Source organism: Archangium sp., from assembly GCF_036277355.1.
GTDB lineage: Bacteria > Myxococcota > Myxococcia > Myxococcales > Myxococcaceae > Archangium.
Genome location: NZ_DASUNC010000063.1, coordinates 57,672 through 113,603, shown reverse-complemented (window position 1 = coordinate 113,603; position 55,932 = coordinate 57,672). Strand labels below are relative to the sequence as shown.

The following is a 55,932-nucleotide window of genomic DNA, read 5'->3' as shown; positions in this document are numbered from 1 at the left end:
CGAGGGCCAGGAGCGGTACGGCTCGGGTGAGGAGTCGACTCGGGCGCACGCCCCGAGTCTAACGCGGGCCTAGAGCTTCGGCACGGGGGGTGGTGCGCCCAGCCGCTCCAGGATGCGCTCCACCGGCTCGCTGTCGTGGCTCACATCCGCCACCGCCGAGCGGTACTCCATCCCTGTGTGCTTCTCGACATCCGGCAGCAACCGGCCGATGACGTTGCGTCCCGCTTCAACATTGCACTCGGGCAGGACGACGGCGAGCACCCCCTCGCCCATGTGGCCGAGGATGTCCTGGGTGCGCAGGCGTGCGCGCATCACGTCGGGAATCCCGCGCAGGGCGTCGTCGAGCACGGGGCGGTCCGGGCGGAGCACCGCGAGGCTCACCGGCCGGCTGTAGCGCCGCCCGCGGCTCACCTCGTGGTCCAGGCGCAGCATGAGGCCGCGCCGGTCATAGACGCCCGTGAGGGGATCGTTCCCGCTGCGGCGCATGAGCGTGGAGGTGCGCTCCAGCTCGTTCTCGGCCTTGCGCAGCTTGAGGGCGCGCTCGGTGCGGCCCAGCAGCTCCATGGCGTTGAAGGGCTTGCTCATGTAGTCCACCGCGCCGAGGTTGAGCGCGCGGACCTTGTCGGCCACGCCCTGGTGGGCGGACAGCAGGATGACGGGGATGCTGGCGGTGTCCGAGGAGGACTTGAGCGCCACCGCGGCGTCCAGGCCGTCCAGCTTGGGCAGGAAGACGTCCATCACCACCAGGTCCGGCTTGGCCGAGCGCGCCCGCGCCAGGCCCTCGGCGCCGTCGCGCGCCACGTCCACGCGGTAGCGCGAGCGCAGCACCTCCACCAGCACCGCGGCGATCTCCGGCTCGTCCTCCACCACCAGCACGCGCGGCTGCTCGGCCGTCTCCTTGGCCGGCAGGTTCTGCACCGCGCGGGAGACCTCCTGCGCCAGCGGCAGGGTGAAGATGAACGCGGCGCCTCCCTCGGCCGGGGCCTCGGCCCAGATCTCCCCGCCGTGGAGCTCCACGAACTCCTTGCAGATGGCGAGCCCCAGGCCCGTGCCACCGCCGCCCTTGGCCCCGCTGCGGTAGCGGTCGAAGACGAGCGGCAGCTCCTCGGCCGGAATGCCCTTGCCGTCGTCCTGCACCACGATGCGCGCCACGTCACCGTCCGGGCGCGCCAGCCGCGAGGCCTTCACCACCACCTCGCCCGCGTCCTGCGCGTGGTGGATGGCGTTGGTGATGAGGTTCTGCAACACCTCGTGCAGCTTCAGCTCATCGCCGATGAGCATCATGATCTCGCTGGTCTCGGCCCGCAGGGCCACGCCCCGCTCGGCGGCGAGGATCTCCAGCTCGGTGACGCTCTCCTTGCAGAGCGTGGACATGTCCAGCACGCGCGGCTCGATGGACAGGCGCGCCACGTCGCCCTTGCCCCGCTCCAGCAGCGACTCCACGAGGCCGAGGATCTTCCGGCCCTGGCGGATCATCGCCTCGGCGGACTGCTTCTGCTGCGGATCCAACCCGCCTTCCAGCAGCAGCCGGCCATGGCCCAGCAGCACCTGCAGCGGCGCGCGCAGGTCATGGCTGCACACGGCGATGATCTCGTCCTTGAGCCGGTTGAGATCCTTGAGGCGGCGGTTGGCCTCGGTCAGCTCGCGGTAGCGCTCCACGTAGGCCAGCTCGAGCTCGTCGCGCTTCCTCTTGAGCGCGGTGTGCAGACGGGCGTTGCGGATGCAGTTGGCCAGCGCCGCCGCCACCGCCTGGGCGAACTCCTGCTCGTCCCGGCCGAAGCCCTCGGAGCCCCGGGAGATGCGCAGGAAGAGCGCGCCGAGCAGCTCGTCCGAGCACACCAGCGGCTGCACGAGGATGGAGCGCACCCCGAGCGACGTCATGGTGGGGCGCACCTCGGCCATCAGCGGATCCCGCTGGGCCTCCTCCACCAGCACCGGCTGGCGCGTCTCCAGCGCGCGGCGCAGCTCGGGGTAGCGCTGCAGGTCCACGTCCAGCGACAGGCCCGGATCCTCCAACGTGGCCACCACGCTGGCGGTGCGCGAGTTGACGTCCTCCACCAGCACCACCGAGCACCGGTCGGCGTTGATGACGGCGCCCACCTTCTCCACCGCGAGGCGGAGGATCTGCTCCAGCTCCAGCGAGCTGGTGGCGGCCTGGGTGATCTCCAGCAGCCGCTCCATGCGGTTGCGCGTGCGCTCCATCACCCGCCGCTCGCGCAGCGCCGAGTCCAACCGGGAGCTGAGCTCCTCGAGGCTGCGGACCCACTCGTCCACGGGCAGCTTGCGCAGCACCTCCGAGCGTGAGCGCGTCAGGTCCGCCAGCACGCGCAGCTCGCGCAGCCGGGACTCCTGACGCACGGCGCTGAGCGCCTCGGTGGCCTTCTTGCCGGTGGCGGACATGAGCACGGCGTCCGGCCGCAACGACTCGGCCAGGCTCGACAGCTCCTGCATGTCCTCGGTGATGGCCCACTGGTAGCCACTGTCGGACAGGTGGGCGAGCAGCTCCTCGCTGCCCGCCTTCGTGCCGATCACCAGGACGCGGCCACGTGACCCCACGAGTTCAGCTCTCACGAGCGCCCCCGGGGTGCCTGGCCCTGCATGTCTGTGTGGAGAGACCGGAAAAATTTCAAGAAAGCGTCAACCTTCATGCGCGGGTCCGAATCATGCCGCTGAAGCTGCCCGGGGGCCAGCGTGTCGGACTCGGCGGGTCCCGGCAAGAATTGTGAGGCGGGTACCCCCGCGTATACTCGGCCGCCGTGCGACTTCCGCGACTTCCGCTGTCCCCTTCCCCCCTGCGCTCCCTCCTGCTGACGGCCCTCCTCGGGGCTGGCGCGGCTCGGGCACAGGGGACCTCCGCGCCCCCTTCTCAGCCCCCGGCTCCCGTTCCTTCGGCCCAGCAAGGCCTCGCTTCCTCGTCCGCTCGGGAAACGACCCCAACGGTCGGGTACTCAACACATCCAGGGTCCGCCGCCCCCTCCCCGGGGTTGGATCAGCCCTACGAGGCGCACAGCCCCTCCACGCTGGGCAACTCCTGGAGGGATGCGCGCAACCTGCGCCATGGCTCCACCGCCACCGGCGGCGTGGGCCTGCTGCGACTGGCCGGAGCGGACCTCGGGCGCAAGGGCGTGCTGCGCTTCTCGGCCACCGGCGAGTTCTTCTCCACCCCGGACTTCCCCGTCCAGGGCGCGGCCAACACGCGCACCGGCGGCACCTTCGCCGTCGGCTACGTGCCGCTCGACTTCCTCGATCTGTCGCTGTCCTACACGGCCTCGACCAACACCAACACGCGCTCCTCGCCCAACCTCATCCAGGCGCTCGGCGACGTGACGCTGGGCGCGCGCGCCACGAAGCAGTGGCTCCCCGGACTGTGGGCGGGCGCGGACGTGCGCGTGATGACCTTCTCCGGCGTGGGCAGCAATCAGATCGCCTTCGGCGTCTCGCCCCGCGTGGTGGCCACCTATGACGCGCGCTCGCTCAGCGCGATGCTTCCCCTGCGCATCCACGCCAACCTGGGCCTCCTCCTGGACGGCACGGGCTCGCTGGTGGACGCCGGACGGCTCAACGCCGCCGAGGAGTATGCGCTGGGCATCAACCGCTACTCCCGACTCGGCGTGGGGTTCGGCCTGGAGGCGCCGCTGCCCGTCGTCACACCCTTCCTTGAGTACGGACTGACCTCGCCGCTCGGCGTGCCGGACGGACAGCTCGTCGCGCCGGATGGGAGCCTCGTGCCCGTGGGCAGCGTGGCGCCGCAGACGCTCGGGCTGGGCCTCAAGCTGACGGCGGTGCAGAACCTCACCTTCACCGCCGCGGCCGAGCTCGGCCTCACGCGCCAGGTGGGCCGGGGCGTCCAGCCCGTGCCGCCCTTCAACCTGGTGCTCGGCGCCTCCTTCAACGTGGATCCGGCGCTGCAGGGCGGTGGAACGCGCGTGATTGAACGCGTGGTGGTGCGCGAGGCCGTGCCGGCGAATCAGACCCCCACCCCGGTCCGGACCGAGACGCCCCAGGTGGCGCAGGTAGCGCAGGCGACGACCGCCCAGGTGTCCGGCGTGGTGGTGGACGCGAAGACGCGCCAGCCGCTGTCCGGCGTGCTCGTGGCCATGGTGGACTCGACACTGCCGCCGGTGGCCTCGGCTCCGGGCGATGGCCGCTTCCTCACCTACGCGCTGCCGAGCGGCCCGGTGAAGCTCTCCGTGCGCAAGGACGGCTACCTGCCACTGGAGAAGGAGCTGGTGCTCGAGGCGGGCAGGACGGCCAGCGTGGAGCTGGAGCTCGTGGCGGAGGTGAAGCCGGCGGCGCTGGCCCTGGCCGTCACCTCCAAGCGCAAGCCCGTGCCGGCCACGCTGACCTTCTTCGGTGGTCCCACGCCGCGGCAGGTGAAGTACTCGCAGGCCGATGCGGCATCCCACCAGCTCCAGCTGCCGGCCGGCCGCTACGTGGTGGAGGTCACCGCTCCCGGCTTCCTGGCCCAGACGCGCGCGGTGGAGGCCGCCGATGGCGCCGCGCTGGAGCTCTCGTTCGACCTGGAGCCCGAGCCGAAGCAGTGGCAGGTGAAGCGCGAGAACGACAAGCTGGAGCTGCTCCAGCAGGTGCGCTTCGCGGATGGCAAGGCCGTGCTGCTGCCGGACAGCTACCCGCTGCTCGCGCAGGTGGTGGACCTGATGGTGCGCACGGGCGTCCAGCGCATCCGCATCGAGGGCCACACCGACAACCAGGGAGACAAGACGGCCAACCTGAACCTGTCCAAGGAGCGGGCGCGCGCGGTGGCGGACCACCTCATCAAGGCGGGGTTGGATCCGTCGCGCATCGAGTCCGAGGGCTTCGGCGACAGCCGGCCCGTGGCGCCCAACATGACGCCCAGGGGCCGCGAGCTGAACCGGCGCGTGGACTTCGTCATCCTGGACCGCTGATGTCCGGAGGGTGGCGCCCGGGCTAGACTCGGCGCCACCATGCCTACCCCCCTCCTTCGCCAGGCCTTCGTCCGCCCGGCCCTGCTGCTGCCGTTCCTCGCGCTCGCCTGCAACCCTCCCCCGCCGCCCACCACGCCGGAGCCTCCCCAGGTCAGCGTCGTCGTGGACCAGCCGAACACCGTGGGAAAGAGCCTCAAGCTCTTCATCACCACGACCGGCTGTGACGAGGTGCAACGGCTGGAGCTGCTCGACAACAACGAGCCGCTCAAGCAGGTGACCTACGGCGCCACGCCCACCCCGGTGGAGCTGGCGACGAGTGACCTGCGCTACACGCGAGGGCTCGCCGCGAACCTGTCCCTCACCGCGCGCGTCACCTGCGCCGACGGACGCACCAACGTCTCCCAGGCCCAGCCGGCCACGTACTTCCCGGTGGAGGAGGTGGTGGAGCCGATCAACTCCACCACGCCCGCGGTGCCGGATTACTTCGTCGTCGATGGCAGCGGCGCCAACGCGAGCTTCATCGGCTGCGCGAAGGAGGGCTCGCGCTCGTTCCTCTACAAGGTCCCGAAGAGCAACCCGGCGAACCGGCAGTCCATCGAGATGGACTTCCCGTGCGATGCGACCACGATCATCACCGACCGCAAGCCCGCGGGCACCGGCTGGCGCTGGCTGTGGACGAGGGGCCAGGGTGCCTTCGCCATCGACTCGAGCTTCAAGATCACCGCCACCATCACCCTGGCGGTGAAGAACCTGACGGTGGCTCCGGACGGCAAGGCCTTCGTCTACGACAACGTGAGCCTCCAGCTCCGCAACCCCGAGATCACGGCGACGAAGCCGCAGATTCAATGGTCCCTGGCGATCGGAGATCCGGAGGGCCTCATCACCAGCCTGATCCTCGCCGATCCCTACGTGCGGCCCGATGGACGGGTCGTGATTCCCTTCTACGACGATGGCATCGACCTGACCTACATCCGGGTGGGAACCGTGCGGTACAGCGACGGGCAGGATCTCAAGATGTACGACGTCGATACGATCACGCCCATCCAGCAGCCGCCGGTGGCGTTCGATCCCACGGGGAAGGTGCTGTACCTGGCCTCCCAGGGAGCGGCCTCGGCGAACGTGCGGGCCTGCGACTTCGAGGGGGGCCTGTGCAGGCCGTCCACCGGCAAGCGGCTGTGGATCAGCGCGGAGCTGCCCGGGTACATGGCCGCGCTGGTGCCGTACAACAACGGCACGCGCCTGGCGGCGATCGGCTCGAACCGCTTCTGGTTCCTGGAAGCCCGGGACGGCCAGAGCAACGAGGGGCAGGCCGTGAACAAGGATCAACTGCCGCTCACGGCGAATGGCTCGCTGGTGGCGCGCTTCGCGCAGCCCGGTGCGGGCAGCACCTTCTACATGTTCACCAGCGCGGCCGCGACGGACGACAAGCCCGACCCGTATCCGGTGGAGATCATCGCCACGGACGAGGCCGAGAAGGGCGAGCTGTTCCGCTACCGGGTGCCGGGCGGCAGCCTCTACGGCGCCCTGGATGACTCGGAGGCGCTCTGGCTGCGCGTGGGCAGCAGGCTGGTGAAGCCGTTCACGCCGGCGCAATACCGCGCCATGCGCTGAGCGGCCCGGAGTACCCTCCCCCGTCCTCTTCGTTGGAGCCTCCATGTCCGAGCTTCGAGAGATCGCGCGTGGCCTGAAGGAACGACGGGCCACCCTGGGGGAGGTCATCCCCGTGCTTCGCACCGCCGAGAACCTGGCCGCTAGCGATACCGTCCTGCTCGCGGTACCGGGCTTCCAGCGCCTCCATGCCGAGCGCTGGGACCCTCCGCTTCCGGAGCCGGAGGCGCTCGCGGCGCTGCCGGTGGGCTCGTTCGGGCACGCCTATGCGCGGTACATGGAGCACTACCGGCTGTCCCCCGACTTCTTTCCCATCCCGACGCGGCTCGGCGCGGACGTGACGCCCACGCAGTACGCCGTCCACCGGCTCAACAAGAGCCACGACTTCCTCCACGTGCTGGGCGCGTACGAGACGTCGGACGAGGACGAGGTCGCCGTTCAATCGTTCGTGTTCGGCATGGCCCCGGTGGCGCTCGCCAGCTTCCTGGCGGAGGCGGCGGTGCACCCGGACATCCGGCAAGCCCGGTACAAGCACCTGCGCGACATCTACTCGGGACACATCCAGGCGGAGGATTTCGAACGGGGGGCCGCCGCCTCGGCCCTCCTGGGCGAGCGCGTCGAGACGCTGTGGGAGGAGCCGCTGGAGCAGTTGCGGCAGCGGCTCGGTATCGCCGCGCGAGCCCCCGAACACCTGGGTCGTGGCGGAGAGAATTCCTGCGGTGGCTTCACGGCCATTCCGTTCTTCACCGCAACGCGAGCCACCTGAGGGACACCATCCGGCCTACACTGGGCGCATGAGCGTTCGGAACATGATCGTCATCGGCGGGACCGGTGAGATCGGCAAGGCGGTCATCAGCAAACTGAGGGCCGAGGGCGTGCGCGCCGTGTGCGCCTCGAATGACGTGAAGCAGGAGTCGGCGGACGAGATGCGGGTCGACATCACGGACGAGGCCTCCGTGGCGTCGCTGTTCGAGCGGGCGGAAAAGGAAGTGGGACCCATCTCCGTGCTGATCAACTGCGCGGGAGTGGGGGTCTTCACGTCCATCGCGGACACCTCGGTCCAGGATTGGCGCAGGACGCTCGAGGTGAACCTGACGGGAGCCTTCATCTGTTCGCGTGAGGCGTTCAACCGGATGAAGACCCGGGGCGGCGGGAGGCTCATCCACATCGGCTCCATCAGCGATCACCTCACCCTGGCCATGAACGGCTCGTATGCCGCGTCCAAACATGGGGTCCGGGCCCTGACGGGCGTGCTGAACGAAGAGGGAAAGCCCTACTCCATCCGGGCCACGCTCATCTCCCTGGGCGCCGTCTACACGTCCTTCTGGAAGACGCGCCCGGAGTACAGCCCGGCCGACATGCTGTCCGTGGAGGACGTGGCGCAGAGCATCTGGGAGATCGCCCGCAAGCCCTTGAACGTCCGGGTGGATGAGCTCCGGCTCCTTCCTCCGAAGGGGGTGCTCTGATGGGAGCGCGACTGGATGCGAAGCTGGCGCTCGTCACCGGAGCCAGCCGCGGTATCGGCGCGGCGATCGCGGAAGTGCTCGCGGAGAATGGTTTCCAGGTGGCCCTGCTGGCCCGTGACGCCCAGGCCCTGTCCGGGCTCGAGCAGAAGCTGACCGCCACCGGGGCCCGGGCGCGGTCCTTCCTCTGCGATGTCGCGGATGAGGCCGCGGTGGACGCCACGCTCGCCCGTATCGAGACGGAGCTGGGCGTCCCCGGCGTCATCGTGAACAACGCGGGATATGGCGGCCCCTTCCATCGCGCGGACGAGGTTCCCACGGAGGAGTGGAAGACCCTGTTCGGCGTGAACGTGGATGGCGTCTACTACCTCTGCCGGTGGGCGCTCCCGCGCATGAAGGCCGGGGGGTATGGGCGGATCGTGAACATCTCCTCCATCCAGGGCCTGTTTGGAGGAGCGCGCTCTTCCACCTATGCGGCCACCAAGCACGCGCTCATCGGCTACTCCAAGACGCTCGCCGTGGAATGGGGCGCGTACGGCATCACCTGCAACGCCATCTGCCCGGGCTACATCGACACGGAGATGCTGGCGAAGGCGGACCCCGGGGTGAGGAAGGAGCTGTTGCGAAGGATTCCCGCCGGGAGGTTCGGAACCGCCGAGGAGGTGGCCAGGATGGTGGCCTTCCTCGTCGGGCCCCACGGGAGCTACATCAATGGCAGTTCGCTGGTGATCGACGGCGGCCTGTCGTCGCACCTGGCCAACGACGTGCCTTCGTTCTGAGCCCGCCACCTCTTATGGGCTCTCGGTCTCTTCCTCTTCTTCCTCGTCGACGCTGGCCATGGAGAGAGGATAGAGGGCACGGTGATTGATATTCGGATAGTACGCCGCGAGGTAGAACTCGCGCGCGATCATCACCCATGTGCGCCTGGCTGGAGTGGGCTGCCCGGTCAGCCAGGCTTCCGCCTCCTCACGAGTAGCGAATGAAGCCGTGGCAACGGGCGGATCCACCCGCTCGAGCCACGCGAGATAGCGCTCGAGGTGGCGATTCCATGGCAGGCGGCGAAAATCCGTTTCGCGCTCATAAACCACATCATGGTACCGGCCGCCGATCAGGATATCAGCGAAAGCGGGCGGACACGGATGGGTCTCGAGCCATGCGTCCGCCTCCTGCTGTGTTTCAAACGAGGCCACTACAAATGGCGGAGCATGGGATTCGACATGCTCGATGAAATCACTGAAGGACTCATGCTGCCCGGCTGAAGAGACGAAGCGAAGCGCGTCGAGGATGATCTGGATTGGCACCTGCTCTCCAGCGGCCTCGGGGTCATCGAGAAGCTTCCCGAAGAAGCGCTCTGTCTTGCGCAGGAGTTCTCGCAGCCCCGTGGAGCCATTCTCGCCAAGAGTCTGGGCCTCACGAGACCCGTAGTGTGCTCGAAAATCCTCGAAGGGGTACCATTGGCCAGTGGCGGAGATGAAGTCCAAGGCGTCTCGTGTGAGGCTGAGAATCCGCGCCTGCTCCGGAGGCTGCCCCTTGCTCCAACGCCTCCCAATCACCTGCTGTGCATCCGAGAGGATGAGTGGATTCGTCATGGTGTCACCGCCAGAACCCGGGGCTCGGAAACAACATCGGACGATGCGAAGGAGATGACAGGCACGAGAAACAGGATTCCGCTACCACCGAAGGCGACGACGAAGGCCACACCTGCGATGACAACGACAGCTCCCTCCAGCAGCCGCTCCCTGTTCTGCTTCAGCCAATCGACGGCCTCATCCATGGCATGAAACTCCACGGCCTGGCCTTCGGCCAGTTCTCTGAGCTTGCAACAGTCAATGTAGGGCCGCATGCACACGCGGACACAATGCTCCTTCTTGGAACCCGCGCTCATGTGGCTCCAAGCGCGGCCTCTCAAGCCAGCCAGGCACATGCTCTCGCACGCATCACGCTCCTGCTCGCAGTCGCGGTTGAAGGCAGCCTGGACGATGAGCCCTTGAACGCCGCGGGTGGCCACCTGATGCGAATGCGCCGCCTGGTTGAAGTCCTCAACGGGCTTCCATGAATGGAGCACCTGCCCATCTGGCGCCCTTTCGATGATGAGCACGTATTTGCCCAGATCGAGCGCACCAGTAGGACCCGAGACCGAATGACGAGTCACGCCGCAGGAAAGGAGCAACACGCAGAGGCTCACGCTCATGAGCCGCCCAGGAGTCGACATCATCTTCATATAGGCAGTTCCCCTAGCATGCGCCCGCCGTTCGCCGGCAACGAATTCCAGCGCTTCATCACGAAGGCGGAGCGATGCTTCGCGCCCTCACCCCGTCACGCTTTGTCCGCGACGAGCAGGGCCTCGACGTTGCCCGCGGGGCCGGGCACGGTCGAATCCATCACCCCGCGCACCGTGAGCCCCTGCTCCCGGACGAACGCGGACACCGAGTCGATGGCCTCCTGGCGCGCGGCCGGGTCCTTCACCACACCGCCCTTCCCCACCTTGTCCGGCCCCACCTCGAACTGGGGCTTCACCAGCGCCACCAGCAGGCCCTTGGGCTTCAGGAATGGCAGCACCGCCGGCAACACCTGCGTCAGCGAGATGAAGCTCACGTCGATGACCACCACGTCCACCGGCTCGGGCAGGTCCTCGGCCGTCAGGTAGCGCGCATTGACGCGCTCGCGCGAGCGCACCCGCGGATCCGTCCGCAGCTTCTCGTGCAGCTGCCCGTAGCCCACGTCGATGGCGTGGACGTGCGTGACCCCCTCCTGCAACAGGCAGTCGGTGAAGCCTCCCGTGCTGGCGCCAATGTCCGCGGCCACCTTGCCGCGCACGTCCAGACCGAAGCGCTCCAGGGCCGCCTTCAATTTCAGCCCTCCGCGAGACACGTAGGGCAGCACCTCGCCCTTGAGACGCAGCTCGGCCTCCACCGGCACCAACGCCCCGGGCTTGTCCACCCGCTGATCCGCCACCACCACCTGGCCCGCCAGAATGAGCGCCTGTGCCTTGGTCCGCGACTCGGCGAGCCCCCGCTCCACCACCAGCACGTCCAGGCGCTCCTTGCGTGGCTTCACGGCGCACCTCCCTCCGCGAGCAGGGCCAGGGCGGCACGCCGCAGGCCCGCGGCATCCAGGCCCAGCTCGGCCCGCTGCACGCGCGCATCCCCGTGGGGCACGAAGGTGTCCGGCATGCCCAGCAGCTTCACCCGCGCACTCACGCCCCTCGCGGCGAGCAGCTCCAGCACCGCGCTGCCCAACCCACCGTGCGTCGTCCCCTCCTCCACCACCACCACGCGCCCGCATGCGGCCGCTTCCAGCACCGCCGACTCGTCGAGCGGGGTGACGAAGCGCGCATCCAGCACGCTCCAACCCGGCTCCGAAGCAGCGGCCTCCAGCGCGGATACGCCCAGCGGCCCGAGCGTGATGAACGCCACCCGCGCCCGTGCCGCCCGCTTCAACCACCGCGCTCCACTCACCAAGCCCGTGCCCGGCTGCGGCTCCGAAGGCAGCGCCGGCAGCGTGCCCCGGGGGAAGCGCATCAACGAGGGCCCGGGCAGCGCGAGCGCGGTGGCGAGCATCGCCGTCACGTCCTCGCCCGTCACCGGCGCCATCATCGTGAGGCCGGGAATGGGCCGCAGCGAGGCCACGTCATAGGTGCCCTGGTGCGTGGCGCCATCCGCGCCCACCAGCCCGGCCCGGTCCACGGCGAACACCACGGGCAGGCCCGGCAGGCATACGTCGTGGATGACCTGATCGTACGCGCGCTGCAGGAACGTCGAGTAGATGGCGCACACGGGCCTCAGCCCCGTGACGGCCAGTCCCGCGCAGAAGGTGACGGCGTGCTGCTCGGCGATGCCCACGTCGAAGACACGCTCGGGGTAACGCCGCTTGAGCTCCACCAGCGCCGAACCCTCCAGCATGGCCGGCGTCACCGCCACCACGCGCGCGTCCCGCGCCATGACCTCTTCCAACGCCGAGGCGAAGGCCTCGCTGAAGGTGCGCTGGCCGCCGCGCGAGCGCACCAGCTTCCCATCCCGCCACTCGTAGGGCCCCATGGCGTGGCCGCGCGTCTGCGTGTCCGCCTCGGCCGGGGGAAAGCCCCTGCCCTTCTGCGTCATCGCGTGCACCACCACCGGGCGCGTGGACGCACGGGCCTCGCGCAGCGCATGCGTGAGCGCCCCGAGGTCATGCCCGTCCACCGGCCCCAGGTAGGTGAAGCCCAGTCCCTCGAAGAAGCCCCGGGCCTCGCGCGTCCGCAGCAACGCGGGAATGGCGCCCACGTTGGCGGAGATGGACATCTGGTTGTCGTTGAGCACCACCACCAGCGGCAGGTGCGTGCCCCCAGTGTTGTTGAGGCCCTCGAAGGTCAGCCCACCGGTGAGCGCCCCGTCCCCCACCACCGCCACCACGTGCCCGGGCTGTCCCCGCAGCTTCTTGCCCTCGAGCATCCCCAGCGCCGCGGACACGGCGGTGCTCGCATGGCCCGCGGCCAGCACGTCGTGGTGGCTCTCTCGAGGGTCCAGGAAGGGAGCAATCCCACCGGCCTGGCGCAGGGTGCCCATGCGCTCGCGCCGGCCCGTCAGCAGCTTGTGCGCGTAGGCCTGGTGGCCCACGTCGAAGACGAGCGCGTCCTGGGGCGAGTGGAAGACGCGGTGCAGGGAAACAATCAGCTCCACCGCGCCGAGCGAGGCGCCCAGGTGGCCACCCACGCGGCCACACAGGGAGATGATGTCCTCGCGCAGCTCCTCGCACAGGCGAGGCAGCTCGGACTCGGGGAGCGCGCGGACATCCCCGGGAGATTGGATTCGCGGCAGGAGCCGCTCCATCACGAGCGTCGCTCCACCGAGTAGCGCGCGAGCGCCGCCAGCGGGCCATCGTGCGGCTCCAGCGTCTTCACGGCGGCGATGGCCTCGGCCACCTTGCGCGCCGCGAGCTGCTTGGACTCCTCCAGCCCCAGCACCGCCGGGAAGGTGAAGCGTCCGGCGGCCGCGTCCGCGCCCACCGGCTTGCCCATGGAGGACGCATCCCCCGTGACGTCCAGCACGTCATCGGCGATCTGGAACGCGAGTCCCACCGAGTCCCCATACGTATCCGCGCGGGCCAGCGCGTCCGCGTCCCCACCGGCGGCGAGCACGCCCATGCGGCACGCGGCGCGGATGAGGGCGCCCGTCTTCAGCCGGTGCATCCGCGTGAGGTAGTCGATGTGGGCCGGCCGGTCCTCGGCGATGTCCAGCACCTGCCCGCCCACCATGCCCGACGAGCCCGAGGCCACGGCCAGCTCCCGGCACAGCACGCCGCGCACCGGCTCGGGGCCGCCCGCCACCAGGGCGAAGGCGTCCGTGAGCAGCGAGTCACCGGCCAGGATGGCCATGGCCTCGCCGTACACCTTGTGGTTGGTGGGCCGGCCCCGGCGCATGTCGTCGTTGTCCATGGACGGCAGATCGTCGTGCACCAGCGAGTAGGTGTGGATGAACTCGAGCGCGCACGCGCAGTCCTCCACCATGCGCGGCACGTTGCTCTGCTTCAGCACCGCCTCGGCGAAGGCCAGGCACAGCACCGGCCGCAGCCGCTTGCCTCCGGCCAGCAGCGAGTAGCGCATGGACTCGTGCAGGCGCGGTGGCACGTTCACGCCCAGCTCGTCCGAGCGCGAGCGCAGCAGGTTCTCCACCCGCTCCACCTGGGTCTGCAGGTAGGAATCCAGATCGAAGGACGACATATCAGGGCACCTCGGAAGCGGGCGGAGGAATGAGCTCACGCAACCGCTGGATGAGCGCGTTGAGATCCAGGGGCTTCACGAAATAGTCCGCGGCGCCGGCCTCCCGCCCGCGCCTCCGGTCCTCGGGCTCCCCGCGCCCACTGATGAAGATGACGGGGATGTCCCGGAACTGCTCGTTCTTCTTCACGGCCTTGCACAGCTCGAAGCCATCGATCCAGGACATGTTCACGTCCATGAGGATGATGTCCGGCCGCTTGAGCTGCAGGGAGGCGATCAGCCGCAGCCCGTTGGCCGCCGCGTTGACCTCGAAGCCCTCCGATTCGAGGGCGAACGAGAGCAACTCCCGCGTATCGCGGTCGTCGTCGACAATGGTGACCTTGGGCTTGGGCATGGCGTACCGATAGCTCTACAGCCGGGGGCCTAGAACGGCACGTCATCCTCGGGAGGCGGCGCCGACCGGGCGGCCCCCGAGCTGCCCCGGGACGGGGCGGGTGCCGGAGTGGAGGGCAGTGCCGGGGGCTTCACGCCCGCCTGCAGGGGAACCACCGCGTCCCGTCCGTCCTCGTTCAACAGCTCCTCGATGCGCTTCTCCGCCGCGTTGAGCAGCTGCTCGCCCCGGCGCACCAGCTTGATGCCGTCCTCGAAGGACTTGAGCGACTCCTCGAGCGTCAGCGTGCCGCCCTCCAGGCGCGCCACCACGTCCTCGAGCCGTTGCACCACCTCCCCGTACTGCTCGGGGACCTCTTCCGCCGCCTTGCCCTTGCTGTCCTTCGCCACTTCCGTCCACCTCGAAAAAGAGCAGTGGACTCTAGAGGAGGCCCCCACCCGGGTGCCAGCGGCACGTGCACCCGGACGTCAGCAATCCACCGGACCCTTCACCGCGGTGACGGTGGCCTCAATCTCCTCGCACCCCTGGAGTGTCTTCGCCCCGTTGTTGGCGAACTTGATGCCGAGCGTCTCGCCGGGCTGAACGTCCGAGATGGAACGCACCACGCCCCCGTCCCGCGTGCGGAAGGTCACCGAGTAACCCCGGGACATGACCTTCAGGGGGCTCATGGCATCCAGCCGGCCTTCTAGCCGCTGGAAGTGCCGCTGTGCCGACGCCAGGGTGTCCTTCTCCAGGGCGACCAGGCGGGCCTTGCGGTCCGCCAGCCGGGCGCGCAGCTCCGCCACCCGGGCCAGGGGCGAGCTGCGCTCCAGCACCAGCCGGGCCTGGGCCGCCCTCGCCCGCCGCGCCGCCACGTCCGCCCGCACCGCGGCCTTCAACCGCGCGGACAGCTGCACCAGCCGCGCCCGCTGCTCGGCGAGCCGGGCCTGGGGACGTTGGCGTTGCAGGTGCTCGGTGTGCGCCCGGAGCTCCTCGCGCCGCTCGCGCAGCACCTGGCGCAGCACCCGCGTCATCGCGTCCTCGGCGTCCGCCAGCCGCAGCCGCTCCGTGGACAGCCGCCGCCTCGGGTCCACCACCCGTCCGCGCAGGGCGCCCATCCGCTCGCGCAGCTCCAGCACCCGGCGCTCGGCCGCCTTGCGCAGCCGCACCGACTGCGTGGCCAGCGCGTACTCCAGATCCTGCAACACCGGGGCGAGCCGCTCCGCCGCCGCGCTGGGCGTGGGCGCGCGCCAGTCCGCCACGAAGTCGGAGATGGTGAAGTCGATCTCATGGCCGATGGCGGACACCACCGGCACCGGCGAGGCGAAGATGGCGCGCGCCACCCGCTCCTCGTTGAACGTCCAGAGGTCCTCCTTCGAGCCGCCGCCGCGCGTGACGACGATGACGTCCACGTCCGTGCGGGACAGGCGCTCGATGCCGCGGGCCACCTCCTCGGACGAGCCCTCGCCCTGCACGCGCGCGTCGCACAGCAGCACGGACAGGCGGGGGTTGCGCGAGTGCAGCACGCGCAGGAAGTCCTGCAGCGCCGCGCCGGTGCGGCTCGTCACCACGCCGATGCGCCGGGGCAGGAAGGGCAGCTCCCGGGGCGGGCGGATGCGGTTGTCGCCGATGAGGCCCTCGGCCGCCAGCCGCGCCTTGAGCTGCTCGAAGGCGAGCGCGAGGGCGCCCTCCCCTTCCGGCTCCAGCTTCTGGGCGATGAGGCTGTAGCGGCCGGCGGGCGCGTACACGTCCACGCTGCCCTCGGCCACCACGGCCAGCCCGTCGCGCAGGGCGAAGCGCAGCCGCGCCGCCTGCGAGGCCCACATCTTCACCTCGAGCGACGCCTCCGCGTCCTTGAGGGAGAAGTACAGGTGGCCACGGGCGTTGGGGCCCCGGAAGCCGGACACCTCGCCGCGCACCAGCACGCGCGGGAAGCGCGATTCGATCGTCACCTTGAGCTGCTGGGTGAGCTCGCCCACGGTGAGCACCGTGCGCGCCGGGGGCGTCCGCGAGGGCGGCGCTCCGGGCAGCGACGGCAGTGCCGCCGACACGTCCGCCAGCTCCGAGGGAGGCGGAGGCGCGGGGGGAGGAGAAGGAGGCTCGGGGGGAGGCTTGGGAGCCGCCGCCACCGTGCGCTTGGGAGCCGCACCCAACGAGCCGCCGAAGAGATCCCTCTGTCCGTCGGAGGCCTCCGGCGGGGTCTCTCCGGTGCTTCGCCGTTTCCTGGTCACTTGAGCTTCTCGACCCAGCTCTTGGCCTTCTGGTGCGTCTCGTCTTCCGACGGGGTCATGGCCATGACCTCGCGGAACTTGGGCACGGCGTCCTCGGGATTGGTGTCCTTGAGGGCGTAGGCCTGCAGGTAGAGATCCTTCGCCTTGGCGCGCAGCTCGGCGACGATGTTGTTGGCGCCGGCATGGCTGGGGTCGGCCTGGAGGGCGCGCTGGGCGTTATCCATGGCGCGGCCGTACTGGCCGGACGCCTTCGCGGCCGAGGCGCTCTTGAAGAAGATGTTGGCCGCGCGCGTGCCCGCGTTGCGCGACAGCTTGCTGCCCTGGCCCTTGGTGATCTTCTTGTCCAGATCCAGCAGGCGCGCCAGGCCCTTGGCGTCCAGGTCCTCCAGCTTCTTGTAGAGGTTGCCGAAGTCCGCCATCTGCGCCATCAGCGTCTTGCACTGCGGGCTCTTGGCGGCGCAGGCGTTGGCCATGGCCACGGCGCCATTGAGGTCACCATCGCGGAAGCGATCCACGGCCTGGTCCCAGGGCTTGGGCGCCTCCTTGACGGTGGGAGGCGGAGGAGGCGCGTCGCGGATGGCGATGGCGCGCTCCACCTGCTCGCTGACCACCTTGGCGTCGCGGTGCTCCGGGAAGGCCACGAGCACGTCGTCGACCATGGCCTTGGACGGATCCAGCTGCTTCTGCTCGAACAGGGCCAGCGCGTCACGCACGCGCTTGTCGGCCTTGTCCTTCAGGGTGGTGTGCAGCTGGCGCACCGCCTCGAAGAGCTGGGTGTCCTTGCTCACCTTGGCCAGCGCCGTGGCCGCCGGGCCGAGCTGATCCTTCTCCAGCGCCGCCTTGGCCGTGTCGATCGCCTCCTGGTTGGGGATCTCCTTCTCCACGCGCGCCAGGTAGTCCGGCAGCTGCACGTAGTTGGGCTCCAGCTCCTGGAGCTCCAGCAGCTTCGCCTTGGCATCCGCCCACTTGCCGTCGCGGATGAGGTTCTTGGCGTCCTGGAAGAGCGCGTCCATCGCCGCGCGCCGCTCCTGGGCGAGTTGCTCGTTGCGGGCCGCGACCTCGGCCTCGCGCTGCTGCTGCACCTTCATGACGGCCAGCAGGCCCACCAGCATCACGAAGACGGCGGCGGTGAGGATGAGCAGGCGCTTCTTGCGCTTCTGCGCGTTGGGATCCGCCGGCGTCGCCGCGGCACGGCCCCGGGTGCTGCGCACGCGCCCCTCGGGCCGGGGCGGCGGACGGCGCGGAACCCCGGCGAGAGCCCCACCCTCCTCCCCTCCGGCGTCCTCGGCGGGAGCGGCGGCGGGAGCCGGGGAGCGGGCGCTGCCGCGGCCCGGCCGTGGCGGAGGCGCCGAGGGCATCGGCATCATCATCGTGGCGTTGGAGTTGTCGTTGAACGTCAGCTCCGTGTCGCCGAGCGTGAGGGTGTCGCCATGGGCCAGCGGCATCTCGCTGGTGAGCGGCTCCCCGTTGAGGAGCGTGCCGTTGCCGGAGCCCAGGTCGCTCACCTCCCAGCCCCCGCCCACGCGGCGGATGAGCACGTGCTTGCGCGACACCGAGGTGTCCGGGATGCAGATGGGGTTGTCGTTGGCACGGCCGATGACATACTCGCCCTCTTCCAGGGCGAACTCGTTACCGGAGCACGGGCCCGCCGAGCACACCAGCCTGGTGCCCATCACCGGCAGAGACGGCTCGCGCACGGCGGGGGCCTGAGCCGTGCCGGTCGCGGTCCTGCGCGCCGGGGGGCGCTGACTGGTGGAGCCACCCGAGGGAGTGCCACCCGAGGGGGAGCCCGTCGTGGGCCGACGGCGTGCGGGGGGAGAACCGTTCGACATGGAAAGTCACCACTTCGTTGGGTGCACGGACACGGGCCTCACAGCCCATGCTCGTTGGCTTTTTCGAGCGCCAGATTGTGGCAGCGATGCGCCGGTGTAGGGAAGCGCCGGGTGATCTCTTCGAGCACCCGCCGGGCCCGCTTCTTGTCCTTGAACTGGATGTGCCGTTGGAATTCCAGCATCAGCTGGCCACACTTCTGGTCCAGGTCCACCGCCACCTGGCCCATCATGTGCCGGACGTCCTCGTACAGCTCGGGCTTCTCGTCCAGGGCCTCCAGGGTGATCCACGCCGAGCGGTAGTTCTCCCAGGCCAGCGAGAGGTTCTCCGCGCCGACGTCCTTGCGCTCGTAGAAGTCACGAGCCCGGGTCACGTAGCTGCGCGCCGTCTCCAGCAGCTCCTCGGGGCGCAGGTCCGGGACGGGGATGATCTCCAGGCGCAGGTTCCACACCCGCCAGCTGTCACGGCCCGGGGGGTTGCGGACGTTGTCGAAGACCAACTGGTTGTGCGCGTTCCGCTTGAGCACCGAGGGCGAGATGATCTGCTGGAGCTCCCGCTCGGTGGCGGTGACCATGTCCGGAGGCAGCGAGCCCAGCGGCGTCGCGTTGACGCTGAGGGTGACCTCGTCCTTGGAGATGCCGCTGGCCTGGTAGCGCAGGACCGCGACCGCGCGTGTGGGCGACACGAACTCGAAGTCGAAGAGCTTCATGTCCGGCTGCTCCCACGTCACGCCCTCGCCCAGGCCGAACGAGTCCGTCACGGTCTGGAGGCCGAGGGACGTGGGCTCCGGACCCCGGGACAGCCCTTCCAGGTCGGGCTTGAAGACGATGGCGAGCCCGCCCACCACGCCGGCCAGCAGCAGGAGCACCACGGTGGACAGGACGAGCTTGCCCCCGCGGGACAGCCCGAGCCACCACAGGGTGAGCTGGCCTCCCAGGGTCTCGCTCAGCTCGCGGCGGCGCCGGGCCTTGTCGGCGGCGGACAGGCCATCGGCTCCAGCCGAGGGGCGCGCGGGGGCGGTGGGAACGGCCGCCCGCTCGGGTGCCGCACGGGACAGCGGGGCCGAGGTGGGGGGCTCCACCGCCAGCGATTCCGCCAGGGTCTCCGAGCGGGCCACCGCCAGAGGCCCCGACGCGGGAGCCAGGACGGGCGGCGCCGAGGACGCCGGATCGAGACGCGGCGTGGGAAGAAAGGAAGCGGGCTGGGTGGACGGCCCCGCGGACGCGGCCTGGTTGCGGCGGATGAGCCGGGTGGCCTCGTCCTCCTCCTCCTCCACCGGCGTGAAGGGCCGGGTGGCGTCGTCCGCGCTGACGACCTCCTTGAAGACGAACTCCACCGGCCCCAGGGAGATGCGATCGCCGTTGCGCAGCTCCCGCTCACCGGAGATGGGCGCGTCGTTGATCAACGTGCCGTTGGCGCTGCCCAGGTCCTGCACGTAGAAGCGCCCGAGCCGATCCGAGACGCGCACGTGCTTGCGCGACACACCGGCGTCCTGAAGCACCACGTCGTTCTCCGTGGTGCGGCCGATGTGGATCTCGGCCTGCTCGAAGAGAAGCTCCTTCCCCGCTTGCAGACCCTTGGCGATGGTGAGCTGGAAGCCCAGGGCCCTATCCCCCGACGTCTCCGAACATGAACTGGAACACGATGGGCCCGAAGAGGACCATGAACACCGTGGGGAAGATGCAGGCGATGAGCGGGAAGAGCATCTTCACCGGCGCCTCGCCGGCCAGCTTCTCGGCGCGCTGGGTGCGGTCGATGCGCAGCTGGGTGGACTGGATGCGCAGCACCTTGCCGAGGCTGGTGCCCATCTTGTCCGCCTGGACGAGCGCGGTGACGAAGGTGGTGAGCGCCGGCAGGTCCACCCGGGCGATCATCGCCTTGAGGGCCTCCTCGCGCGTCTTGCCCATCTTCAGCTGCTTGAGGACGATCTGCAGCTCCTCGCGCAGCGGGCCCGCCTTGCCCTTCTCCACCACCTTGGCCAGCGCGCCGGTGAAGTCCAGACCGGCTTCCACCGACAGCGTCAGCAGGTCCAGGCTGTAGGGCAGCGCCCGGGAGATCTGCAGGTGACGCTTCTTCACCTGATCATTCACCCAGATGAGCGGGTAGTACAGGCCGAACAGCGCGAAGGCGAGCGACCAGGCCAGGTTCTCGTTGACCGCGTTGATCAGGATGAGGCCCGCCACCAGGCCCAGCACGGCGCTGATCTCCTGCATCGCCATGATGTCTTCGGGCTTGAGCGCGTTGGGCTCACCGGCCTTGGTGAGCTTCTTGCGCATCTTGTTCTCATAGCCCGGCCACATCAGCCGCCGGTTGAGCGCGCCCAGCTTGCGGATGGTGACCGAGCCGAGGCCCGCGACACCACCCGCCGAGTCATCCCGCACCTCGGAGAGGAACTGCGAGAAGTAGTTCTGGTAGACGCCGAATCCGAGGAAGCCCGCCGACGTCGCGAACATCAGCGCAGCGCCCCCCATCAACGTATTGGTGAGGATGTCGCTCACGGCCACTCCTTAGATATCGATGTTGACGATGCGCCGGATGATGATCACGCCCAGCACTTCCATGATGGCGATGACCGTCACGAGGATGTAACCGAACCAGTGGTCCATCATCGGCTCCATCAGGTCCGGACGCATGTAGTTGAGGACGAGGCCGAGGATGGCCGGCATGGCCGCCACCACCCAGCCCTGCAGCTTGCCCTGGGCGGTGAGGGCGTCGATCTTGCCCTCGAGCCGGAAGCGCTCGCGGATGACGCTCGAGATGGTCTCGAACATCTCCGCCATGTTGCCGCCGAGCTGGCGCGCGATGTTGGTGGCGACCACGACGAGCTCCAGGTCGTCACTGCCCACGCGCCGGCCCATGTTGATGAGGGCCTCCTCCAGCGGCACACCCAGCTTCACTTCCTTCACGAAGAGCCCGAACTCCTGGGCCAGGGGCGGCTGGGCCTCGCGCGCCACGTGCTCGATGGCCTGCGGGAACGTGAGACCCGCCTTGAAGGCGTTGGCCATGGCCTGCAGCGCATCCACCAGCTGCACGTTGAACTTCTTGATGCGCCGCTTGCGGTAGTGCTTCACCAGGATGATCGGCAGGAAGAAGCCGAAGATGGTGGCCACCACGCACAGGATGGGGTTGAAGATGATGTACGTCATGATGCCCAACAGGCACATGCTGGCGATGTTGAGCACCAGCAGCTGACGGGCATCGATGAAGAGGAACATGTCGCTCAAGTCGTTCATCGACTTGACGACGTACCGCTCCTGGTACTGCTCATAGGCCTTCGCCAGGACGGTGAAGATCACCAGGCTGAAGAAGAAGACCGACCCGGTGACGAGGAGTAGGACGATTCCGGCCAGCATGCGCGGGGACTTCCTTCAGCTTCGGGGGGAAGGGGAACGCACGGACGCAGAGACTACGGAGTACCCGAGGAGCCGACCGCGCTCTTCTCGGAGCTGCCGCCCTTGATGATCTGGATGATCTCGCGGCGCTTCTGCTCGAGCACGCGGGTGCGCTCACCGGAGAGCAGCGTGCTGATGGTGGCGCGGCCGCGCTCCTCGATCATGTCCACGTCCTCCTCGTTGCGCAGCGAGAGCGTGAGGTTGCCCAGCTCGCTGGCCAGCGTGAGGATTTCGGCCTCCTCGGGGATCACCATCAGCGTGATGTTCTGGTACTCGCGCTGGTGCTCGGGGATGAGGTTGACGTTGGTGGTACCGGTGACCTTGCCGGTGGCGAGCACGATGACGTTCTGCAGCAGCGTCACGGCCACGTTCTCGTCCGTCTGGGGATCGCGGAAGGTGCCGATCACGTCCACGTGATCGTTGGGGCGCACCCAGCCACCCACGGACGTGGTGGGCTTGGAGTCGATGGTGATGGCGCGGACCTTCTTCTGCACCTTGGTGGACAGGCGCTCGGCGGCCTTGGTGGTCTCGAACTGGCTCCACAGGAGGGGGTCACCCTGCTGCAGCGCCACGAGCACCTTCTGGCCCACCACGTAGGTGGCCGAGTCCGGCTTCACCACGGAGGAGGTGACGAACTGCTCGGGGACCGAGCGCTGGTTGATCATGTCGAAGGTGATGACGGTGCCCTCGGGGATGTCCGCTGAGGCCACGACGACTGGCACCAGGTTCCAACCACGGCGCACATCCGATTCCTTCTTCTTGATGGCGGACCACGCGATGATGCCGGCCAGCAGGCCGAGGCCCAGCGCGATGAGGAGCGGTGTCTTACCCTTCAGCATGTCTCGGAGACCTCCAAAGCGGGGAGCGCCCGGGGGGGCGGAACTCGTAGGTGGCGCGGCTGCTTTGCAAAGCGGGGGCCCGGGGCACCAGCGGGTGGGATGTTATCCACCCACCACGCAAAGTGTCAAAGTCACGAACCCTCGGCTGCCGGTTTGTTCCGATCTGGCGGGTCCCCGTCCCCCTCGTGGAGGGGGGGTCTTCCCTCTGAGACCCCCGGTGGAACACCCGCCCGAGTGACAGGGCTGTGGCACGGATGTCGCTCCAGGGCGGCGTCCATGAGTGAACACCTCTCCCGAGACGGACAGTCGGGCCAGGCCGCGGTCGAGTCGGCGCTGGTGCTGCCGCTGATGGTCTTCCTGGGCCTGGGCCTGCTGCAGCTGACGCAGATGCAGCAGGCGAAGCTGATGACGGAGTACGCGGCGTACTGCGCGGCGCGCTCCGGCATCGTGTGGAACGGCAACGCCGAGCGGATGCGGGACGCGGCCCTGGTGGCGGTGCTGCCCACGCTGGGCCGCACGGACGCGCCGCCGGAGCTGGCCAGGACGTGGACGCGGGCGCGGCTCCTGGACGAGATGCTGCGGCGGCTGCCGTGGCCCACGCGGGACACGGGGGTGCCGGACTCGGTGAATGGCGCTCCCCTGTCCGGCCTGGTGCGCGTGGATACGGTGAGCCCGTCCGGGTTCTCGCCGAAACGGGGCGAGCTGGAGTTCGACGGGCCGGAGGGCCTCGCCGAGGAGGTCTACCGCGAGGCCACCGTGCTGAGCGTGCGGGTGCGCTACTGGTACGAGCTGCGAGTGCCCTTCGCCAACCAGCTCGTCTTCACCGCGTGGTGGGCGGCCAACGCGGGCGCGGGGCCGAGCCACCAGCGGGGATACGCCACGCTCCACCGGCGGGAGTTGGGTGTGCTGCGGGGACTGGCCGCGGACAGGCGCTACTTCCTCCCGCTGACGGCCACCTACAGCCTGCGGATGCAGTCGAACTTCCATTCCAAGTGGCTGATGCACCCGAACCCGGACGGGGGGGCAGTGACGCCATGATGACCCGCGCTCTCCGGCGGAGCTTCGAGCGGCAGGAAGGCCAGGCGCTCGTCCTCGCGTGTCTGCTGATGCTCGTGCTGAGCATCGCCCTCATCACCACGGTGAACCTCGGGCAGGGGGTGCACGAGCGGATCCGCCTGCAGAACACCGCGGACGCGGCGGCCTGGTCCACCGCGGCCATGGAAGCCCGCGCGTTCAACTTCTACGCGTTCACCAACCGCACGCAGGTGTCCCACTACGTGTCGGCGATGATGTGGCAGTCGCTGGACTCGTTCGTGTTCTCCGTCCAGGCCTTCCTGACGGACCTCTACGGGTTCATGCGCACCATCGGCCCGTGCTTCCCCCAGGACAGCCGCGACGGACTCTTCTGGGTGAGCGTCTGCACCCTGCTCGACACCCTCCCCTCCATCCACGCCATCATGCGGGGGCTGGACCTGGTCTTCACGGTACTGCGGGGGATGTTGCTCCTCATGAAGCCCGTGATGGAGCCCCTCGACCGGGTGATCGGCCGGGTGGTGATTCCCGGGCACCGGATGCTCAACGCGGTGATGGCGGGCACGGCCACGGCGGTGATGCTCGCCACCTCCACGTACGTGATGGGCACGTCCCAGGCCATCATCGAGGCGAACGATCCCGAGGTGGACCCGCTCGTCCCCCAGACGCTCGCGGGACTCATCAACCAGTGCCTCTACAGCCGCGCGCACGACAAGGCGGCCAACGGGACGCCCTTCAGTCCGGTCAATCCCTTCGAGCCGCTGGATCCCACGCGGCGCAACGAGACCGACAAGACCGCCCGGGCCAAACGGGTGATGGCGGGCATCACCAACGCCACGCGCTTCGCCTGCGATGCGAAGGACGGTGAGTGTCCCGAGTCCCTCGTCACCGACCGGAAATGGGGCGGCCTCATGCCCATCCCCCGGTGGCTCGCGCCGCTGGAGAGCGTGCTCGATGGCATCCCCAAATGGGGCCAGACGCGCTTCCTCACCTACCGGCTCGGCGAGGGGAACGGCAGGAGCGCCAGGGGCGGCAACAAGATCCGCGAGTCGAAGGACCTGCCCCACCTGCCCATGGGAATGCTCGCCCAGGGCGATGTGCTCGGCGCGGACGACCCCTACTTCATCAAGTTGCCGGGGCCGGCTTCCCTCAACCTCGGGGGCACCCGGCTCCTGAATCCCTTCCGCTGCCCCAAACAGCCGGGCCCCGGTGACACGCGGACCTGGCGCGACTGCTGGGGAGACCCGCGCGAGGACAAGAACGACACCCTGAAGACGAGTGTGTGGGCCATGAGCGGCACGGACCTGCGCGAGAACGGCATCCACTGGCGCGTGGTGTTCCCGGGAGAGGCCTCGAAGCAGGAGGACCGGAACGTGGGCCTCTACGAGTCCAGGACGTGCCTCGCGAGTGTCCAGGGCGCGTGCTTCTTCGAGATGTCCGTGTACGTGGCCAACGTCCGCATCGACCCGAAGGACCACAACCACCCCTGGCCGGGGCTCGTGCCCTTCCCCCACTTCGAGCCGGGGGACTACGCGAAGGACTGCGCGGAGGGCCTCGACGACACACCGAGCATCGCGGCCATGGCGGGGCGCCGGGATGACTTCAACCAGCCCTCCACCTGGGTGCTCCTCACCAAGAGCGCGGATGCGTTCCGCCACACCCCGGGCCAGCTCAACGCCCAGGGGAAGCTCACCTTCTCCTTCGGCACGTCTCCCGAGACGCTGGATTTGAGGAACGGCCGCAAGACGGTGGGGCTCGGAGGCTCGCCGGGGATGAGCGTCATCTCCCGCGGCCAGACGTACTACCACCGGCCCGGGAACTGGACCGAGCAACCCAACTTCTTCAACCCGTACTGGCGGCCCCGTCTGGCGGCGGTCTGGCAGGGCAAGGACTCGCTGCCGCTCGTGGAAGAGCTGGCGGACGCATTGCCCGGCGACCTGAAGGACTCACCCGCGCGGTTCATCACCCACTGAGGCCCCGCCATGAAACACGTCCGTCAACAGTTGAAGTCCGTCCGGCGAGGGGCCGCCACCGTCGAGCTCGCACTCGTGGTGCCGCTGCTCGTCTCCCTGGTGATGTTCAGCGTCTTCCTGAGCGAGGTCATCCGGGCCCGGCTCAAGCTCCAGGAGGCCAGCCGGTATGTCGCCTGGGAGATGACAAGCTACACCCTGAGCGACTACGCCACCGCGGACCACGACAAGGCCTTCGGCCTCGCCATGAAGGCCACGGTGAAGGAGGCCGCCGAGCGCTACGCGGACCTGGACTCCATCGAGCCCGAGGGGCGGTTCGGCACGATGCTGCGCGCCGCTCCGGTGCAGGTGAGCATGCGCAACCAGAGCGTCTCGGGGGTCGATCTGAGCCGCGTCTTTCCTGGGATTGCTGGCGGCAAGGGCCCCGAGGCCGCCGCCGCGATGGGCAGGACGATGGGCGAACTGCTCGGGCACTTCCGCTTCAACACCCGGGGACAGGTGGAGGTGGAGACCACCAGCACGCTCTCCAGCCACGTGCTGCCCCGGTTCTATCTGCAGAAGGAGCAGCACGGTTTCTTCGACGTGGACAACTGGGGCGGACGGGACCTGAGCCGCCTGCCGGTGAAGGAGCGCTACACCCTCATCGCCACTGGCTGGCACCTGCCCGATGGTGGGGATGCGCTGATGAAGCCCCAGCGGGCGGGGGTGCGTGGCGACGGCTCGCGGCATGGCCTCCACCAGCAGGTGGACCGGATGAAGTTCCTGGGGGTGGGCAGCTACCTGGACCAGGTGGAGCTGGACCGGCTCGGCGCGGTGGCCCGCTTCCTCCTTCCCGACTTCCAGGGCCCCTTCGTGGTGTCCCACAACTACGTGCCCGGAGAGAGCGGCCGCGGCTGCAACAAGAGCAAGCACGGCGCCCCGATGGGGCTCAACAACGTCAACGCCTACCCCGGTCTGGATGACCCGGCCCAGCGCTGCTTCGACACCGCTCCGTTCCGCGACACACAGGCCTACGACCAGTCCCTCTACCGGAAGATGTTCATGGCCCGCGGCCCCCACTTCATGGGCTGCAAGAACGCCCAGGCGGATACGCCCTCCATGCCCGGCCTCGACCCCAGTACGTCCACCGACTCGAACGAACGGAAGATCCCATGCGAGTGAGTGCCCTCCCCCTTCTCCTGCTGCTGTGGGCCGCTCCGTCGTGGGCGGAGCAGGAGCTCGCGGTCTACCCCGGCACCGTGCACACGCGGATCGGCGAGGACCTGCTCATCGGCGGCCAGCCCCACCGCATCGCGTACTTCACCACGGCGGACTCGTTGGTGAAGGTGGCGAGGTACTTCCACGGCTTCTGGACGAAACAGGGCTACCCCGTCGTCGTGAATGGAGACCTGCAACGAGAGGCCGTGGTGTCGGCCTTCTTCACGCGCGAGGGACTCCAACGGGCCGTGGTGCTGCGCACCCACCTGGGGAAGACGGTGGGCTTCACCGTGCTCAAGGACCTGTGGTGGTACGAGAAGCCCACGAGCACCCGCGCCAGTCCCTTCATCCCGGTGGAGGGCGCGCTCTTCAGCGCGGACGTGGGCTCGCGCGATGCTGCGGGTGGCTCGAGGCACCGCACCCAGGTGGTGGAGCGCGGACTCGACGCCGTGCGCCAGGAGCTCACCGCCCGGCTCACCGCCGAGGGCTACACGCCCGTGCGCGAGTCCGGGGGCAGGTTGGATGGACAGCGCACCTTCGTCCTCGAGTCCGCACGCGGAGCCGGGCAGCTGCTCACCACCCTGGTGGAGCTGGCGCCCTCGCGGGTGGCCATCTCGCAGAGCTGGGTGGGGACGGACCGGCCCGATGGCATGTCCAACGCCGAGGCCGTGCGTCAGGCTCGCGAGGGGACACCATGAGCACGCTCCTCTGTGCCCTATCCCTGGTGCTGCTGGGCGCCGCTCCGATGGAGGTGTCGCGCGGGATGCTCTTCGAGGCCATTCCCGAGCGGCTGGACGCACGCGTCGGCGAGTGGGTGACGTACCAGATGGAGGGAGGCCCCCAGTTGGGCTTCCTCCGTCTGGCCGTCGTCGCCGAGCAGAAGGACGCCCAGGGCCGCGACGCGGTGTGGGTGGAACTGGAGCTCGGCCAGCACCCGGCGATGAAGGCTCCGCTGGCGCAGTTCCTCCTGCTGGTGGCCCGCGACACGGGGCTGCGCACCGAGGGCGTCTCCCGGCTGTTCGTCACCCAGGGCTTCGAGAAGCTCCAGGAGGTGGACACCGCCGCCCTGCCCTTCTTCCTCGGCTCGCCCGGGAAGCCGCCGCCCCGCCCCGCCCTTCCGCCCCCCTCGGCGCGCCTGGCCGTGGGAGAGGGCTCGACCGTGCGCCGGGGCCCGCCCACCCGCCTCATGACGTTCGCAGGCACGGTCACCGCCGAGCCTCTGGAGGTCCGCCACCGCCAGCTCGTCCTCGAGCGCTACTGGGTCAGCCGGGAGATCCCCATCCTTCGCCTGGCGAAGCTCGAGTTCCCTCCCATCCGCTACTCGATGGAGGTGCGCGACCATGGCGTGGACGCCCGGCCCCGCCTGGTTCCCCCCGCCCCCGGTGACAAGAAGATCACCCTGGAACCGGCCAGCCACCTACCACCCCACTTCCAACCCGTGTCACAGTCTGCTACCGATTGGGGTACGGAGGACAACCGACCATGAAGACCCACACGCCTCGCCCTCAGCTCCGCCGCCGTCAGCGCCGCGGTCAGGCCATGGTGGAGTACTCCTTCGTCAACTGGATCCTCGTGCTCGCCCTCATCGTGTCAATGAGCGTCGACTTCGGCAGCGGAGACCAGAAGATGAACGTCATCGACGCCTTCCTGCGCGCGTACCAGATTTATTACGACTCGTTCTACTTCGTGCTGAACCTGCCGTTCCCGTGAAGCCGTCCTCCGCCGCGCGGCAGCCCGCCCCGCTCCCGCTCCGCGTCCTTCACGGGCTCGTCTTCGGGGGCTTCACCGCCATGTGTCTCGCGGCGGGCTCCCCCGAGTTGCTTCACCTGGTCCGCACCCAGCTCCAGCCCTTCCACCCCGGGCCCCCTCCCCGCCTGGACATGCTGTTGCCCATGCTCGCGGCCCTGGTGGGCATGGTGGCCGTCCTCGTGCAGAACGTGCGGGGGCGCACGGTGCGGCTGTCCTGGTCCCTGCTCATCCTCGGCGCCCTCGTGCTCACCCTCTGGGGCCAACGCGACGGGCTCGTGGCCGGACGCACCGCGGACTCGGCGAATGTGAAGATCCTCGAGGTGGCCCGGAAGCTCCATGAGGGGACCGCCGGTGCCCTGCGGTCCCAGGGCGCTGTTTCCGAGGATGTGGGCACCTGGCAGACCGCGCTGGAACAGATCTCCCAGGGGGAACCTTCTCCCGTGCGCACGCGCTCGTTCGCGCCACTGCCCTTTCGCATCCGGAAGATCGAGTCGCCCGAGGCGCTGCCCTCGGATGCTCCTCCCGGCACGCTCCTGCTCTACGTCATGCCCGGCGGCTTCGCCTATGCGCTCCATCCCGTGGGGGTATCGCCTACCGGCGAGCCATGGCCTCTGCGCGCTCCCGATGGTGAGGCCCTCGTGTTCCGCGGGGCCGCCAATCCGTGAACCCGTGAGCCGCCCGCGGTCGCTGGGGGCGCGGGCAATGAGTACGGGCACGGATACCCTCACCCCGACCCTCTCCCGAAGGGAGAGGGAGGATACGGCGGGTGAGGTGCGGCGGGTGGGCGGGGTTTCGCCTACTTCTTGATGGGAGCCGTGGTCTTGACGTCGATGCCTGCCTCGTCCGCCGAGGACGGCAGTTCGCGCTCCAGACGGCGCTGCGCCGTGCGCGCCGCGCTCGAGCCCGGCGCCTCATCCATCACGGTCTTGCAGACCTGCGCGGCGATCTGCTGGCGGCCCATCGCGAACTCCGCTTCACACAGCCGCGACAACGCCTCCAACCGCTGAGAGCCACGGGCTCCGGCCGACAACGCCGCCCGCAGGAAGTCCACCTCCTGCGCCCAGTCTCCCGAGCGGTGGGCCACCTCCGCCTGCTTCATCAGCTCCGCGGGCGTGGGCGAATAGCGCGTGGCGGCTCTCTCCGCGGACTGCTGCGCCACTTCCTTCTTCCTCGATTCCAGTGCATCCGTCCGCGCGACCGCCCCGGCCGAAGCCACGGCAGGCTGCTGGTACTGGGCAGCAGGTGCAGGTGGCGGCGGCGCGGCACTCGCTACCTGCGAACGTGCCGGGGCCTTCTGCTCGTACACATCGTCGTCCGCGACGTTCTTGCTCGCCGCCGGGGCCGCACGCGAGGCGGAGCCACGGAGCGGCTGCATCGGCTCGGGCGGCGCGGACTGCACGGCCTCGGCCATGGGAGCACCGGCGGCGTATTCCTCGGAGGCTACCTCGGCGGGCTCGGCACGCTGAGCCGTCGAGACAGAAGGCAGCGCCATGCCCCCTGGCGCGTCGCGCTTGCTCTTCGACGCCTTGCCCTCGCTCTCCAGCGCGAGCTTCTTGTCCGGGAAGCCCCCCGCACTGCCCGAGCCCAGGTTCCAGTCGTCGCCCAAGCTGGCACCACGCCCGCTCCCCATCTTCGAAGGAGCCTTCTTCGGCATGGCCTTGGAGGGCGGCATCGCGGCGCGCATCTCCTCGTCCATCTCCGCGTGCACCTTGCCGATGTCGGCGGGCACGGGAGCGGAGGTGGGCACGATCTCAGGGGGCGCGGGCGACGCGGGCGCCGCCGCGGTGTCCGCCACCTCCGCCTGCTCGCCACGGCCACGCGTCTTCTCCCGCGGAGCCTCCTTGTGCTGGGCGAGCGAGGGGCTGAGGTCCACCTCGCGATTCACCTGGATGACCACGACGCCAAACACGCTCAGGGCCGCCACGCTCAACGCAGGGGCCAGCAGGCGGCGCCACCAACGAGGTGCCGGCTCGGGACCCGCGGCGGCCCGGCGCGCGGACTGCTGCGCATACGCGAGCAACGACTCCAACCCCGCGTCCGGCGCGGACTCCAGCGGCAACCGGGACATCGTGGTGCGCACGCCCCGGATATCCGCCAGCGTCTCCGAGCAGCGTGAGCAGCCCTGCACATGCTGCTCCACCAGCCGCGCCTCGGTGGGCGGCAGCTCGTCGTAGGCGAAGTCCAGCAGCCGATCCTCGTGTGCGTGGGCTCCCTGGGGCTTCATCCCGCCACCGTCCTTCCGTCCTCGGCCAGGTCACCATCCACCCCGAGCTCGGCCAGGCGCCGGCGCAGGCCCTCGAGGGCATAACGCATGCGGCTCTTCACCGTATTCTCGGACACCGCCGTCACCTCGGCGATCTCCTTGAAGGGGATGCCGCTGTACTCGCGCAGGATGAACACCTCGCGCTGCTCCTCCGGGAGGCTGGCCAGCGCGCGCTCCAGCAGGGGCCGCACGCGGGCGTTGTAGGCGCCGCGCTCGGGGCTCATGCCCTCGTCGGGCAGGGCCTCGCCCAGGGGCCGGCCCTCATCGCCCTCGGCACCCGAGGTGGGCGCCTCCAACGAGGCCGCCTGCCGGTAGCTCTCTTTGCGCGCGCTGTCCACGCAGAGGTTCCTCGCAATCGTGTAGACCCAGGTGGTGAACTTCGCCTTCGCCTCGTACTCCGGGGCGCTGCGCACCACCTTCAGCCACGTCTCCTGAAGCACGTCTTCCGCCCGCGCACGGTGGCCGGTGAAACGGAGGATGAAGTTGAACACCGGTGTCCGGTGCCTGCGCACCAGCACCTCGAACGCACGAGCATCCCCCGCCCGGAAGGCGAGCATCAGCCGTTCGTCTGAGGTCTCCGGTCCCAACACTCCCCCGTTTCCAGGGCCCTATGCCTGTCCTCACCCCTCCCGCCCGATTAACGGGCGAAGGGTGATTCGGGTCTACCCGATTTTGGCCCTCTGTAAGTGGCGAGAATGACAGGGAGCGTGGGCGCTGTCACCAGCGCAGCACGGCCCGCCCGGCCCTCCAGGAGGACTCCAGGCCCACCCGCCGCGAGCGAGCGGCCGAGCGGGCTCACGGTCCCACCAGCGCCCGCATCAGGGCCCGGTACAGGCGCCAGAACGGGCCCTGGCCATGGCCGGACTTCGGCGGAAAGGCCCGCGTGTCCATGGCCGGCAGGAACGCCGCGCCCCGGCCACTGGCGAACTGCCAGACGGGAATCGAGAGCAGCCCCATGAGCGCGTGCAGCTCCGTCTCGTAGGGGGCGCGGAACCCGGGGATGGCCTCGTCCGGGCCCAGGACCCGGGTGGCCTCCCGGGGGTCCCCGAACCAGTCGCACGCCAGCCGCAGGAGAGGGGATTGGAGGGGCTCCCCTGCCCCGAGGTGACGGGTCGCGAGGAGATCCACCGCCAGCGCATCCGCGCCCGCGTAGAGGCGTCGAGGCGCGGGGGGCCGCCGGCAGCCGAGGATTCCGACCAGCCCATCCGCCGCGTGCTCGAAGGCGTCGATGAGCGCGAAGTGCGGCGGAAAGTCGAGCAGCGGCATGAGCAGCGCCGTCTCCCGGCTGGCGAACCGCTCGGCGAAGAGGAACTCGTCGAACCGGCCGCCCACGCCCTGGATGGTGGCGAGGGAGAGGTGCGTGAGATCCACGGGGTGGCTCCGGGCCTTGGAGAACACGATGCGCAGCTCCGCGTCCCGCCAGGAGCGGGCGATGGTCGACTGCGCCATGCCGCGGCTGTAGTCGTGCGGCACCTGCTCGGCTTCGAGGTCCACGACGCGATACGTGGGCGAGGTGAAGCCGAAGTAGCGCGCGACCTCGTGGACGCTCCGCCCGTCGAAGAACCGGTCGTAGAGGTTCCCGGCATCGGCGACGGCGATGTCCTCGAGGCCCAGCTCGCGCAGCCGCAGCGCCAGGGCCTCGACGAGCTCCGGGTCCGTGATGTTGGAGCAGTCGTCACGGTGGTAGCCCAGCATGAAGCTCACGCGCACGAGCACCCGGAGAGAGGAGACCGGCCGGCCCAGCGCCTCGGCCCTGGCGCGGACCACCTCCACGAGCCCGGAATCCTCCACGGTCCGGCGGAGCGCCTCCTGCTTGGACTCCCCGGGCGGCGACACATGGACGACGACGCGTCCTCCCTGGCCCACCGGGTGAGAGCGGAGCGGAGCCGAGCGCAGTGCACGAGGCAGGAACAGCTCGTCGGCACGGCCCACCTCGGAGATCAGCGAGCCGGTGGGCGCGAGGACCGAGTCCCCCTCTCCGAGCGTCTCCATGAACGCACGGAAGATGCGGGCGTGCTTGTCCTCGTCGGAGTGCATGCGCGAGAACCACGTGCCCGCATCCGGAGGCAACTCCGGCACCCGGGGAGCGACCTGGGCGATCCGCTTCCACCCGAGCGAGGCGCTCTCCTCCGCGTCCACCTGGAGCGCGCAGTACTCGCGGAGCGTGAGGTGCCGGAGTTTGTCGCGCATGGGCTTCGGCACCTTTCCTCCCAGCCGGCCCAGGAACATGACGAAGGACGCGATGAGCGTGGAGATCGGCGCGCGGGAGAACGACGTGTGGTGACGGACGGCGACGGCCCAGCCCGCGAGCGCGCCCGCGACGTGTGAGAGCCACGTGGCCACCCGGACGCGCACGGAGCCGATCCGGAGCAACACTCCCCGCGTATAGGTGGCGTGCATCTCCTCGTCGCGCCACGCCCAGGCGAGCGCCTGACGCATGAGGGCGCGGCTCTCCTCGGGCATGGCCACGGACGCGAGGCGCTCGCGCATCACCTCGTCCCGGTACGCCACCGCGACGATGCGCTCCCGCTCGAGGGCCAGCAGCAACAGCGCGCGCAGTTCCTCCGTGGGCCGTCCACGGAACCGCTCCGCCCACGCGTCGAGCTTGCGCTGGAACTCCCCCGCGACCGTCTCGGTGCGTGGGGCCTCCTCCCCCGTCGTCATGGGCGTGCACTCTAGCCGCTGACGAGGCCCTTCGGCCCTACCCGTCGCTCGAGCCCCGGTAGGTCATGAGCAGAACGGGGAGCGCGACCACGGCCACCAGGGCCGCCTGCCACACCAGTACCTGGGGCAGGGGCCTCTGGAGGTGGATGAACAACGAGCGGCCCAGCGCCACACCCAGCAGGACACCCGTGAGGGTGCGCACGGCGTTGGAGCCACCGCTCGGACGGAAGCGCCCCACCGCCCAGTCCACGAGCGCCGGCAGGGTGAGGCCGAGCACCACCGGCACATCCCACTCCCACGACAGGGGCGCTCGCGCCTTGAAGAGGGCCACCATCACGGCCAGCAGCACCGGGTACGTCCCCAGGCAGCGCGCGCACACCCGCACGCCATCGAGCACGTACGTGCGGTTGTACTCCTCCTCATGATGATGACTGAGCCAGAACACCCTGCCCTCCCTCCGAGACCTTCCGGGCCTCGTCCTCCGCCAGGAAGCACGCGGCGGTGTGCCCGTTGCCCAGCGCATACAGGGGCGGAGTCTCGCGCCGGCACCGCTCCATGGCGTACGGGCAGCGCGGATGGAAGGGGCACCCGGGCGGTGGCGCGAGCGGAGACGGCACGTCCCCCTGGAGGATGATGCGCGAGCGCTTGCGCTCGGGGTCCGGCACCGGCACCGCCGACAGCAGCGCCTGCGTGTACGGGTGGCGAGGCTTCCGGTACAGGTCCGCCGCGTCCGCCAGTTCCACGATGCGGCCCAGGTACATCACCGCCACGCGCGTGGACACGTACTCGACGATCTTCAGGTCGTGCGCGATGAAGATGTACGTCAGCCCCAGCTCGCGCTGCAGGTCCACCAGCAGGTTGACGATCTGCGCCTGGATGGACACGTCGAGCGCGCTGATGGGCTCGTCGGCCACCACGAGGTCCGGCCGCAGGGCGATGGCCCGCGCGATGCCGATGCGCTGGCGCTGCCCTCCCGAGAACTCGTGCGGATAGCGGCCCAGGGCATCTCGCGGCAGGCCCATCAAATCCAGCAGCTCGGCCACCTTCGCCTCGCGGGCGGGGCCTCGCTCCAGCCCGTGGATGGCGAAGGGCTCGCCCAGGATGTCCCGCACCGTCATGCGCGGGTTGAGCGAGGCGTACGGATCCTGGAAGACGAGCTGCATCCGCCGCCGCAGGGGGCGCAGCTCGCGCTGGGACAGGCCCGTCAGCTCACGGCCCTCGAAGCGGATGGAGCCGGCCGTCGGCTCCACGAGCCGCAGCAGCGTGCGCCCCAACGTGCTCTTGCCGCAGCCGCTCTCGCCCACCAGGCCGAGCGTCTCGCCGCGCCGCACGTCGAAGCCCACCCCATCCACCGCCTTCACGGTGCCCCGCACGCGCCCGAGCAACCCCCCGCGTACCGGGAAGTGCGTCTTCACGTCTCGCACCTGCAACAGGGGCTCGGTCATGGCGCGGGCACCGGGTTGTGGCACGCGGCCTCCTGGCCGTCGCGCTTGAGCTCCAGGGCGGGCTCCACCCGGGCGCAGATGTCCTGGGCGCGCTCGCACCGGTCCCGGAAGCGGCAGCCTCCGGGCAGCCGGCGGAGGCTCGGCACCATGCCGGGGATCGTCTTCAACCGGGGGCGCTCCCCTGCCCCCCCCGTCTCCTGGAGGGCCGGAATCGAGCGCAGCAGCCCCGCCGTGTACGGGTGCGCCGGCTGCCGGAAGAGGGCCTTCACCGGGGCCCGCTCCACCACCCGGCCCGCGTACATCACCACCACCGCGTCACAGCTCTCGGCCACCACACCGAGGTCGTGGGTGATGAGCATCACCGCCATGTGGCGCTCCGCCTGCAACCGCTTCAGCAGCTCGAGGATCTGCGCCTGGATGGTGACGTCCAACGCGGTGGTGGGCTCGTCCGCGATGAGCAGCTCCGGCCCACACGCGAGCGCCATGGCGATCATCACCCGCTGGCGCATGCCGCCGGAGAGCTGATGCGGATAGCTGTCCACGCGATGCTCGGGGGCGGGAATGCCCACCTGGCGCAACATCTCCACCGAGTGCTCGCGCGCGGCGGCCTTCGACAGCTTCTGGTGCAGCCGCACGCCCTCGGAGATCTGCTCGCCCACCGTGTAGACGGGGTTGAGCGAGGTCATCGGCTCCTGGAACACCATGGAGAGGTGACGCCCGCGCATGCGGCGCATCTTCTCCTCGGGGAGCGCGAGGAGTTCCTCGCCCCGGAAGCGAATCCGCCCGCCCACCACCCGGCCGGGCGGCTCGGGCACCAGCCGCATCACCGAGAGCGCGGTGAGGCTCTTGCCACAACCGCTCTCCCCCACCACGCCCAGCGTGCCGCCAGGCGGAATGGAGAAGGACACATCATCCACGGCCAGCACCGGGCCCTCCTCCAGGGAGAGCTGGGTCTTCAGTCCACGGACGTCAAGGAGAGGCTCGGACATGGGGCTCACGGCCGGGCCTCAACAGCCGGCCCGGGGCATCACTTCCGGGACAGCTCCTCCAGGAACTCCTCCTCGCGAATGATGCGCTTGCGGATGAGGAGCCGGATGAGGCTGGCCACCATGCGCGCGGGCTTCACCTTCTCCGTGTGCAGCTCCGCCTCGGCGCCATCCGCCATCCGCTCGATGTCCTCGAGCACCTTCAGGTCCTCATCCGTGATGTCCGGAGGCTGGGGCGCGGGAGGAGGCTGCGGCAGACCCTTCGCGGCGCCCCCGAAGACGACCACCGGCACGCCCTTCTGATCCGGCGCGGCGGGCGGCGCCGGGGACTCGGGCTCGCCGAGCAGCTCGTCCAGCAGGTCCTCGCTCTCCTGCGGAGGCGGAGGCGGCGGCGGCGGCGGGCTCGCGGGGGCCCGGGGCTTCGGCGAGCCCCTGGGGGTGATGAGGGTGATGTCATCGTCCTCATCATCGAAGGGCGGCGGTGCCGGGGGCGTGGGCGGCTTTGGCTTCAAAGCGGACCTCGGGGTGAGGACGGGGGGAGCGGCGACAGGGGGCGGCGGCGGTGTGGAGAGCCCATCCCAATCGAGCAGGGCCGAGACGGCGGCGGCGGCCGAGGACGGCTCCAACACCGGCGGTTCGCGGGGCTCGTCCTCCACGAGCAGTCCCACCGCGCGGCCGCTCACGAGATCCAACGCGCGGTCGATGTCGTCCTCGGCGGCCACGTGCACGCGGATGGGCTTGTTGAGCTGGAAGCTCAGCTCGCCCACCACGCTCAGGTCCGAGGGATCATCCACCGCCACGAGCAGCCGCTCGCCACGGGCCTCGCGCTCGAGCCCGAACAGCACGAAGCGGTGCTCGGCCTGGAAGTCGAGCGAGACGAGCTCGCGCACCTTCGGGGGGATCTCCTCCGGGAGCCGGACGAAGGGCAGATCGAACTGACGCGCCAGGGCCTGGGCCACCGCGGTGGGCTCGGTGAAGCCCAGGGCGATGATGACGGAGCCCAGGCGCTGCCCCTGCCCGTGGATCCGCTGCTGGCCGAGCGCCTTGCGGACCTGCTCCGGATTGAGTGCGCCGGACTCGATGAGCAGCTCGCCGATCTTCTTGCGCATGGAAGGACGGGGGGGCTGGACGGCTTACCGCTTGACCTTCGCCAGGTACTCGTCGCGGGTGAAGACGCCCTTCTCGATGAGCAGCTCCACCATGGCCTTGAGGGCGGCCACTTCCTTGCGCTGCACCTCCTCCACGCTGCGCAGGAGCTCCACGGGGCTGCCGTTGCCGCCGCGCACCGACGGCACCTCGCGCGAGGGCGTGGGCGGCATGGGGGCCGGCGTCCGGGAGGGAGCCGCGGCCGGCGGAGGCGCGGTGGGCGCGTTCATGTTCTTGACGACCGTGCGGCCCTGGGCGTCCACCACCTTGAAGTTGGTGTCCGCCTCGGCCAGCTCGCCCTGGTCGTCGTAGAAGCGCGCCATGGAGCGGGCGATGGCCGTGCGTCCGGCCACGTTCGGCACGATGCGGCACTTGGTGACGGCGCGCAGCTCGTCCAGCTGCCGCACGTTGAGCGGGTCCGAGATGGCCACCACCAGCGTCTTGCCGTCGTCGCGCAACTGCAGCGGCAGCACCGCGAAGTCCCGCGCCGTCTGCAGCGGGATCTTGTTGAGCACGTGCGCGGGGATCTCCTTCACCGCGTCCAGGTTCACCGCCGGAATGGCCAGCTGCTTGGACAACGCCCGCACCAGGATGTCCTCGGACACGAGGTTCATCCGCACCAGGATCTCTCCCAGCTTCCCGCCCCACTTCGCCTGCTCCGCGAGCGCCGCCTTGAGCTGGCTCTCCTGGAGCACGTTCGCCTTGATCAGCAGTTCACCAAGCTTGATCTGTGCCATGTCGCAGTCGCGGTGAGTCCGAACGGACCCGCCTTTGGCGTCAGTCTACCTGAAGTTCCAAGCATTGCCGCATTATCGACGAGGCCCGCTCAAGAACCGGGCGAGGCAGGAGGCAGGGCAACCGGAGGGAGGGACTGCCCCCCCTCGTCCACCTCGACGACGCGGACGTGCTCGGGCGCGGTGAGGTCGAAGAGCGTCAGGTCCGGGGACTCGTTGAGGGTGATGCCGGTGTAGCGCACGCCCACGGAGGTGCCGGCGTTGGGGGCCCGGAGCGTCACCTCGTGGGGGAAGACGAAGTCCCCCTGCTCCTTGAAGTGGTCGTACTCGAGCCCATAGGCCTGGATGCCGCGGACCTCGCTGCGCACCACCCGGAGGTGCTTGGGGTGGATGTGGAGCACCTGGAACACGGCTCCCTTGTGGAGCGTGAGGACGTACAGCCGCTCCTTCTCATCCAGGGCGAGCGTCATGCGCTCGGCGGGGATGAAGGGCACCTTGCCGAGCATGACGGAGACCAGCTCCTCGCTCGGCAGGGCCAGGGGCAGGAAGCGCGAGAGGTTCCGGGGGGTCGCCGGCCCCTGGTAGTACGTGTTCTCCTGGAACTGGAGCAGGCCGAAGCGCTGGCCGTCGGTGACGAGCACGGCGATGGGCCGGTTGAAGAAGTCGAACATCTCCACGCGCAGCAGGCCCGGCCGGGAGGCGGCCAGGAAGGCGGAGACGGTGCCGGAGCCCTGGGGCGACTCGACCCGGAGCTTCCCGTCACCCTGGAGGGTGGCCACCTGGTCCTGGGCGGCGCTCACCAGACGGAAGAGCTCCCCGGCGTCGGTGATGGGGCCCTGGGGGCCGAAATCGATGCGCTTGGGACAGCCTGAACATAAGAGAGCCAGGAAGATTGCTGCGGCTGCGCGGTTCATGGCTTTAGTCTCGCGCCAGGCCGACCTTCCTGGCCACCATTCATGAGCCTTTCCGACCTCCTCCACTACCTGCGTATCGGCGGCGTCACCCTCGCCTCCCTCCTCCTCGCCTCCGTGGTGGCCCTGGGTGTGGCCATCGAGCGGCTGATCGCCCTGTGGGGGGTGAGCGAGCGCTCGCGGGCCCTCGGCGACACGGTGCACAAGCACCTGCTGCGCGGGGACATCACCGCCGCCCGCACCGCCACCGAGCGCTCGGATGCCGCCGTGGCGGACATCTTCCTGGCGGGCTTCGATCGGCTCGAGCGCACCCGGGGCACCGGGGACGGCGTGGAGTCCGCGGTGGAGCGCGAGCGCGCCCAGGTGGGCCTGCGGCTGCGGCGCAACCTGTGGATTCTGGCCACCATCGGCTCGCTGACGCCGTTCGTGGGCCTGTTCGGCACGGTGGCCGGCATCATGAAGTCCTTCAAGGACCTGGGCCTGGACGTGCAGGCGGGCGGCTCGGGTGGCAGCGCGGCGGTGATGACGGGCATCTCCGAGGCGCTGGTGGCCACGGCGGTGGGCATCCTCGTGGCCGTGCAGGCCATGGCCTTCTACAACTACTTCCAGGCGAGGCTGTCGCGGGTGCTCGTGGAGCTGCGGCTCATGGGTGACGAGTTCGCCGAGCTGCTGCGCGAGCGGCCCATGAATGGCTCGGCGGCTTCCGCTTCCTCTTCCACTGCTCCGGCCCCGGTGGACGCGCCGCGTTCCCAGCCGGAGGCCTGAGGTCCACTGCCATGGCGATGGGCAAGACTCCGGGGGACTCCGAGGGAAGCGGCGAGGACGTCGGCTTCGCGGAGATCAACATCACCCCGCTGACGGACATCTTCCTCGTGCTGCTCATCATCTTCATGGTGACGAGCTCGGTGATCGTCCAGCAGGCACCGGGAGGGGCGCAGACGGGCCTCAAGGTGAACCTGCCCAAGGGCGGCACCACCGACGTGACGGCGCGGGCCACCGACTTGTCCGTGGCGGTACTCGCGGACGGGCGCTTCGTGCTGGGCGGCAACGTGGTCAGCGAGGACGAGCTCAAGCGCGCCTTCGCGAAGGCCCAGGAGGAGAACCCGGACACCGTGGTCATCGTCCAGGCCGACGAGGGCGTGCCCCACGGCACCGTGGTGCAGGTGATGGAGCTGGCCAAGAGCGTCGGGCTCGGCCAGCTCGCCATCGGCGTGCGCGACTCGCGATAGGTCAACCTGGACGCGGAGCGCGCGGTGAGACGCCCAGCCGCTGCATCACCTGCTGGAAGACGCCGTACTCCTGGGCGCCCTGCAGCGCGAAGCGATCTCCGAGCACGAAGGTGGGCACGGCCTGGATGCCCGCTTCCCGCGCCTCACGGACGGCGTCCTCGACGACCTGGCGGTAGCGGCCCTCTTCCACCGCCCGCTGCATCGCATCGGGATCCAAGCCGGCCTCCTGCGCCGCGCCTCGGAGCGTGTCCCACTGCCACAGGTCCTGCCCCTCGCTCCAGTAGCGCCGCAGCACCGCCGCATGGAACGGCTCGAGCTTCCCCTGGTCCCGGGCGAACTCCGCCGCCTGATGCGCCCGCCGCGTCGAGGGGATGATGTCGCGATCCACCATCTTCAACCCGGCCTCGGCCGCCCTGCGCTTGAGGGGGTTGTTCGGATCCTTCATCCGCTCGCGCACGTAGGCCGGCAGGGGGAGCCCCTCTGGCGGTGTCTCCGGACGCAGGAAGAACGGACGCCAGTCCACCTGGACGTCATATTCCTTCTTCAGCTTCTCGACCTCCACGAGGCCGACGTAGCACCAGGGTCAAACGAAGTCCGACCACACCCGGATCGTCACGATGTCGCTCATGAGGCACACCTAACACCTCCGGAGCGTGCCTGCCACCTGGACCCCCCTCACCCCCCGCCCTCTCCCAGCGGGAGAGGGCGCATGCGGCTCACAGGATGCGGCGCGAGCGCGGGTAGCTGCCCAGGACGAAGAGATCGCGGCAGTGCGTCTGGGCCTGTTCGATGGCGGCGACCATGGCCGGGTCCTCCCGGTGGCCGAGCGCATCGACGAAGAACGTATACGTCCACCGCTCCCGCCCCTGCGGCCGCTTGTCGATGTGCGAGAGGTTGATGCCGGCGGACTGGAAGACGCCGAGCACCGACACCAGCGCGCCGGGCTTGTCGTCCGTGGTGAACATGATCGACGTCTTGTCATCGCCCGTGGGCCGGGCGTTCTGCCGCGCGATGATGACGAAGCGGGTGATGTTGTTCGGGTCGTCCTCGATGCGGGGGAAGAGGACGTTGAGCCCGTAGAGCTGCCCCGCGAGCGCCGTGCCGATGGCGGCCGAACCGGGCTCGGCGCCAATCTCCAGGGCCTTGCGGCACTCGTCGGCGGCGATCTGCGCGGCGCGCGAGCTGCTGGCCGCGGGCATGAGCTCGACGCCGGGGTACTGGGTGCTCAGCCAGTTGCGGCACTGCTGGAAGATCTCCGGCTTGGAGTGGATGCGCCGGACCTGGCTGGGCTGGCAGTTGGCGAGCAGCGCATGGTGCACGGCGATCTGCACCTCGCCGTAGACGGAGATCTGCTGGGCGTTGGCCTTGAAGGCGTCGAGCGTCTCCACGATGCCGCCGCCCAGCGAGTTCTCGATGGGGACGAGCCCGTAGTTGACGTGCCCGCGGCGCACCTCGGTGAAGACGCCCCCGATCTCCCGCAGGTCCTCGTAGTCCACCGAGGAGCCGAACTGCTTGACGGCGGCGGCGTGCGAGTTGGAGCCGGGCGGTCCCAGGTAGCCGATGCGCAGCGGCTGCTCGAGCGCGAAGGAGCCGCTCATCAGCTCGCGGTAGATGCCCTCCACGGCCCGGTCGCTCAGCGGTCCCTTGTTGGAGGACAGCACCTTGCGGAGCACCTCGGCCTCGCGGTGCGGAGCGTAGATGGGGGTGCCCGTGGCGCGCTTGGTCTTGCCCACCTCGACGACGAGGCTCGCCCGCTCGTTCAACAGCCGGACCAGGCGCTGGTCCACGGCGTCGATCTTCCGGCGCAGTTCCTGGAGCCGGGCCGCGTCCTTGGGCCGGACGGGCTCGGGCTGCTTCTGCTTTCGGGTCTTCCTGGTGGCCATCGGTCTCCAGCGCGGTCGAGCACGGAAGGCGGGATTCTCTCTCAAGAACCCCCGATGGCGCACGGGAAGTATTCAACCCGGGGCTCCCGGCACCCTCACCCCGCCCCTCTCCCGGCGGGAGAGGGAAGGATGCGAGGGTGGGCCTGGGAGGTACGGGAGCCCCCGGGCCTGGACGTCAGATGCTGCCGAAGGCGGTGTTGGAGATCTCCACCGAGGAGGTGTCCTCGGTCGCCATCATCCGCGCCGCCTGCTCCACGTTGGGCAGCACGTTGCGCGCGTACCACAGCGCGCTGTACTTCTTGCCCTCGTAGAAGGCCTTCTCGTCGCCCGTGGCCTTCTCGCCCACGCGCTCGGCGATGACGGCCGCGTCCAGCAGCAGCCAGCCCACGGCCAGCTCCGACATCATGTTCAGGAAGCGGTTGGCCGACAGCGGGATGAGCGTCATCTTCGACGGCTCCTGCGACCAGCCCAGCACGGCCATGGCGCTCGCCATCACGCCCTCCTGCGCCGCCGCCAGCTGCTTCACCGCCTCGCCGTACACCTTGTGCTCGCGGTTGGCCTCGATGAAGCCGCCCACGTCCGCCATGAACTGCTGGAAGTTCGCGCCGCCCGACTGCCCCATCTTCCGGCCCACCAGATCCATCGCCTGGATGTGGTTGGTGCCCTCGTAGATGGAGAAGATCTTCGAGTCGCGCGTGTACTGCTCCACCGGGTAGTCCTGGCAGTAGCCGGCGCCGCCGTACACCTGGATGGCCTGCGCGCACAGCCGGAACGCCTGGTCCGACGCGTACGACTTCACCAGCGGCGTCAGCAGCTCCACCTGCCCGCGGTGGTAGGCCGCCTGATCATCGTCCTTGCCCGCCATCATCTGCGCCTTGTCCGTGTGCATGGCCAGCTTGACGAGCAGCGCGCGGATGCCCTCCACGTGCGCCTTCATCTCCAGCAGCATGCGCCGCACGTCCGGGTGCTCGATGATGGCCACGCGCGGCGCCGAGGGATCCTTCCACTTGCTCAGGTGCGCGCCCTGCTTGCGATCCTTCGCGTACTCCAGCGCGTTGAAGTACGCCGCGCTCGCCAGCGCCACGCCCTGGATGCCCACCGCGATGCGCGCGCCGTTCATCATCTTGAACATCTGGCTCATGCCGACGTTCTCGACGCCGCCCACCAGCTCGCCCACGCAGCCGTCGTTCTCGCCGAAGTTCAGCACACAGGTGGCCGACGCCTTGATGCCCATCTTGTGCTCGATGGAGCCCACCGTGACGTCGTTGCCGCCCGCGAGGCTGCCGTCCGCGTTCACGCGGATCTTCGGCACGATGAAGAGCGACAGGCCCTTGGTGCCCGGCACCGCGCCCTCGATGCGCGCCAGCACCAGGTGCACCACGTTCTCCGCCAGGTCGTGGTCACCGCCCGAGATGAAGATCTTCGTGCCACGGATGCTGTAGGTGCCGTCCGCGTTCTTGCGCGCGCTCGTCTTCGCCGCGCCCACGTCCGAGCCCGCGTGCGGCTCGGTGAGGCACATGGTGCCGCCCCAGGTGCCGTTGAGCATGCGCTCCACGAAGAGCTTCTTCTGCTCCGGCGTGCCGCACTCGGCGATCAGCTCCGCCGCGCCGAAGGCCAGGCCCGGGTACATGTTGAAGGCCGAGTTGGCGCCCGAGAGGATCTCCTCGATGAGCACCTGGAGCATGATGGGGCCACCCTGGCCGCCATGGTCCGGGCTCACCGCCACCGTCTTGAAGCCCTGCTCGTAGAGCTTCTTCCAGGCGTCCTTGAAGCCCTTGGGGGTGATGACGGCGCCGTTCTCCAGCCGGCAGCCCTCGCGGTCACCCGAGGAGTTGAGAGGCCCGAGGACCTCCTTCGCGAAGCGGTACGTCTCCTGAATGACGGCCTTCGCCTCATCCGGCCCCCAGGCATCAAAGGGGGCCTGCCCCGCGACCTGGCCGAAGCCGAACTGCTCGAACAGCGTGAAGAAGATTTCCCGAAGGTCGGTCTTGTAGGTGTTGATGCCGGCGGACATGAGCCCCTCCCCGTACGTTGGTGGGGCTCACGGCCGCCACATCGGCGGTCAGCGGCCCCCATTGGGACACGCAAAGGTTACGTCTGTTGATTCGAGAGTCAATCCCGATTGACTCCAGAATCAATCAAAAGTGACGCTTCGCGTTGGAGCGGCGAGGGTTGCTCGCCGCCCCCACAGGGAGGGGATTGAAGGGGAAAGTCCTACTTCTTGGCCTTCTTCGCCGCGGCGGAGGCCTGGGAGACAGCGGGCGCCGTGGCCGTCTTGGCGGCCGGCTTGGAGCCCGTCGTCTTCTTGCCGGACATGCTGCCGGCCCTGCGCTCGTCGTCCTCCTCGCCCTCCCCCGCCGTCTGGGCGGCGGAGGCCTGGAGGAGGCTCTCGCGAGGCACTTCCACCACGATGGGGGACTGGCCGGAGCGCTGCCGGTTCTCGTCCTCCAGCGAGTAGAAGAGCTGGATGGTGGAGTTGCCCTTCATCACCAGCTCACCGCGCTGGTTCTCCGCCCACAGCTCCACCTCGACGAAGTAGCGGCCACCCTCGCCGTGCCGGTCGCTCACGCGGCCCTTGCAGACGACGGTGTCACCGGGCCACACCATCTTGATGAAGCGCACGTGGTAGCGGCGCAGCTGGCCGCCGCGGGCCCAGTCGCTGATGAGCTGGCCGAGCATGCCCATGACGAGCATGCCGGGGGCATACACGGAGGGCATGCCCACGCTCTTGGCGTAGACCTCGTCCACGTGGACGGGGTTGAAGTCACCCGAGGCACCGGCGTAGCGCGACAGCTGCACGCGATCGATGGGAGCCTTGGCCAGCGCCGGCAGCTCGTCGCCGACGCGGATGCCTTCGAAATAGAGCTTGCGCGCGGGCATTACGGATTCTCCTTGGCGGCGCGGACGATGAGCGTCCGGCGGGCGCGGAACACGAGGTTGCCCTCCTCGTCCCGGCCCTCGTCCTCGATGACGGCGACATCCATCTTGCCCGCCGGGCCGGTGCGCTCGAGCACGTCCGACACCCGCGTGGCGACGAAGATGCGGTCACCGGCGAAGATGGGACGCTCGTACTCGAAGGACTGCTCGGCGTGCAGCAGGCTCTTGATGCCCACCCCCAACAGCTCGCGCAGATCCGCCGCCGAGCTGAAGGACGCGGGGAAGGTAGGCGGGGCCACTACCGTGGGGTAGCCCGAGGCCCGCGCATACTCCTCGTCGTAATAGATGGGGTTGTAATCGCCGAGGGACTCGGCGAAGCGCCGGATGGCGCCCTTCTCCACCTCGTTCAGGAACGGCGGGGAGGCCCGGCCGATCGCGTTCTTGTCCAGCATGTCCCTCTCCCTTTAACGACCGGCCGGAAGCTCGAGCACGGTCAAGAGGCCCGCCTCGGCGGCAGTCACGCGCGGGGCCGCATTCACCAACGTGTTGGCGGTGGCCCGGTCCCCGGGCACGCCCCCGCGAATCTCCAGCACCAGCTTCGGGTCCGCCTCAATCTCGATGCGATCCCCCGGATTGTCAGCCCCCACCGCGATGGTGAGCTCCAACCGAACCCGCTCCTGCCCTTCCTCCAGACCCACGGCGGACTGGAAGATTCCCGCCACCCGGCCCTTCTTCACCGGGAAGGCACCATCCAGGATGTCCTCCTCGGCGAAGACGGGGACGATCTCCTCCTCGAAGTCGTCGCAGTCCATGCCGAGTCCCAACGCGCACAGGGCCGCGCTCTCCACCAGGCCCACGTGCCCCATCTGATCCTTGTCCACCAGGGCGAAGAACTCGTCCTCGGTCAGGCCGGCGCCCACCTTGCGCTGGAGCGCTTCGCGGCGCGTGCGCGCGTCCACCACGCGCGTCACCGTGGCATGGCGCACCGGGCCGCACGCCTGGCCCGCCACCGCCACCAGCCGGTCCATCACGAAGCCCGGATTGACGCCGGTGCCGAGCACCGCCACGCCCGCGGCTTGCGCCGCGCGGTCCAGCTTCTCGGCCAGCTCGGGATACTTGAGGAAGGGGAAGGCCAGCTCCTCACAGGTGGAGACGATGGGCAGGCCGAGCTTGAGGGCGTCGAGCAGCTGATCCATCACCTGCTCCAGGCGCGAGCCGGTGGCATGCAGCAGCACGGCGCCCTTGCGCCGTCCCACGGCCGCCTCCAGCGTGCCAGCCACCTTCACCTTCAGTGCGGGGCCCCCGAGCACATCCGACAGGGGACGCCCCACCAACTGGGGGTTGGCGTCCACGGCACCGATCAGCTCCACCTCAGGTGAGAGCTGGGCCGCCCTGGCGATCTCCTGCCCGATGACTCCCAACCCCATGACCACCACCGGGACCGGCCCTGCGGAGGCTCTAGGCATCGGAGAACTCTCCAAAAATCAAGGAGTTACACCACAATGCAGCAATGTCGCGCACCATAGACCACCCCCAGCCGGACAGGCAAGCGGCTCGTGAGGCAGGCAGATCGTCCCCTCCCAGAAAGAAGAGAGGTTACGAGGGGTTGTAAAGCGAGCAAGAGTGCGAGCCCACACCCTGCGGGTGTGACCTTCGGGCGCAAAGACGTGTATAACGGCCCGGTTTCTTCGATGTCCGTCCCTATTTCGAAGGGTTGGGAGGCTGTGTTCATGGACCGCATCCTGGTGGTGGATGACGATCCCCTCATTCTGGCCGCGCTGTCGCGGATCCTCCAGTCGGAGGGCTACGAGGTCGTCACCCACACGGATCCTGCCCAGGCCGCCAAGGAAGAAGGATTCCAGGTGGTGCTGACGGACTTCATGATGCCGTTGCTCAACGGCGTGGAGCTCCTGAGGACCCTGCGTGAGAAGAACCCGCGCGCCGTACGCCTGATGCTCACGGCGGCCGCGGACTTCCGTACGGCGTCCGAGGCGGTCAACCGGGGAGAGGTGTTCCGTCTGTTGGGCAAGCCCTGGTCGCTCAGCGAGCTGACCAGTGCGGTGCGGCAGGCTTTCGAGCATTTCAAGCTCGTGGAGTCCAACGAGCGGCTCACGCGGGAGGTGGCCGAGAAGAACGCGGAGCTGACGCTCATCAACCGCGACCTCGAGCGCATGGTGGTGGAGCGCACCAACGGCCTGCTGGACGGCCTCATCAGCGCGCTCGACTACCGCGATACCGAGACGCAGTGGCACTCGCGCCGGGTGTCGCTCTACTCGCGGCGCATTGGCGAGGAGATCGGTCTCACGCCCACGCAGCTCGAGGTGGTGGAGCAGGGAGCCCTGCTGCACGACATCGGGAAGATCGGCGTGAGCGACACCATCCTGCTCAAGCCCGGCCCGCTCTCGCCCGAGGAATGGGTGGAGATGCGCAAGCATCCCGAGTACGGGTACAAGATCCTCGCGAAGATGCCCTACCTGCACGAGGCCTCGCTGATCGTGCTGCACCACCAGGAGCGGTGGGACGGCAAGGGCTATCCGCAGGGGCTCAAGGGCAAGGACATCGTGATCGGGGCGCGCATCTTCGCCATCGCGGACACGGTGGACGCCATCACCTCGGATCGCCCGTACCGCAAGGGCCGGCCGATGTCCGTGGCGCGCGATGAGATCAAGCGCTGCTCGGGCACGCAGTTCGACCCGGAGCTGTCCGAGGCCTTCCTGCGCATTCCGGACGCGGAGTGGCAGCGCATCCGCAAGAAGGTCGAGGACATGGAGAACGCGGAGAACGCGCTCTGGGCCGGCTTCACGCCGGGCAAGGTGCCCAACCGCGTCGCGAGCTGAGCGCGTCTCTCACGGGAGCGCGCCCTTGCCCACGAAGGCGCGCAGCCAGGTCACCTCGCTGCGCGCCCGTGATTCCAGCAGTTGCTCCGAGAGCGAGCGCAGCGGCCACCGGTCGAGCGCGGCCCGGAGCGAGCTCATGACGGCCGCGTGCAGCTCGTCCTCGCGCGCGAAGGCCTCCCGCTGATCGCGGCCATGCCGCAGGCTGGAGGCTCCGGACGCCATGAGCGAGCTTCCCACCGAGTGCTCCAGGAGCGAGGACTGCCCGGTGAGTTGGCTTCCGATGCGCCAGAGCATGCGTCCCATCCTGCGGCGCTCGTCCTCAGGAGAGCCGCTCCCGGGTGGCCGCGGCCCGCCAGAGCAGCAGGAGCACACCGCGATGGCCCAGCGTCCGCTCCGCCACCGCGAAGGCAGCCCCCGTGGAGCCGGGCACCGACAGGTCCACCAGGCATCGCCGCGCCTCCTGGAAAGGCCGTGTGAAGGAGTCCTCCTTCCAGGTGGGGAGCACCGAGATGGCCTCGAGCGTTTCCAGTTCATGGGGACCCAACGGTGCATCCCGCTCCGTTCCCACCAGCAGGTGCAACAGGCGAAGCCGCATGGCTGAAGGTGAAGAGAGCTGAGCGAAACGCTGGCGCAACACGGGCGCGGCCTCTTGCTGGACGGACACCGGGAGCCTCTTGTCGCGCAGTAGATCGAATGCCGCGACGAGCAGCGCGGAATCGTCGAGCTCCGGAACCTGCTCGAGGACCCAACGGGCACGCGCCTCGGAAGGATTCAGGGAGAGCAGGGTCAAGATGAGACGCACCCGCGAAGAGGGGGCACGATCCCAGGCGCTCTCGAGCCCTGATTCATCGAGGCTCGCGAGGAGGGGCTCCGGCAACAAGGCACTCTCCTGCAGGTCGGGGCGGCCCAACTCCGTCCAGGCTTCGAGAAAAGCCTGTCCCCACCCCACCGGGACATCTCGCCGCTGATTCGCCAGGAGCGTCTCCAGAATCCGCAACTCCGGTTGCCCGGGAGCCAAGGCACTCACTCGGCGAAGAACCTCCTGTGCCGCGGAGAGGTCACCTGATTCCAGTGCGACGCACGCGAGAACGACATGCGCCGGAGCATGGCCTGGTGCTTCAGTCAGGGCCGCGGAGGCCTCCTGTCGAGCGCGCTCCATTTCTCCCGTAACGGCGGCCCGATGAGCGAGCCGGGTGTGCTGCAATGCACTGGAAAGGGCCTGCCCGGAATCGGGTGGCTCGCGCGCCGCTCGGGACTTCCAGAGTGCGAAGCCTCCCGTGAAGGTGAGCAGCGGAGTCGCGAGGCCCAGGGACCAGAGAAGCATCCTCCGTGTCATGCCCGTGCCGCTGCGTTCCGAGGTAGGGCTCGGAGGAGTCGATGTGACGTTCATCAGGACGCGGCCCCGTGGTTGTTGGCTACCCTACGCAGAATAGTCAGGAGGCGTCCCCTCTGATTGAGACGGCCGTCTCGTCTGTTCGAGACTCGTCGCCAGCGACGGAAGAGTCGCTCGCGCACCAGCCTGGGCGCTTTCGGAAGAGGGGAAGAGGTGCCCGATGCACATCAGGAGCTCCGCACCGCACCGCTCCATACTGGTGGCCACTGCGGCCCTGATGCTGATGACACGATTGGCCCTGCAAGGATTCATGCATGCAGAACAATGTGGTCTGGCCCGATAGACTCTGGGACGAAAGACCTTGCCGATGGTGAGGGTCTCCGCCAGCTCAAAGCGCCGCTTCATGGAGGTAGCACGAACGCTGGAGCAGACACTCGTCGCCTCGTTCGACGATTCCTTCGAGACCTTGGAGTCCAGGTTCAAGGCGCTGGAGCGGCAACTGCTGCGTTCAGTCGTGATGACGGCGTACGAACGACAAGAGGTACAACGGCGGATTGCCGAGGCGATCTTCACCGAAGCGTATGGGCACGACTGCCCATGGCCGATCTTCGGGCGCACGCTGCGGCGCATTCATCGCCTGGGCTACTCGAACGTCGAACGCCGCTACCACGTCGCCTGTCTGTACGCGCGATGGTGCCAACGGCACCCGCAGCACGACAATCGCGAGGCCCGTCGCATGCTGGATGAGACCGAACGGAGCATTCGCCGTCTTCCTCACGGCAACAGCCTTCGCAAGTGGCTGTTGAGCGCTCTGTCGGAGCTACGAGTCCAGACAGGGTTCCAGTCTGGAGCACCGCTCATCCAGTAGCCGTCCTTGCTTCAGGGCGACACCTCCACCTCCTGGATGGTGTCGCCCTCCAGGAGGCGGTCCACCACCTCCATGCCGCGCGTCACCTCGCCGAAGGCCGTGTAGCGGCCATCCAGGTGCGGCTGCGGCGAGTGGGTGAAGAAGAACTGGCTGCCTCCCGTGTCCTTGCCCGACAGCGCCATCCCCAGCACGGCGCGGCGATAGGGCCGCCGGGTGATCTCGCAACGGATGGAGTAGCCCGGACCACCCTCACCGTCTCCGCGCGGGTCTCCCCCCTGCGCGACGAAGTCCGGCACCACGCGGTGGAAGGTGGTGCCCCGGAAGTAGCCCTTGCGCGCGAGCGCCACCAGGTTGCCCGACGTCAGCGGTGCCTCCGCGTCCAGCGCCACCGTGAAGTCCCCCTTGTTCGTATGGAACGTGAGCGTGCTCCCCACCGGAGCGGGCTCGGGACGGAGTGCGTTGTCCGGCAGCTCCACGTGCGCGGCCCGCACGGGCTGCCCCGTGAGGCTCGAGAGCGACTCGGCCGCCACACGGCGCACGTTGGCGTGCGGGTGCTCCAGCCACTTCCGCAGCATCGGCTCCGCGTCCTTCCCCGCCAACTCCACCAGCCCCTCCGCCACCGGCGCGGCCATGTCCGGCTCCTGCGGCACGCGCTCCGCGAGCGCTCGCACCAGCGGCAGTGCCTCCATGTCTTTCAGCTTCCCAGCCGTGCTCGCCGCCGCCGCGGCCTCCACCGGGTCTTTCCCCTCCAGGAGCGCCCGCACGGGCCCGGCGGCCTCGGGCACCGGACGGGATGCCACCGCGTCGAGCGCCGCCAGCCTTACCCGCGTGTCCGGATACGACAGGTACTGCACCGCACTGCTCGCGCCTCCCCTCCCCTTCGACTGCGCCACCTCGCGCAGGCCAAGGGACAGCCGCCGCACCGCTCGCACCCAGCCGCCTCCACAGCGCAGCGCTTCATCGAGTGCTCCCGTCTGCCGATCGAGCGCCGCCGCCAGACGGCAGTCGAGGTTCATCAAATCTCCCGAGGCCACCTCCGAGACCGCGCCCGGTGTCGCCTCCTGGAGCGCGCGCCGCAGCGCCACCAGCACCGGACGTCCCGCCTCGGGCAGGCCCTGCTGCGCCAGCGCGAGCAGTGCGTGACCCGCCGCGGAGTCTCCTCGCGCCACACGCTCCACCCGGGCCGTCAGGGTCCGAAGCGCGTCCAGCGGGGTGCAGTCTCCGCTGCAACGCGAGGCCAGCTTCGCCAGCGCCCGCGAGGCCTCGGCCGCCACGCGGGGCACCTCGTCCCCCAGCAGCCGGCCCACCACGGCCGCGTCCTCCGGGCCTCCCACGTCCCCCACCCCCTTCGCGCACAGGGCCCTCACGTCCGGCGCGTCATCCCCGAGACAGCGCCGCAGCATGCCGAGCCCCTCGGGACGCTTCGCGCTCGCCAGGAGGTAGGCCCCGCCGAAACGCGCCGCCTCGGGCTGTCCGGACTGGAGCAGCACCGCCGCCCGCGCCAACGGCACCTCCGCCAACGACGCGCCCCGGCGTGCCGCCACCCCGAGCCCCACCGCCGCCCGGCCCGCGACCTCCGGATTCCCCTCCGAGAGCCGCTCCGTGAGGCGCTTCACCGCCCCCGGCGTGGCCAGCTTCCCCAGCGACTCGAGCAACGTGCGCCGCACGCCCTCGTCCTTCTCCGCGCCCTCGGCGGCCAGCAGCGCCTCCGTCATCCGCGCCTTCTCCGCGTCCGTGAGCGGCTCCCACGAGAGCGCCAGCACCCCCGCGGCGAAGGCCGCCTCGTCCCGCACGGGCACCTCGGCGGCACCCCATCCGCCCAGCACGGCCTCCAGCGTGGACGGCTCCTGGATGCGGGCGAGCGCGCGCAGGGCCCGCACGCGCACCGGCACGGACCCCTTCGCCGCCAGTTCCACCAACCGGCCCCCCGCCAGCGAGCGGCGGTCCTCCCAGAGGGCGATCTCCTCCCCTCCTCCCGCCTCCGGCGCGGACGGCACGGAGCGGACACAACCCGACAGCACGAGTCCCCACAGCAGGCAGGCGGGCACAGCGGCGCGCAGAGCATCCATGCCGCCCCGCCTAGGCCAATTCCCCGCGAAAATCCAGGGGTTAGCCCGTAAGCCGTTTGACTTGGGCCATCGGGCACCGGAAGATGCTCGGCGCTTCCCAGATTCAAGGAGCGCCGGTCCTGAACTGCCCTGGCTGTGGCACCAAGGTCGCGGATGGCACCTCCATCTGCCCTTCGTGCGACTACATCATCGACTCCTCGTTCATCTCGACCGATGCCCCCCCGGACACGGACGATGACGCGGAGGCCGCTCCGCCCCCGCCTCGCAGGCCCACCGCGTCCCGCCCCGCTCCGGGCGCTCGCGTCGCCACCGGCTCCCGGCCCGCGGCCCGCGCCCCCACCGGCTCGCGCCCCCGCGTCCCCACCTCCCCGGGACGTCCCTCCGCTCCCGCCCCCGCGGTCGCCGACGAGGACGCCACCAACATCCGGTCCATGGAGGACATCCTCCGCAACGCGCCCCAGCGCTCCACGGGCGCTCGCCCCGCCTCCGGCTCCCGTCCCGCCGCGCGCTCGGGCACCGCGCCCTCCCGTCCGGCCCCCGCGCCCGCTCCCAAGCGCCCGCAGCAGACCGAGCTCGACCCCGCCGACATCAACTACGTCCCCACCCGCGACCCCTACGGCACCCACTCCGGCACCGGGCAGATCGTCGCCCCCGAGCAGGTCATCGAGGACTTCCGCGACTTCGTCGGCGTGCTGGGCAGCTCCGACAAGATCGCCTTCGGCGGCGCCGTCACCCTCCTCGTCTCCGCCTTCCTCCCCTGGAAGGAGACGGCCGCCGAGGGCGACATCCTCGGCCTGATGAGCCTGGGACTCCTCGCCGTCCTGGCGGCCATCGGCATCATCGGCGCCATCACCGTGCGCGTGCGCCGGCTCATGCCCAATCTCAACGTGCTCATCCCCTGGGTGGCGCAGCTCGGCCTGTCCGTCTTCTGCATCCTCTGGTGCATCGTCTTCATGAAGCTCTCGTACGACGCCACCGAGGTGCCCTCGCCCATGGGCAACGCCACCATCATGAACTCCACCCCCAGCTTCGGCGTGGTGCTCGGCCTCCTGGGCGCGCTGACGAGCCTGGCGGGCTCGCTCATGGGCCTGAAGGAGAAGCCCACCGCATGACTCCGTCGCCCTCCGTCCCGGCTTCCGGAGGCCCGGCCCTGCGCCTCCTCCTCCAGGCCCTGGAGCGCACGGTGCTCGGCCAGCCACAGGTGGTGGCGGACCTCGTCACCGCGTTCCTCGCGCGCGGGCACGTGCTGCTCGAAGGCGTCCCCGGCGTGGCCAAGACGCTCACCGCGCGCAGCATGGCCTCCGCGCTGGGCCTCGACTTCACCCGCGTCCAGTTCACCCCGGACCTGATGCCGAGCGACATCCTCGGCACCAACGTCTTCCGGCCCCAGGACAACGCCTTCCAGCTCGTGAAGGGCCCCGTCTTCACCGAGGTGCTCGTCGCCGACGAGATCAACCGCACCCCGCCCAAGACACAGGCCGCGCTGCTGGAGGCCATGGAGGAGCGGCAGGTCACCATCGACGGCACCACGCACACGCTGCCTTCCCACTTCTTCGTGGTGGCCACGCAGAACCCGCTGGAGCTGGAGGGCACCTACCCGCTCCCCGAGGCCCAGCTGGACCGTTTCCTCATGCGGGTGCGCGTGGGCTACCCGCCACCCGAGGCCGAGCTGGACATGGTGCGCGGCTTCCACCAGCGCGGAGGCAAGGCCGCCCAGGTGGAGCGGGTGCTGGACGCCCCCACCCTGCTGGAGCTGCAGACGCGGGCCGCGAGCGTCGCCTGCGACGAGTCCGTGCTCGCCTACGCCGTGCGCCTCATCCGCGAGACGCGCGCCAACCCCCGCGTGCGGCTGGGGGCCTCTCCGCGCTCGGCCCAGGCGCTGCTGGCGGCGGCCAAGGCCCGCGCGGCCCTCAACGGCGGCGACTTCGTCACCCCGGATGACGTGAAGGCCGTCTGCCCCAGCGTCCTCAACCACCGCCTCCTGCTCAAGGCCGAGGCGGAGGTGGAGGGCCTCACCGCGGACGACGTGCTCCGCCAGACGTTGGAGCGCGTCCAGGTCCCCCGGTGAGCCCCGGCCGGCCCGTCCCCACCGGGCTCGCCGTGGCCCTCCTCGCGGCGGCCCTCGTCCCCGCGGCCCTCGCCGTGGCCGGCTCCGTCTTCCTGTGGCTCGCCCTCGCCCTGGACGCGGCCGTGCTGCTGCTGTGCGCCTTCGACTTCCTGTCCGCCCCTCGCGCCTCGGACGTGGAGGTGCGGCGCTCGCTGGAGCCCGTCCTCTCCTCGGGCACCGCCAACCCCGTGCGTCTGGAATTGAGCCCGCGCGGCCCCCGGCCCGTGCGCGGATGGGTGCGGGACGAGGTGCCTCCCGGCGTGGACGTGCGCGGCCACCAGCAGCCCTTCTCCCTCTCGCCGGACGCGCCCCCCGCCACCGTCTCCTACACCCTCACGCCGCCCGCCCGAGGGGACCTGCGCCTCGGAGACGTGCACCTGCGGCTGCTCGGGCCGCTGGGCCTGTGCGCGCGCCAGGTGCGCCTCCCCGCGGCCCAGACCGTGAAGGTGTACCCAGACCTCACCGCCCTGACGCGCGAGGCGCTGGCGCTCGCCATGGCCTCGGATGCCCCCTCGGAGCGCACCCTGCGCCGCTCCGCCGAGGGCCGTGAGTTCGAGTCCCTCCGCGAGTACCGCACCGGTGACGACTACCGCACCGTGGACTGGAAGGCCTCGGCGCGCCGGGCCCGCACCATGGTGCGCGTGTACCAGCCCGAGCGGAACCAGCCGGTGCTGCTGATGCTCGACTGCGGACGCCACATGGCCGGCCGCGTGGACGGCCGACGCAAGCTGGACCACGCCGTGGACGCGGCGCTGCGCCTGGCCAAGGTGAGCCTCGACGCGGGTGACATGGTGGGCGTGCTCGCCTTCGCCAGCGACGTGCGCGCCTACCTCCCGCCGCGCAAGGGCCACGAGCACCTGCGCCTCCTCACCGAGGCCCTCTACCGCGCCGAGGCCGCCCTCGAGGAGAGCGACTACGGCCGCGCCTACGACTTCGCCTTCGCCCGCTCCTCGCGCCGCTCGCTGGTGGTGCTCTTCACGGACCTGGTGGACCCGGACGCCTCGGGCACCCTGCTGGCCCGCACCCTGGCCCTGCGCCCCCGCCACCTGCCCGTGGTGGCCTCGCTCCTGGATCCCGACCTCCAGGCCGCCGCCACCGCCATCCCCTCCTCCGAGCAGGACGCCTACGCGCGCCAGGCCGCCGCTCGCCTCGAGGAGGACTACCAGCGCACCGCTCTCACGCTCCGAGACTCGGGTGCACTCGTGGTGCGGGCCCCCGCGAAGGGCTTCGGCGCCGCCGCCGTCAACACCTATCTGCACGTGAAGTCGCGCGGCCTGCTGTAGCTGCCATCGGCCTCTACGAGGCTGGAAAGAGGATGAAATGAACGGACACGCCATGAGGCAGGCTCAACGCGCGACATCCGCCTTCCCGAGGAGTCTGCTCCAGTGGATGCCCATGCTGCTGCTGGTGGCTGGGCTCTCGGCCATACCGTCCTTCGCGCAGCCAGCCATGGGAGCGGGAGCAGAAGTGGCTCGAAGCGCAGAAGCCATTGTGCTCGCGCCTCTCGCTCAAGAGGTTCTGTCCGGTGACTCCGTCACCATCGCGGCAGGCAAGAAAGGTGGAAAACCGCCTCCGAAAGGCACCGCGAATGGCGAGCGGGCCTACATGCGCTTCACGCCAAAGGGCAAGAAGGACGTCAAGGAGGAGAACGCCCGGAAATACGAGGGCGAGAAGCGCTGCGAGAGCTGTGATGTCACGACCGTTGATGCCCAGAAGAGCCAGAAGGGAGTCACTCCACCGAGCCATGAGGCCCAGGTGGATCACGTCATTCCGAGAGCGAAGGGCGGAGACGGAGCGCCCTCGAACGGACAGGTGCTATGCAGGGAGTGCAACAACGAGAAGAGCGACAAGCTCTGACCCTGGAGCACCGTTTCATGTCGGATGAGTACGTGAAGGTCCTGTTCGAGCTCGAAAAGGAGGACGAGGACTATCCCCCCGTCGATTATGAACGGCTCTGGGCCAGACCCTTGGGGGAGGGCTTGTTCGAGATCGACAACATCCCCTTCTTCGTCCGGGAGCTCAGTGCGGGCGATGTGGTCGCCGCGCAGCTGGGAGAGGGAGAAGTCGTGTTCTCCAAGCTGGTTCGTGAGTCGGGCAGCAGCACACTCCGTGTCATCGTCTTCGACGAAACACGCGTGGAGGATGTCCGCCGCCGGATCCAGGAGTTCGGCTGCGCCACGGAGCTGAACGTCTCGAAGATGCTGGGCGTGGATGTGCCTCCCCAGGTCGACTTGCATGCAGTGCGCGCATGGCTCATGGAAGAGCAGTCCGCGGGCGCCTTGGAGTTCGAGGACGCC

Annotated in this window: 53 protein-coding genes and 2 pseudogenes (2 of these 55 running past the window's edge); 21 read left to right on the top strand and 34 right to left on the bottom strand. The window is 69.5% G+C overall.

Annotated features, from left to right (window positions below):
- Together VFZ09_RS16800 and VFZ09_RS16795 are read right to left on the bottom strand one after the other, a co-directional pair.
- Positions 1-49, bottom strand: the 5' portion of a protein-coding gene (locus VFZ09_RS16800; protein ID WP_329728592.1) for a tetratricopeptide repeat protein. 1,823 nt of this gene lie to the left of the window's left edge; 49 of the gene's 1,872 nt are visible here — the first part of the coding sequence; its start codon is at positions 47-49; its stop codon lies off the left edge, out of view.
- 20 nt (positions 50-69) lie between these two features.
- Positions 70-2,556: an ATP-binding protein gene (locus VFZ09_RS16795; protein ID WP_329728591.1), complete on the bottom strand. Its 2,487-nt coding sequence runs from the start codon at positions 2,554-2,556 to the stop codon at positions 70-72.
- A 428-nt stretch (positions 2,557-2,984) separates the two neighbouring features.
- Here VFZ09_RS16795 and VFZ09_RS16790 point away from each other — a divergent pair, with 428 nt between their 5' ends.
- From VFZ09_RS16790 to VFZ09_RS16770, 5 genes are read left to right on the top strand one after another with little or no spacing between them, the layout of a single operon-like run.
- The gene (locus tag VFZ09_RS16790; RefSeq protein ID WP_329728590.1) at positions 2,985-4,907 is read left to right on the top strand and encodes an OmpA family protein; all 1,923 of its coding nucleotides are present in this window, start codon (positions 2,985-2,987) and stop codon (positions 4,905-4,907) included.
- Positions 4,908-4,946: 39 nt separating this feature from the next.
- Positions 4,947-6,518, top strand: a complete 1,572-nt coding sequence (locus VFZ09_RS16785) for a hypothetical protein (RefSeq protein WP_329728589.1) — start codon at positions 4,947-4,949, stop codon at positions 6,516-6,518.
- Positions 6,519-6,561: 43 nt separating this feature from the next.
- On the top strand, positions 6,562-7,281 hold the full coding sequence (locus tag VFZ09_RS16780) for a Coq4 family protein (protein WP_329728588.1): 720 nt from the start codon (positions 6,562-6,564) through the stop codon (positions 7,279-7,281).
- 28 nt (positions 7,282-7,309) lie between these two features.
- Positions 7,310-7,981, top strand: coding sequence for an SDR family oxidoreductase (locus VFZ09_RS16775; protein WP_329728587.1), 672 nt, complete (start codon positions 7,310-7,312; stop codon positions 7,979-7,981).
- Positions 7,981-8,757 carry an SDR family NAD(P)-dependent oxidoreductase gene (locus VFZ09_RS16770; protein WP_329728586.1) on the top strand — a complete coding sequence of 259 codons (777 nt, stop codon included), beginning with the start codon at positions 7,981-7,983 and terminating at the stop codon, positions 8,755-8,757. The genes VFZ09_RS16775 and VFZ09_RS16770 overlap by 1 nt, the downstream gene beginning before the upstream one ends.
- A gap of 12 nt (positions 8,758-8,769) precedes the next feature.
- Here VFZ09_RS16770 and VFZ09_RS16765 read toward each other — a convergent pair whose 3' ends face one another.
- The 13 genes from VFZ09_RS16765 to cpaB form a co-directional block, all read right to left on the bottom strand.
- Complete coding sequence (locus tag VFZ09_RS16765) at positions 8,770-9,567, bottom strand: hypothetical protein (RefSeq protein WP_329728585.1); 798 nt, start codon at positions 9,565-9,567, stop codon at positions 8,770-8,772.
- The gene (locus tag VFZ09_RS16760; RefSeq protein ID WP_329728584.1) at positions 9,564-10,199 is read right to left on the bottom strand and encodes a hypothetical protein; all 636 of its coding nucleotides are present in this window, start codon (positions 10,197-10,199) and stop codon (positions 9,564-9,566) included. The genes VFZ09_RS16765 and VFZ09_RS16760 overlap by 4 nt, the downstream gene beginning before the upstream one ends.
- 95 nt (positions 10,200-10,294) lie before the next feature.
- Entirely contained in the window at positions 10,295-11,035 is a 741-nt protein-coding gene (locus tag VFZ09_RS16755) for a TlyA family RNA methyltransferase (protein ID WP_329728583.1), read from the bottom strand.
- Positions 11,032-12,786 carry a 1-deoxy-D-xylulose-5-phosphate synthase gene (locus VFZ09_RS16750; protein WP_329728672.1) on the bottom strand — a complete coding sequence of 585 codons (1,755 nt, stop codon included), beginning with the start codon at positions 12,784-12,786 and terminating at the stop codon, positions 11,032-11,034. Before VFZ09_RS16750 ends, VFZ09_RS16755 begins: the two co-directional genes overlap by 4 nt.
- Positions 12,786-13,676: a farnesyl diphosphate synthase gene (locus tag VFZ09_RS16745; protein WP_329728582.1), complete on the bottom strand. Its 891-nt coding sequence runs from the start codon at positions 13,674-13,676 to the stop codon at positions 12,786-12,788. The genes VFZ09_RS16750 and VFZ09_RS16745 overlap by 1 nt, the downstream gene beginning before the upstream one ends.
- 1 nt (position 13,677) lies before the next feature.
- Positions 13,678-14,067, bottom strand: a complete 390-nt coding sequence (locus VFZ09_RS16740) for a response regulator (protein WP_329728581.1) — start codon at positions 14,065-14,067, stop codon at positions 13,678-13,680.
- Positions 14,068-14,096: 29 nt separating this feature from the next.
- Positions 14,097-14,453 (bottom strand): exodeoxyribonuclease VII small subunit, encoded by a 357-nt coding sequence (gene xseB / locus VFZ09_RS16735; protein ID WP_329728580.1) that lies wholly within the window; start codon positions 14,451-14,453, stop codon positions 14,097-14,099.
- Positions 14,454-14,531: 78 nt separating this feature from the next.
- On the bottom strand, positions 14,532-16,274 hold the full coding sequence (xseA, locus tag VFZ09_RS16730) for an exodeoxyribonuclease VII large subunit (RefSeq protein WP_329728579.1): 1,743 nt from the start codon (positions 16,272-16,274) through the stop codon (positions 14,532-14,534).
- On the bottom strand, positions 16,271-18,106 hold the full coding sequence (locus VFZ09_RS16725) for an FHA domain-containing protein (RefSeq protein WP_329728578.1): 1,836 nt from the start codon (positions 18,104-18,106) through the stop codon (positions 16,271-16,273). The genes xseA and VFZ09_RS16725 overlap by 4 nt, the downstream gene beginning before the upstream one ends.
- A gap of 38 nt (positions 18,107-18,144) precedes the next feature.
- Positions 18,145-19,677 (bottom strand): FHA domain-containing protein, encoded by a 1,533-nt coding sequence (locus tag VFZ09_RS16720; RefSeq protein ID WP_329728671.1) that lies wholly within the window; start codon positions 19,675-19,677, stop codon positions 18,145-18,147.
- Between the two features lie 34 nt (positions 19,678-19,711).
- Positions 19,712-20,602: a type II secretion system F family protein gene (locus VFZ09_RS16715; protein ID WP_329728577.1), complete on the bottom strand. Its 891-nt coding sequence runs from the start codon at positions 20,600-20,602 to the stop codon at positions 19,712-19,714.
- A gap of 9 nt (positions 20,603-20,611) precedes the next feature.
- Entirely contained in the window at positions 20,612-21,457 is an 846-nt protein-coding gene (locus VFZ09_RS16710; protein ID WP_329728576.1) for a type II secretion system F family protein, read from the bottom strand.
- 53 nt (positions 21,458-21,510) lie between these two features.
- On the bottom strand, positions 21,511-22,335 hold the full coding sequence (cpaB, locus tag VFZ09_RS16705; protein ID WP_329728575.1) for a Flp pilus assembly protein CpaB: 825 nt from the start codon (positions 22,333-22,335) through the stop codon (positions 21,511-21,513).
- Between the two features lie 276 nt (positions 22,336-22,611).
- On the opposite strand from cpaB, the gene VFZ09_RS16700 reads away from it, so the two are divergent.
- The 7 genes from VFZ09_RS16700 to VFZ09_RS16670 are packed head-to-tail and all read left to right on the top strand — an operon-like array spanning position 22,612 to position 28,948.
- The gene (locus VFZ09_RS16700; protein ID WP_329728574.1) at positions 22,612-23,373 is read left to right on the top strand and encodes a TadE/TadG family type IV pilus assembly protein; all 762 of its coding nucleotides are present in this window, start codon (positions 22,612-22,614) and stop codon (positions 23,371-23,373) included.
- The gene (locus tag VFZ09_RS16695) at positions 23,370-25,340 is read left to right on the top strand and encodes a pilus assembly protein TadG-related protein (RefSeq protein ID WP_329728573.1); all 1,971 of its coding nucleotides are present in this window, start codon (positions 23,370-23,372) and stop codon (positions 25,338-25,340) included. Before VFZ09_RS16700 ends, VFZ09_RS16695 begins: the two co-directional genes overlap by 4 nt.
- 9 nt (positions 25,341-25,349) lie before the next feature.
- On the top strand, positions 25,350-26,498 hold the full coding sequence (locus VFZ09_RS16690; protein WP_329728572.1) for a TadE/TadG family type IV pilus assembly protein: 1,149 nt from the start codon (positions 25,350-25,352) through the stop codon (positions 26,496-26,498).
- Positions 26,489-27,232 (top strand): hypothetical protein, encoded by a 744-nt coding sequence (locus VFZ09_RS16685; RefSeq protein WP_329728571.1) that lies wholly within the window; start codon positions 26,489-26,491, stop codon positions 27,230-27,232. The genes VFZ09_RS16690 and VFZ09_RS16685 overlap by 10 nt, the downstream gene beginning before the upstream one ends.
- Entirely contained in the window at positions 27,229-28,020 is a 792-nt protein-coding gene (locus VFZ09_RS16680) for a hypothetical protein (protein ID WP_329728570.1), read from the top strand. The genes VFZ09_RS16685 and VFZ09_RS16680 overlap by 4 nt, the downstream gene beginning before the upstream one ends.
- Positions 28,017-28,244: a hypothetical protein gene (locus VFZ09_RS16675; RefSeq protein ID WP_329728569.1), complete on the top strand. Its 228-nt coding sequence runs from the start codon at positions 28,017-28,019 to the stop codon at positions 28,242-28,244. Before VFZ09_RS16680 ends, VFZ09_RS16675 begins: the two co-directional genes overlap by 4 nt.
- Positions 28,241-28,948 (top strand): hypothetical protein, encoded by a 708-nt coding sequence (locus VFZ09_RS16670; RefSeq protein ID WP_329728568.1) that lies wholly within the window; start codon positions 28,241-28,243, stop codon positions 28,946-28,948. Before VFZ09_RS16675 ends, VFZ09_RS16670 begins: the two co-directional genes overlap by 4 nt.
- Before the next feature lie 131 nt (positions 28,949-29,079).
- On the opposite strand, the gene VFZ09_RS16665 is transcribed toward VFZ09_RS16670, so the two are convergent.
- The 9 genes from VFZ09_RS16665 to VFZ09_RS16625 all read right to left on the bottom strand — a co-directional run bounded on the left by VFZ09_RS16665 (position 29,080) and on the right by VFZ09_RS16625 (position 38,435).
- Positions 29,080-30,507: a zf-HC2 domain-containing protein gene (locus VFZ09_RS16665; protein WP_329728567.1), complete on the bottom strand. Its 1,428-nt coding sequence runs from the start codon at positions 30,505-30,507 to the stop codon at positions 29,080-29,082.
- Complete coding sequence (locus VFZ09_RS16660; RefSeq protein ID WP_329728566.1) at positions 30,504-31,136, bottom strand: RNA polymerase sigma factor; 633 nt, start codon at positions 31,134-31,136, stop codon at positions 30,504-30,506. The genes VFZ09_RS16665 and VFZ09_RS16660 overlap by 4 nt, the downstream gene beginning before the upstream one ends.
- A gap of 205 nt (positions 31,137-31,341) precedes the next feature.
- Positions 31,342-33,210, bottom strand: a complete 1,869-nt coding sequence (locus VFZ09_RS16655) for a DUF362 domain-containing protein (protein WP_329728565.1) — start codon at positions 33,208-33,210, stop codon at positions 31,342-31,344.
- Between the two features lie 37 nt (positions 33,211-33,247).
- Positions 33,248-33,655 carry a DUF2085 domain-containing protein gene (locus VFZ09_RS16650; RefSeq protein WP_329728564.1) on the bottom strand — a complete coding sequence of 136 codons (408 nt, stop codon included), beginning with the start codon at positions 33,653-33,655 and terminating at the stop codon, positions 33,248-33,250.
- Positions 33,630-34,655: a dipeptide ABC transporter ATP-binding protein gene (locus VFZ09_RS16645; RefSeq protein WP_329728670.1), complete on the bottom strand. Its 1,026-nt coding sequence runs from the start codon at positions 34,653-34,655 to the stop codon at positions 33,630-33,632. The genes VFZ09_RS16650 and VFZ09_RS16645 overlap by 26 nt, the downstream gene beginning before the upstream one ends.
- Positions 34,652-35,644 carry an ABC transporter ATP-binding protein gene (locus VFZ09_RS16640; protein WP_329728563.1) on the bottom strand — a complete coding sequence of 331 codons (993 nt, stop codon included), beginning with the start codon at positions 35,642-35,644 and terminating at the stop codon, positions 34,652-34,654. The genes VFZ09_RS16645 and VFZ09_RS16640 overlap by 4 nt, the downstream gene beginning before the upstream one ends.
- Before the next feature lie 38 nt (positions 35,645-35,682).
- Complete coding sequence (locus VFZ09_RS16635; RefSeq protein ID WP_329728562.1) at positions 35,683-36,750, bottom strand: hypothetical protein; 1,068 nt, start codon at positions 36,748-36,750, stop codon at positions 35,683-35,685.
- A gap of 24 nt (positions 36,751-36,774) precedes the next feature.
- Positions 36,775-37,524 (bottom strand): hypothetical protein, encoded by a 750-nt coding sequence (locus tag VFZ09_RS16630; protein WP_329728561.1) that lies wholly within the window; start codon positions 37,522-37,524, stop codon positions 36,775-36,777.
- A gap of 89 nt (positions 37,525-37,613) precedes the next feature.
- Positions 37,614-38,435 carry a DUF4292 domain-containing protein gene (locus VFZ09_RS16625; protein WP_329728560.1) on the bottom strand — a complete coding sequence of 274 codons (822 nt, stop codon included), beginning with the start codon at positions 38,433-38,435 and terminating at the stop codon, positions 37,614-37,616.
- 42 nt (positions 38,436-38,477) lie between these two features.
- On the opposite strand from VFZ09_RS16625, the gene VFZ09_RS16620 reads away from it, so the two are divergent.
- On the top strand, positions 38,478-39,197 hold the full coding sequence (locus tag VFZ09_RS16620; protein ID WP_329728559.1) for a MotA/TolQ/ExbB proton channel family protein: 720 nt from the start codon (positions 38,478-38,480) through the stop codon (positions 39,195-39,197).
- Between the two features lie 11 nt (positions 39,198-39,208).
- Positions 39,209-39,661, top strand: coding sequence for a biopolymer transporter ExbD (locus tag VFZ09_RS16615; RefSeq protein WP_329728558.1), 453 nt, complete (start codon positions 39,209-39,211; stop codon positions 39,659-39,661).
- 1 nt (position 39,662) lies between these two features.
- Here the strand turns inward: VFZ09_RS16615 and VFZ09_RS16610 are convergent.
- The 6 genes and pseudogenes from VFZ09_RS16610 to VFZ09_RS16585 all read right to left on the bottom strand — a co-directional run.
- Positions 39,663-40,232 (bottom strand): annotated as a pseudogene (locus VFZ09_RS16610) (DsbA family oxidoreductase); the annotation flags it as partial.
- Positions 40,233-40,377: 145 nt separating this feature from the next.
- A complete protein-coding gene (gene pheA, locus VFZ09_RS16605) occupies positions 40,378-41,544 on the bottom strand; it encodes a chorismate mutase (RefSeq protein ID WP_329728557.1) in 1,167 nt (388 codons plus the stop codon).
- A gap of 175 nt (positions 41,545-41,719) precedes the next feature.
- Positions 41,720-43,558, bottom strand: coding sequence for an acyl-CoA dehydrogenase (locus tag VFZ09_RS16600; RefSeq protein WP_329728556.1), 1,839 nt, complete (start codon positions 43,556-43,558; stop codon positions 41,720-41,722).
- 200 nt (positions 43,559-43,758) lie between these two features.
- Positions 43,759-44,424: a MaoC family dehydratase gene (locus VFZ09_RS16595; RefSeq protein WP_329728555.1), complete on the bottom strand. Its 666-nt coding sequence runs from the start codon at positions 44,422-44,424 to the stop codon at positions 43,759-43,761.
- Positions 44,424-44,873: a MaoC family dehydratase N-terminal domain-containing protein gene (locus tag VFZ09_RS16590; protein WP_043388894.1), complete on the bottom strand. Its 450-nt coding sequence runs from the start codon at positions 44,871-44,873 to the stop codon at positions 44,424-44,426. Before VFZ09_RS16590 ends, VFZ09_RS16595 begins: the two co-directional genes overlap by 1 nt.
- 12 nt (positions 44,874-44,885) lie before the next feature.
- Positions 44,886-45,887, bottom strand: coding sequence for a dihydrodipicolinate reductase (locus VFZ09_RS16585; protein ID WP_329728554.1), 1,002 nt, complete (start codon positions 45,885-45,887; stop codon positions 44,886-44,888).
- 264 nt (positions 45,888-46,151) lie between these two features.
- Between VFZ09_RS16585 and VFZ09_RS16580 the strand changes: the two genes are divergently transcribed.
- Positions 46,152-47,258, top strand: coding sequence for an HD domain-containing phosphohydrolase (locus tag VFZ09_RS16580; RefSeq protein ID WP_047856925.1), 1,107 nt, complete (start codon positions 46,152-46,154; stop codon positions 47,256-47,258).
- A 9-nt stretch (positions 47,259-47,267) separates the two neighbouring features.
- On the opposite strand, the gene VFZ09_RS16575 is transcribed toward VFZ09_RS16580, so the two are convergent.
- The 3 genes and pseudogenes from VFZ09_RS16575 to VFZ09_RS51625 form a co-directional block, all read right to left on the bottom strand.
- Positions 47,268-47,552: a hypothetical protein gene (locus tag VFZ09_RS16575; protein WP_329728553.1), complete on the bottom strand. Its 285-nt coding sequence runs from the start codon at positions 47,550-47,552 to the stop codon at positions 47,268-47,270.
- A 25-nt stretch (positions 47,553-47,577) separates the two neighbouring features.
- Complete coding sequence (locus VFZ09_RS16570; RefSeq protein ID WP_329728552.1) at positions 47,578-48,048, bottom strand: hypothetical protein; 471 nt, start codon at positions 48,046-48,048, stop codon at positions 47,578-47,580.
- A 204-nt stretch (positions 48,049-48,252) separates the two neighbouring features.
- Positions 48,253-48,417 (bottom strand): annotated as a pseudogene (locus VFZ09_RS51625) (tetratricopeptide repeat protein); the annotation flags it as partial.
- 541 nt (positions 48,418-48,958) lie between these two features.
- On the opposite strand from VFZ09_RS51625, the gene VFZ09_RS16565 reads away from it, so the two are divergent.
- Entirely contained in the window at positions 48,959-49,459 is a 501-nt protein-coding gene (locus VFZ09_RS16565; RefSeq protein ID WP_329728551.1) for a hypothetical protein, read from the top strand.
- Between the two features lie 11 nt (positions 49,460-49,470).
- Here VFZ09_RS16565 and VFZ09_RS16560 read toward each other — a convergent pair whose 3' ends face one another.
- A complete protein-coding gene (locus VFZ09_RS16560) occupies positions 49,471-51,528 on the bottom strand; it encodes a peptidylprolyl isomerase (protein WP_329728550.1) in 2,058 nt (685 codons plus the stop codon).
- 83 nt (positions 51,529-51,611) lie between these two features.
- Here VFZ09_RS16560 and VFZ09_RS16555 point away from each other — a divergent pair, with 83 nt between their 5' ends.
- The 5 genes from VFZ09_RS16555 to VFZ09_RS16535 form a co-directional block, all read left to right on the top strand.
- Positions 51,612-52,640: a hypothetical protein gene (locus tag VFZ09_RS16555; protein WP_329728549.1), complete on the top strand. Its 1,029-nt coding sequence runs from the start codon at positions 51,612-51,614 to the stop codon at positions 52,638-52,640.
- Positions 52,637-53,596, top strand: a complete 960-nt coding sequence (locus VFZ09_RS16550) for a MoxR family ATPase (RefSeq protein WP_329728548.1) — start codon at positions 52,637-52,639, stop codon at positions 53,594-53,596. Before VFZ09_RS16555 ends, VFZ09_RS16550 begins: the two co-directional genes overlap by 4 nt.
- Positions 53,593-54,918, top strand: a complete 1,326-nt coding sequence (locus tag VFZ09_RS16545) for a DUF58 domain-containing protein (RefSeq protein ID WP_329728547.1) — start codon at positions 53,593-53,595, stop codon at positions 54,916-54,918. Before VFZ09_RS16550 ends, VFZ09_RS16545 begins: the two co-directional genes overlap by 4 nt.
- Positions 54,919-55,024: 106 nt before the next feature.
- Complete coding sequence (locus VFZ09_RS16540; RefSeq protein WP_329728546.1) at positions 55,025-55,492, top strand: HNH endonuclease; 468 nt, start codon at positions 55,025-55,027, stop codon at positions 55,490-55,492.
- A 17-nt stretch (positions 55,493-55,509) separates the two neighbouring features.
- Positions 55,510-55,932: the 5' portion of a DUF4265 domain-containing protein gene (locus tag VFZ09_RS16535; protein ID WP_329728545.1), read on the top strand. The gene runs 27 nt beyond the window's last position; 423 of the gene's 450 nt are visible here — the first part of the coding sequence; the start codon lies at positions 55,510-55,512; its stop codon lies beyond the right edge, outside the window.

Excerpts from the sequence above, each read along its gene's own strand:
- VFZ09_RS16785 (WP_329728589.1), top strand. The coding sequence starts at position 4,947 with ATGCCTACCCCCCTCCTTCGCCAGGCCTTCGTCCGCCCGGCCCTGCTG.
- VFZ09_RS16780 (WP_329728588.1), top strand. The coding sequence starts at position 6,562 with ATGTCCGAGCTTCGAGAGATCGCGCGTGGCCTGAAGGAACGACGGGCC.
- VFZ09_RS16775 (WP_329728587.1), top strand. The coding sequence starts at position 7,310 with ATGAGCGTTCGGAACATGATCGTCATCGGCGGGACCGGTGAGATCGGC.
- VFZ09_RS16770 (WP_329728586.1), top strand. The coding sequence starts at position 7,981 with ATGGGAGCGCGACTGGATGCGAAGCTGGCGCTCGTCACCGGAGCCAGC.
- VFZ09_RS16765 (WP_329728585.1), bottom strand. The coding sequence starts at position 9,567 with ATGACGAATCCACTCATCCTCTCGGATGCACAGCAGGTGATTGGGAGG.
- VFZ09_RS16760 (WP_329728584.1), bottom strand. The coding sequence starts at position 10,199 with ATGAAGATGATGTCGACTCCTGGGCGGCTCATGAGCGTGAGCCTCTGC.
- VFZ09_RS16750 (WP_329728672.1), bottom strand. The coding sequence starts at position 12,786 with ATGGAGCGGCTCCTGCCGCGAATCCAATCTCCCGGGGATGTCCGCGCG.
- VFZ09_RS16745 (WP_329728582.1), bottom strand. The coding sequence starts at position 13,676 with ATGTCGTCCTTCGATCTGGATTCCTACCTGCAGACCCAGGTGGAGCGG.
- VFZ09_RS16740 (WP_329728581.1), bottom strand. The coding sequence starts at position 14,067 with ATGCCCAAGCCCAAGGTCACCATTGTCGACGACGACCGCGATACGCGG.
- VFZ09_RS16725 (WP_329728578.1), bottom strand. The coding sequence starts at position 18,106 with ATGTCGAACGGTTCTCCCCCCGCACGCCGTCGGCCCACGACGGGCTCC.
- VFZ09_RS16710 (WP_329728576.1), bottom strand. The coding sequence starts at position 21,457 with ATGCTGGCCGGAATCGTCCTACTCCTCGTCACCGGGTCGGTCTTCTTC.
- cpaB (WP_329728575.1), bottom strand. The coding sequence starts at position 22,335 with ATGCTGAAGGGTAAGACACCGCTCCTCATCGCGCTGGGCCTCGGCCTG.
- VFZ09_RS16700 (WP_329728574.1), top strand. The coding sequence starts at position 22,612 with ATGAGTGAACACCTCTCCCGAGACGGACAGTCGGGCCAGGCCGCGGTC.
- VFZ09_RS16695 (WP_329728573.1), top strand. The coding sequence starts at position 23,370 with ATGATGACCCGCGCTCTCCGGCGGAGCTTCGAGCGGCAGGAAGGCCAG.
- VFZ09_RS16690 (WP_329728572.1), top strand. The coding sequence starts at position 25,350 with ATGAAACACGTCCGTCAACAGTTGAAGTCCGTCCGGCGAGGGGCCGCC.
- VFZ09_RS16685 (WP_329728571.1), top strand. The coding sequence starts at position 26,489 with ATGCGAGTGAGTGCCCTCCCCCTTCTCCTGCTGCTGTGGGCCGCTCCG.
- VFZ09_RS16680 (WP_329728570.1), top strand. The coding sequence starts at position 27,229 with ATGAGCACGCTCCTCTGTGCCCTATCCCTGGTGCTGCTGGGCGCCGCT.
- VFZ09_RS16675 (WP_329728569.1), top strand. The coding sequence starts at position 28,017 with ATGAAGACCCACACGCCTCGCCCTCAGCTCCGCCGCCGTCAGCGCCGC.
- VFZ09_RS16665 (WP_329728567.1), bottom strand. The coding sequence starts at position 30,507 with ATGAAGCCCCAGGGAGCCCACGCACACGAGGATCGGCTGCTGGACTTC.
- VFZ09_RS16655 (WP_329728565.1), bottom strand. The coding sequence starts at position 33,210 with ATGACGACGGGGGAGGAGGCCCCACGCACCGAGACGGTCGCGGGGGAG.
- VFZ09_RS16645 (WP_329728670.1), bottom strand. The coding sequence starts at position 34,655 with ATGACCGAGCCCCTGTTGCAGGTGCGAGACGTGAAGACGCACTTCCCG.
- VFZ09_RS16640 (WP_329728563.1), bottom strand. The coding sequence starts at position 35,644 with ATGTCCGAGCCTCTCCTTGACGTCCGTGGACTGAAGACCCAGCTCTCC.
- VFZ09_RS16635 (WP_329728562.1), bottom strand. The coding sequence starts at position 36,750 with ATGCGCAAGAAGATCGGCGAGCTGCTCATCGAGTCCGGCGCACTCAAT.
- VFZ09_RS16630 (WP_329728561.1), bottom strand. The coding sequence starts at position 37,524 with ATGGCACAGATCAAGCTTGGTGAACTGCTGATCAAGGCGAACGTGCTC.
- VFZ09_RS16625 (WP_329728560.1), bottom strand. The coding sequence starts at position 38,435 with ATGAACCGCGCAGCCGCAGCAATCTTCCTGGCTCTCTTATGTTCAGGC.
- VFZ09_RS16620 (WP_329728559.1), top strand. The coding sequence starts at position 38,478 with ATGAGCCTTTCCGACCTCCTCCACTACCTGCGTATCGGCGGCGTCACC.
- VFZ09_RS16615 (WP_329728558.1), top strand. The coding sequence starts at position 39,209 with ATGGCGATGGGCAAGACTCCGGGGGACTCCGAGGGAAGCGGCGAGGAC.
- pheA (WP_329728557.1), bottom strand. The coding sequence starts at position 41,544 with ATGGCCACCAGGAAGACCCGAAAGCAGAAGCAGCCCGAGCCCGTCCGG.
- VFZ09_RS16600 (WP_329728556.1), bottom strand. The coding sequence starts at position 43,558 with ATGTCCGCCGGCATCAACACCTACAAGACCGACCTTCGGGAAATCTTC.
- VFZ09_RS16595 (WP_329728555.1), bottom strand. The coding sequence starts at position 44,424 with ATGCCCGCGCGCAAGCTCTATTTCGAAGGCATCCGCGTCGGCGACGAG.
- VFZ09_RS16590 (WP_043388894.1), bottom strand. The coding sequence starts at position 44,873 with ATGCTGGACAAGAACGCGATCGGCCGGGCCTCCCCGCCGTTCCTGAAC.
- VFZ09_RS16585 (WP_329728554.1), bottom strand. The coding sequence starts at position 45,887 with ATGCCTAGAGCCTCCGCAGGGCCGGTCCCGGTGGTGGTCATGGGGTTG.
- VFZ09_RS16580 (WP_047856925.1), top strand. The coding sequence starts at position 46,152 with ATGGACCGCATCCTGGTGGTGGATGACGATCCCCTCATTCTGGCCGCG.
- VFZ09_RS16575 (WP_329728553.1), bottom strand. The coding sequence starts at position 47,552 with ATGCTCTGGCGCATCGGAAGCCAACTCACCGGGCAGTCCTCGCTCCTG.
- VFZ09_RS16565 (WP_329728551.1), top strand. The coding sequence starts at position 48,959 with ATGGTGAGGGTCTCCGCCAGCTCAAAGCGCCGCTTCATGGAGGTAGCA.
- VFZ09_RS16560 (WP_329728550.1), bottom strand. The coding sequence starts at position 51,528 with ATGGATGCTCTGCGCGCCGCTGTGCCCGCCTGCCTGCTGTGGGGACTC.
- VFZ09_RS16555 (WP_329728549.1), top strand. The coding sequence starts at position 51,612 with ATGCTCGGCGCTTCCCAGATTCAAGGAGCGCCGGTCCTGAACTGCCCT.
- VFZ09_RS16550 (WP_329728548.1), top strand. The coding sequence starts at position 52,637 with ATGACTCCGTCGCCCTCCGTCCCGGCTTCCGGAGGCCCGGCCCTGCGC.
- VFZ09_RS16540 (WP_329728546.1), top strand. The coding sequence starts at position 55,025 with ATGCCCATGCTGCTGCTGGTGGCTGGGCTCTCGGCCATACCGTCCTTC.